The sequence below is a fragment of the Nostoc sp. genome (assembly GCF_036917095.1).
In the GTDB taxonomy this organism is placed as follows: domain Bacteria; phylum Cyanobacteriota; class Cyanobacteriia; order Cyanobacteriales; family Nostocaceae; genus Nostoc.
In genome coordinates this window covers 1-57,671 of the sequence record NZ_JBALFH010000017.1, presented here as the reverse complement: position 1 = coordinate 57,671, position 57,671 = coordinate 1, and the positions used below count along the sequence as shown (strand labels likewise).

The 57,671-nt window shown below is 42.6% G+C and carries 50 protein-coding genes and 1 pseudogene (1 of these 51 running past the window's edge); 26 read left to right on the top strand and 25 right to left on the bottom strand.

What is annotated here, in order from left to right:
- The 5 genes from V7L01_RS07680 to rpsT form a co-directional block, all read right to left on the bottom strand.
- Positions 1–106, bottom strand: partial view of a DNA-directed RNA polymerase subunit gamma gene (locus tag V7L01_RS07680; protein WP_335033423.1) — the beginning only. The gene continues 1,772 nt to the left of window position 1, outside the view; only the first 106 of its 1,878 coding nucleotides appear in the window; the start codon lies at positions 104–106; the stop codon falls past the left edge of the window.
- 137 nt (positions 107–243) lie between these two features.
- On the bottom strand, positions 244–3,543 hold the full coding sequence (rpoB, locus tag V7L01_RS07675) for a DNA-directed RNA polymerase subunit beta (protein WP_335033421.1): 3,300 nt from the start codon (positions 3,541–3,543) through the stop codon (positions 244–246).
- A 745-nt stretch (positions 3,544–4,288) separates the two neighbouring features.
- Positions 4,289–5,074, bottom strand: a complete 786-nt coding sequence (locus tag V7L01_RS07670; RefSeq protein ID WP_335033436.1) for a TatD family hydrolase — start codon at positions 5,072–5,074, stop codon at positions 4,289–4,291.
- Between the two features lie 92 nt (positions 5,075–5,166).
- Entirely contained in the window at positions 5,167–5,325 is a 159-nt protein-coding gene (locus V7L01_RS07665; RefSeq protein ID WP_335033419.1) for a hypothetical protein, read from the bottom strand.
- A gap of 223 nt (positions 5,326–5,548) precedes the next feature.
- A complete protein-coding gene (gene rpsT, locus V7L01_RS07660; protein ID WP_335033417.1) occupies positions 5,549–5,848 on the bottom strand; it encodes a 30S ribosomal protein S20 in 300 nt (99 codons plus the stop codon).
- A 736-nt stretch (positions 5,849–6,584) separates the two neighbouring features.
- On the opposite strand from rpsT, the gene hisD reads away from it, so the two are divergent.
- The 3 genes and pseudogenes from hisD to V7L01_RS07645 all read left to right on the top strand — a co-directional run bounded on the left by hisD (position 6,585) and on the right by V7L01_RS07645 (position 9,675).
- Positions 6,585–7,886, top strand: a complete 1,302-nt coding sequence (gene hisD, locus V7L01_RS07655) for a histidinol dehydrogenase (RefSeq protein WP_335033415.1) — start codon at positions 6,585–6,587, stop codon at positions 7,884–7,886.
- Between the two features lie 756 nt (positions 7,887–8,642).
- Entirely contained in the window at positions 8,643–9,068 is a 426-nt protein-coding gene (locus V7L01_RS07650) for a universal stress protein (RefSeq protein ID WP_335033414.1), read from the top strand.
- Positions 9,069–9,087: 19 nt separating this feature from the next.
- Positions 9,088–9,675: pseudogene (locus tag V7L01_RS07645) on the top strand (Uma2 family endonuclease).
- Between the two features lie 473 nt (positions 9,676–10,148).
- Here the strand turns inward: V7L01_RS07645 and V7L01_RS07640 are convergent.
- Positions 10,149–10,352: a hypothetical protein gene (locus tag V7L01_RS07640; RefSeq protein ID WP_335033412.1), complete on the bottom strand. Its 204-nt coding sequence runs from the start codon at positions 10,350–10,352 to the stop codon at positions 10,149–10,151.
- Between the two features lie 1,611 nt (positions 10,353–11,963).
- Positions 11,964–12,191 (bottom strand): hypothetical protein, encoded by a 228-nt coding sequence (locus tag V7L01_RS07635; RefSeq protein WP_335033410.1) that lies wholly within the window; start codon positions 12,189–12,191, stop codon positions 11,964–11,966.
- 927 nt (positions 12,192–13,118) lie between these two features.
- Between V7L01_RS07635 and V7L01_RS07630 the strand changes: the two genes are divergently transcribed.
- The gene (locus V7L01_RS07630; RefSeq protein WP_335033408.1) at positions 13,119–13,322 is read left to right on the top strand and encodes a hypothetical protein; all 204 of its coding nucleotides are present in this window, start codon (positions 13,119–13,121) and stop codon (positions 13,320–13,322) included.
- An 84-nt stretch (positions 13,323–13,406) separates the two neighbouring features.
- On the opposite strand, the gene V7L01_RS07625 is transcribed toward V7L01_RS07630, so the two are convergent.
- On the bottom strand, positions 13,407–13,793 hold the full coding sequence (locus V7L01_RS07625; RefSeq protein WP_335033406.1) for a hypothetical protein: 387 nt from the start codon (positions 13,791–13,793) through the stop codon (positions 13,407–13,409).
- Positions 13,794–13,933: 140 nt separating this feature from the next.
- On the opposite strand from V7L01_RS07625, the gene hslO reads away from it, so the two are divergent.
- A complete protein-coding gene (hslO, locus tag V7L01_RS07620) occupies positions 13,934–14,839 on the top strand; it encodes an Hsp33 family molecular chaperone HslO (RefSeq protein ID WP_335033404.1) in 906 nt (301 codons plus the stop codon).
- Positions 14,840–14,992: 153 nt separating this feature from the next.
- The gene (locus tag V7L01_RS07615; RefSeq protein WP_335033403.1) at positions 14,993–17,062 is read left to right on the top strand and encodes a chromosome segregation ATPase; all 2,070 of its coding nucleotides are present in this window, start codon (positions 14,993–14,995) and stop codon (positions 17,060–17,062) included.
- A gap of 600 nt (positions 17,063–17,662) precedes the next feature.
- Here the strand turns inward: V7L01_RS07615 and V7L01_RS07610 are convergent.
- The 6 genes from V7L01_RS07610 to V7L01_RS07585 form a co-directional block, all read right to left on the bottom strand.
- Entirely contained in the window at positions 17,663–19,189 is a 1,527-nt protein-coding gene (locus V7L01_RS07610; RefSeq protein WP_335033402.1) for a hypothetical protein, read from the bottom strand.
- A 459-nt stretch (positions 19,190–19,648) separates the two neighbouring features.
- On the bottom strand, positions 19,649–20,527 hold the full coding sequence (locus tag V7L01_RS07605; protein ID WP_335033400.1) for an NAD(P)-dependent oxidoreductase: 879 nt from the start codon (positions 20,525–20,527) through the stop codon (positions 19,649–19,651).
- A 504-nt stretch (positions 20,528–21,031) separates the two neighbouring features.
- Positions 21,032–22,270, bottom strand: coding sequence for a class I SAM-dependent methyltransferase (locus V7L01_RS07600; protein WP_335033399.1), 1,239 nt, complete (start codon positions 22,268–22,270; stop codon positions 21,032–21,034).
- Between the two features lie 537 nt (positions 22,271–22,807).
- Complete coding sequence (locus V7L01_RS07595) at positions 22,808–23,197, bottom strand: VOC family protein (protein WP_335033397.1); 390 nt, start codon at positions 23,195–23,197, stop codon at positions 22,808–22,810.
- A gap of 82 nt (positions 23,198–23,279) precedes the next feature.
- Complete coding sequence (locus V7L01_RS07590; RefSeq protein WP_335033395.1) at positions 23,280–23,807, bottom strand: GAF domain-containing protein; 528 nt, start codon at positions 23,805–23,807, stop codon at positions 23,280–23,282.
- A 968-nt stretch (positions 23,808–24,775) separates the two neighbouring features.
- The gene (locus tag V7L01_RS07585; RefSeq protein WP_335033393.1) at positions 24,776–25,960 is read right to left on the bottom strand and encodes an NAD(P)H-quinone oxidoreductase subunit H; all 1,185 of its coding nucleotides are present in this window, start codon (positions 25,958–25,960) and stop codon (positions 24,776–24,778) included.
- A 330-nt stretch (positions 25,961–26,290) separates the two neighbouring features.
- On the opposite strand from V7L01_RS07585, the gene V7L01_RS07580 reads away from it, so the two are divergent.
- The 5 genes from V7L01_RS07580 (at position 26,291) to V7L01_RS07560 (ending at position 31,376) form a co-directional block, all read left to right on the top strand.
- Complete coding sequence (locus V7L01_RS07580; RefSeq protein WP_335033391.1) at positions 26,291–28,201, top strand: M48 family metallopeptidase; 1,911 nt, start codon at positions 26,291–26,293, stop codon at positions 28,199–28,201.
- 173 nt (positions 28,202–28,374) lie between these two features.
- On the top strand, positions 28,375–29,259 hold the full coding sequence (gene rsmH / locus V7L01_RS07575) for a 16S rRNA (cytosine(1402)-N(4))-methyltransferase RsmH (protein WP_335033389.1): 885 nt from the start codon (positions 28,375–28,377) through the stop codon (positions 29,257–29,259).
- A 78-nt stretch (positions 29,260–29,337) separates the two neighbouring features.
- The gene (locus V7L01_RS07570; protein ID WP_335033387.1) at positions 29,338–29,991 is read left to right on the top strand and encodes a MotA/TolQ/ExbB proton channel family protein; all 654 of its coding nucleotides are present in this window, start codon (positions 29,338–29,340) and stop codon (positions 29,989–29,991) included.
- 144 nt (positions 29,992–30,135) lie between these two features.
- A complete protein-coding gene (locus V7L01_RS07565; protein WP_196523698.1) occupies positions 30,136–30,342 on the top strand; it encodes a glycogen debranching protein in 207 nt (68 codons plus the stop codon).
- 476 nt (positions 30,343–30,818) lie between these two features.
- Positions 30,819–31,376 (top strand): methylmalonic aciduria and homocystinuria type D protein, encoded by a 558-nt coding sequence (locus V7L01_RS07560; RefSeq protein WP_335033384.1) that lies wholly within the window; start codon positions 30,819–30,821, stop codon positions 31,374–31,376.
- A 226-nt stretch (positions 31,377–31,602) separates the two neighbouring features.
- Here V7L01_RS07560 and ssuD read toward each other — a convergent pair whose 3' ends face one another.
- From ssuD to V7L01_RS07545, 3 genes are all read right to left on the bottom strand, one after another.
- Positions 31,603–32,739: an FMNH2-dependent alkanesulfonate monooxygenase gene (gene ssuD, locus V7L01_RS07555; protein WP_335033382.1), complete on the bottom strand. Its 1,137-nt coding sequence runs from the start codon at positions 32,737–32,739 to the stop codon at positions 31,603–31,605.
- A gap of 17 nt (positions 32,740–32,756) precedes the next feature.
- Positions 32,757–33,803 carry a sulfonate ABC transporter substrate-binding protein gene (locus V7L01_RS07550; RefSeq protein WP_335033380.1) on the bottom strand — a complete coding sequence of 349 codons (1,047 nt, stop codon included), beginning with the start codon at positions 33,801–33,803 and terminating at the stop codon, positions 32,757–32,759.
- Between the two features lie 238 nt (positions 33,804–34,041).
- Positions 34,042–34,797 (bottom strand): dienelactone hydrolase family protein, encoded by a 756-nt coding sequence (locus tag V7L01_RS07545; protein WP_335033378.1) that lies wholly within the window; start codon positions 34,795–34,797, stop codon positions 34,042–34,044.
- Between the two features lie 151 nt (positions 34,798–34,948).
- Between V7L01_RS07545 and V7L01_RS07540 the strand changes: the two genes are divergently transcribed.
- Complete coding sequence (locus tag V7L01_RS07540) at positions 34,949–35,362, top strand: GNAT family acetyltransferase (protein ID WP_335033376.1); 414 nt, start codon at positions 34,949–34,951, stop codon at positions 35,360–35,362.
- A 107-nt stretch (positions 35,363–35,469) separates the two neighbouring features.
- Complete coding sequence (locus V7L01_RS07535) at positions 35,470–35,904, top strand: VOC family protein (RefSeq protein ID WP_335033374.1); 435 nt, start codon at positions 35,470–35,472, stop codon at positions 35,902–35,904.
- 283 nt (positions 35,905–36,187) lie between these two features.
- Here V7L01_RS07535 and V7L01_RS07530 read toward each other — a convergent pair whose 3' ends face one another.
- From V7L01_RS07530 to V7L01_RS07515, 4 genes are all read right to left on the bottom strand, one after another.
- On the bottom strand, positions 36,188–37,900 hold the full coding sequence (locus V7L01_RS07530) for a putative bifunctional diguanylate cyclase/phosphodiesterase (RefSeq protein WP_335033372.1): 1,713 nt from the start codon (positions 37,898–37,900) through the stop codon (positions 36,188–36,190).
- A gap of 474 nt (positions 37,901–38,374) precedes the next feature.
- Positions 38,375–39,076 carry a 5'-methylthioadenosine/S-adenosylhomocysteine nucleosidase family protein gene (locus V7L01_RS07525; protein ID WP_335033370.1) on the bottom strand — a complete coding sequence of 234 codons (702 nt, stop codon included), beginning with the start codon at positions 39,074–39,076 and terminating at the stop codon, positions 38,375–38,377.
- Positions 39,069–39,356, bottom strand: coding sequence for a hypothetical protein (locus V7L01_RS07520; protein ID WP_335033369.1), 288 nt, complete (start codon positions 39,354–39,356; stop codon positions 39,069–39,071). The genes V7L01_RS07525 and V7L01_RS07520 overlap by 8 nt, the downstream gene beginning before the upstream one ends.
- A 34-nt stretch (positions 39,357–39,390) precedes the next feature.
- Entirely contained in the window at positions 39,391–39,537 is a 147-nt protein-coding gene (locus V7L01_RS07515) for a hypothetical protein (RefSeq protein WP_335033440.1), read from the bottom strand.
- Between V7L01_RS07515 and V7L01_RS07510 the strand changes: the two genes are divergently transcribed.
- The 3 genes from V7L01_RS07510 to hpnH all read left to right on the top strand — a co-directional run bounded on the left by V7L01_RS07510 (position 39,507) and on the right by hpnH (position 44,386).
- A complete protein-coding gene (locus tag V7L01_RS07510) occupies positions 39,507–42,284 on the top strand; it encodes an efflux RND transporter permease subunit (protein WP_335033367.1) in 2,778 nt (925 codons plus the stop codon). The two genes, V7L01_RS07515 and V7L01_RS07510, sit on opposite strands and share 31 nt — an antisense overlap.
- A complete protein-coding gene (gene hpnA / locus V7L01_RS07505) occupies positions 42,284–43,267 on the top strand; it encodes a hopanoid-associated sugar epimerase (protein WP_335033365.1) in 984 nt (327 codons plus the stop codon). The genes V7L01_RS07510 and hpnA overlap by 1 nt, the downstream gene beginning before the upstream one ends.
- 99 nt (positions 43,268–43,366) lie before the next feature.
- Entirely contained in the window at positions 43,367–44,386 is a 1,020-nt protein-coding gene (hpnH, locus tag V7L01_RS07500) for an adenosyl-hopene transferase HpnH (protein ID WP_335033364.1), read from the top strand.
- Positions 44,387–44,464: 78 nt separating this feature from the next.
- On the opposite strand, the gene V7L01_RS07495 is transcribed toward hpnH, so the two are convergent.
- Both V7L01_RS07495 and V7L01_RS07490 read right to left on the bottom strand, forming a co-directional pair.
- The gene (locus tag V7L01_RS07495; RefSeq protein ID WP_335033434.1) at positions 44,465–45,079 is read right to left on the bottom strand and encodes an ABC transporter substrate-binding protein; all 615 of its coding nucleotides are present in this window, start codon (positions 45,077–45,079) and stop codon (positions 44,465–44,467) included.
- A gap of 42 nt (positions 45,080–45,121) precedes the next feature.
- Positions 45,122–45,778 carry a class I SAM-dependent methyltransferase family protein gene (locus V7L01_RS07490; protein WP_335033362.1) on the bottom strand — a complete coding sequence of 219 codons (657 nt, stop codon included), beginning with the start codon at positions 45,776–45,778 and terminating at the stop codon, positions 45,122–45,124.
- Between the two features lie 782 nt (positions 45,779–46,560).
- Here V7L01_RS07490 and V7L01_RS07485 point away from each other — a divergent pair.
- The 7 genes from V7L01_RS07485 (at position 46,561) to V7L01_RS07455 (ending at position 51,719) form a co-directional block, all read left to right on the top strand.
- On the top strand, positions 46,561–47,082 hold the full coding sequence (locus tag V7L01_RS07485; protein WP_099099077.1) for a phycocyanin subunit beta: 522 nt from the start codon (positions 46,561–46,563) through the stop codon (positions 47,080–47,082).
- Positions 47,083–47,172: 90 nt separating this feature from the next.
- Positions 47,173–47,664, top strand: a complete 492-nt coding sequence (cpcA, locus tag V7L01_RS07480) for a phycocyanin subunit alpha (protein ID WP_335033360.1) — start codon at positions 47,173–47,175, stop codon at positions 47,662–47,664.
- A gap of 163 nt (positions 47,665–47,827) precedes the next feature.
- Positions 47,828–48,640, top strand: coding sequence for a phycobilisome linker polypeptide (locus V7L01_RS07475; RefSeq protein WP_335033358.1), 813 nt, complete (start codon positions 47,828–47,830; stop codon positions 48,638–48,640).
- Between the two features lie 121 nt (positions 48,641–48,761).
- Complete coding sequence (locus V7L01_RS07470; protein ID WP_335033356.1) at positions 48,762–49,631, top strand: phycobilisome linker polypeptide; 870 nt, start codon at positions 48,762–48,764, stop codon at positions 49,629–49,631.
- Positions 49,632–49,705: 74 nt separating this feature from the next.
- Positions 49,706–49,963, top strand: coding sequence for a phycobilisome linker polypeptide (locus V7L01_RS07465; protein ID WP_442936951.1), 258 nt, complete (start codon positions 49,706–49,708; stop codon positions 49,961–49,963).
- On the top strand, positions 49,963–50,808 hold the full coding sequence (locus V7L01_RS07460; protein ID WP_335033354.1) for a HEAT repeat domain-containing protein: 846 nt from the start codon (positions 49,963–49,965) through the stop codon (positions 50,806–50,808). Before V7L01_RS07465 ends, V7L01_RS07460 begins: the two co-directional genes overlap by 1 nt.
- 170 nt (positions 50,809–50,978) lie before the next feature.
- Positions 50,979–51,719 carry a HEAT repeat domain-containing protein gene (locus V7L01_RS07455; protein WP_335033353.1) on the top strand — a complete coding sequence of 247 codons (741 nt, stop codon included), beginning with the start codon at positions 50,979–50,981 and terminating at the stop codon, positions 51,717–51,719.
- Between the two features lie 112 nt (positions 51,720–51,831).
- On the opposite strand, the gene V7L01_RS07450 is transcribed toward V7L01_RS07455, so the two are convergent.
- Entirely contained in the window at positions 51,832–52,482 is a 651-nt protein-coding gene (locus tag V7L01_RS07450; RefSeq protein ID WP_335033351.1) for an HD domain-containing protein, read from the bottom strand.
- 390 nt (positions 52,483–52,872) lie between these two features.
- Here V7L01_RS07450 and V7L01_RS07445 point away from each other — a divergent pair, with 390 nt between their 5' ends.
- The 3 genes from V7L01_RS07445 to V7L01_RS07435 are packed head-to-tail and all read left to right on the top strand — an operon-like array spanning position 52,873 to position 57,194.
- On the top strand, positions 52,873–53,835 hold the full coding sequence (locus V7L01_RS07445) for an AAA family ATPase (protein WP_335033349.1): 963 nt from the start codon (positions 52,873–52,875) through the stop codon (positions 53,833–53,835).
- Positions 53,836–53,856: 21 nt separating this feature from the next.
- A complete protein-coding gene (locus tag V7L01_RS07440; protein ID WP_335033347.1) occupies positions 53,857–55,206 on the top strand; it encodes a DUF58 domain-containing protein in 1,350 nt (449 codons plus the stop codon).
- Positions 55,203–57,194, top strand: coding sequence for a transglutaminase-like domain-containing protein (locus V7L01_RS07435; protein ID WP_335033345.1), 1,992 nt, complete (start codon positions 55,203–55,205; stop codon positions 57,192–57,194). The genes V7L01_RS07440 and V7L01_RS07435 overlap by 4 nt, the downstream gene beginning before the upstream one ends.
- A 68-nt stretch (positions 57,195–57,262) precedes the next feature.
- Here V7L01_RS07435 and V7L01_RS07430 read toward each other — a convergent pair whose 3' ends face one another.
- The gene (locus V7L01_RS07430) at positions 57,263–57,517 is read right to left on the bottom strand and encodes a hypothetical protein (protein ID WP_335033343.1); all 255 of its coding nucleotides are present in this window, start codon (positions 57,515–57,517) and stop codon (positions 57,263–57,265) included.
- Positions 57,518–57,671 lie beyond the last annotated feature (154 nt).

Here is a 57,671-nt window from a genome sequence, read left to right as displayed (position 1 = left end):
CTACTTGGCCATTGGGCAATGTTCTCTCGCCCCACTGCCGAATCCGTTCAGGGGAAGCCAAGCCGATTTTTACGTAGTCAAACTGATTAGTTTGGGCAGGTCTCATACTTAAGTGCTGAGTTTCGAGTTATGAGTTTTGAGTATATTTAGTTTTAAGGTTTGAATTAAGAGATATCCAAGTGCTAAATGCCAATTACTGAGTTTTTTAATACTCAGCACTCAGCACTCAGCACTCAGTACTCCTTATTCGTCATCTTCCAACGATTCGCGGGAAAGAGATTCGTATGTTGGTCGAGGAGGTGTGCGACGGGCTGATTGGTCTGCCATCAAATCGACTTCCACATCTAGGGAACTGCCGTCTGCTTGGGTTTCTACCTTGTGTACGGCAATGTCTAACCCCAATGATTGCAACTCGCGCATTAGCACCTTAAAGGATTCTGGGGTTCCAGGTCGAGGAATTGCCTTACCTTTAACGATCGCATTTAACGCTTCATTCCGTCCTTGCATATCGTCAGATTTAACTGTGAGCAATTCCTGTAAGGTGTAAGCTGCACCAAAGGCTTCCAATGCCCACACTTCCATTTCTCCAAACCGTTGACCACCTTGTTGTGCTTTACCACCCAAGGGTTGCTGAGTCACCAGTGAGTATGGGCCTGTAGAACGGGCGTGGATCTTATCATCCACCAAATGCACCAGTTTCAGCATATAAGCCACACCGATGGTAATTGCTCGGTCAAAGGGTTCGCCTGTACGACCGTCATACACCATGATTTTGCCTGGGTTATCTGGGTTATATACCCAGTCTTTCCCTGTTTCGTCTCGTGCTTCTTGCAATTTGCCATGCACGATTCGGCGGGATGTCTCTTCACCGTACATTTCATCAAAGGGAGTAATCTTAAATCGCACTCCCAAGGTTTGACCAGCCCAACCCAAGAGGCACTCAAATACTTGTCCGACGTTCATCCGGCTAGGTACACCCAAGGGGTTAAGTACAATGTCCACTGGTGAACCATCGGGCAAATAAGGCATATCTTCCGCCGGTAATATCCGAGAAATAATCCCTTTATTACCGTGGCGTCCTGCCATTTTGTCCCCAACTTGGATTTTGCGTTTTTGAGCGACATACACCCGGACTACCATATTGGCTCCTGGTGGCAGTTCATCGCCTTGTTCGCGAGTAAACAGGCGCACATCAACTACGCGACCTTTTTCACCGTTTGGTACTCGCAGAGAATTGTCTCGCACATCCCGTGCTTTCTCACCAAAGATGGCACGTAACAGTTTTTCTTCTGGCGGTTGGTCAGATTCACCCTTGGGTGTGACTTTTCCTACCAAGATATCACCAGCTTCTACCCATGCCCCAATGCGAATGATTCCCTGTTCATCCAACTGACGCAAGGCATCTTCCCCGACGTTGGGAATTTCTCTGGTGATTTCTTCTGGGCCCAGTTTGGTTTGTCTAGCTTCAATTTCATATTTTTCAATGTGAATTGAGGTGTAGACATCATCCTGCACCAGTCTTTCAGAGATTAAAATCGCGTCTTCGTAGTTGTAGCCTTCCCAAGGCATATAGGCAACGACGATATTTTGTCCTAGCGCCAATTCACCGCCTTCGGTGGAGGAACCATCAGCCAATACCTGACCAGCAACAACCCGTTCGCCAATGCGGACGAGAGGTTTCTGATTTAAACAGGTGTCTTGGTTGGAACGTTGGTACTTGGAAAGGGTGTACTTAATTTCTGGGGTATTAGCTTTAGGGCGGACGCGAATTTCTGTAGCATCCACATAAGTAACATCGCCATCGGTACGCGATACAACCACCATCCCGGAGTCTCTTGCTCCTTGGGCTTCCAAACCAGTACCCACCAAAGGACGTTCTGGCTTGAGCAGGGGTACTGCTTGCCGTTGCATGTTCGATCCCATCAGCGCTCGGTTAGCGTCATCATGCTCCAAGAAGGGAATCATGCTGGTTGCTACCGACACAATCTGTACGGGAGATACTGCTACGTAGTCCACCTGTTCTGGTGTTGTGGTGGAAAATTCTTGGCGATAACGGACTGGCACTAGTGGCCCAATAATGTGCCCGGTTTCATCTACAGGAATATCTCCCGGAGCAACCCGTAGATCGTCTTCTTCATCGGCTGTCATGTAGGCTGGAGGCAGATCAAATCTGACTCGCCCATTTTCTACAGGTCTAAATGGTGTTTCGAGGAAGCCGTACAGGTTAACCCGCGCATGGGTTGCTAAGGAGCCAATCAATCCGGCGTTGGGGCCTTCAGGTGTCTCAATGGGGCAAATGCGTCCATAGTGACTAGGGTGAATATCCCGCACGGCAAACCCAGCGCGTTCGCGGGTTAAACCACCTGGGCCAAGGGCACTTAGACGGCGTTTGTGGGTCAGTTCTGCTAGAGGATTGGTTTGATCCATGAACTGACTCAATTGGCTCGAACCAAAGAATTCTTTAATTGCTGCTACCAATGGTTTGGGGTTCACCAAAGAAGCAGGGGTTAGCACTTCCGCATCGGATACGGTCATCCGTTCTCGAATAATTCTCTCTAAGCGGTTTAAGCCTACCCGCACTTGGTTTTGCAGCAATTCACCGACGCTTCTCACCCGACGATTGCCTAAGTGGTCAATGTCATCGATATTACCAATGTCATATTCTAGGTTGATCAGGTAATCTACGGCTGCCAAGATATCGCCAGCAGTCAACACGCGCATTGTGTCTGGGACAGAAAGGCGCAATTTCTTGTTGAGTTTGTACCGTCCAACGCGACCAAGGTCATAACGTTTCGGGTCAAAGAAACGAGAATCTAGGAGTTGTTGTCCACCTAATACTGTGGGTGGTTCACCAGGACGCAGTTTCCGATATAACTCCATCAGGGCTTCTTCTTCAGAGAATTGCCCTTCTTTTTCGATGGTTTTTTGGAAATATTCAGGGTGGCGTAAGGCGTCAAATATTTCGTTGTCTGATAACCCTAAAGCTTTTAGAAGTACCTGCGCTGAGAGTTTGCGGGTTTTGTCGATACGTACCCACACCAAATCGTTACGGTCTGTTTCAAATTTCAGCCATGCTCCCCGGTTAGGAATTAAGCTAGCTGAATAAGTACGTCGCCCGTTTTTGTCGATTTCTGATTTGTAATAAACGCCTGGCGATCGCACGATTTGGTTGACAATTACCCGCTCGGCTCCGTTAATAATAAACGTGCCGCGATCGGTCATCAAAGGCAAATCGCCAATGAATACCTCTTGCTCTTTGATTTCCCCGGTTTCCTTATTAATCAACCGTGTGGGAACATACATTTGGACGGCATAAGTACTATCCCGCCGTTTGGCTTCTTCGACGCTGTACTTTGGCTCCTTGAGTTTGTAGTTATGACCCAAAAAGTGCAGTTCTAATTTGCCCGTATAATCTGTAATAGGACTAAAGGAGTTAAGTTCTTCTATCAGCCCTTCTTCCAAAAACCAGCGAAAGCTCGAACGCTGGATTTCAATCAAGTCGGGCAACAGAAAGGCGGGTTCCATGTATGTTTCTTTAGTCATGCCTCTTCCTTTGTCAACCTGGTAAAATTTTCCCTTGGACACTGCTGTTTGACGCTTCCCACTGCTAGCTAGTGTCCTTAGCTGTTTGGGAACTTCTTCTTACACACTTGCTATTTACAGGTGTGGGCAAACGCAGCCATTAAAGCTGGAATGAACAATATGGACAAGGGGGTAATCGCCCAAAATCGGGGACTCAGACGCCAAAAACCCACTATAGTCTCGATTTAAGAAGAATATACAGTTGAGATATTCCTGAGTTTTATCTACTTTCTTCATTTCCCCTCCAAAAAGCGCGTTAATTTGCTGACGCAGCTCTAGACGGTGTGTCTTAAATTCACCCGGCTATTTATACTCTCAGTGATATCCTAGATATCCTAAGACTGAGGGAACGATCCGCACCTTGTCGGCTTTGAATCAGAATCACTTCATTTTGCTGGATTGTACTCACAAGGCAATTTCGTTTAACGATTTTGAATAGGTTCGATACACACCAAGCCTATGTTGTGCAATCTGCTCAACTTGGATTGGCACAGTTAGTCATGTGTGGAGAGCATCCGCTTGTAGAGATTTGGAGGATGGCCAAGCCGATAACAGTACGGAAAATTAGGCTCAGAAATTTTAGGTTCCTTCCTTTATCATTATGGCGCAAGCAAAATGGTTTTGAGGGAATAATATTACCATATTTTCCCTCTCTAGAGTTTTATTTTTTTTAGCACAACGGAATAAAAGAGAATTATTGCACACTTTATATTGACAGGCCAAATAATTCACAGGCATTCTGGGTGGTTTGATGGGCGATCGCCTCTACCGTTTCCTGACGCAGTTTAGCTACTTGCTCGGCTACATAAAGTACGTAGGCAGGCTCGTTGCGTCTCTCGCCTCGTTTTGGAACTGGAGCGAGAAATGGGCAGTCTGTTTCAATCAGTAGGCGATCGCTATTTACCATCGCTGCCGAGGATTGGATCGCTTTGGCGTTTTTGAACGTTACCGTCCCGCTAAAGCTGATGTAGAAGCCTAAATCGAGAAACCATTGAGTTTCTTCTGGCGTTCCTCCCCAGCAATGCATGACGCCCCGCACTCTTTCTCCTTTGAGTTCCCGCCATTTTTGCAACACTTCTCTGGTTGCCACAGCAGCGTCGCGGCAATGGATAATTACTGGTAAGTTGAGTTCAGATGCGATCGCTAACTGCGACTCAAACACCATCAGCTGATGCTCATAGTTATCAGCTTTGTAAAAATCCAGCCCCATTTCCCCAATTGCTACCACATGAGAGTCAGAACTCGCTAAAGTTTTGATTTTCTCCGCTGTCTGGCGATCCCATTTATCAGCATCTAAAGGATGTAATCCTACGGCAAAGCTGATTTCGGGAAACTCGTGCGCTATGGATTGAATTCTGGAAAACTCCTCTGGGTGAACACAGGAATGTACTAAACGTACTACTCCTGCTTCTTGCCACCGCGATCGCACTGTTGCTAAATCCGGCTGGAAACTATCAAAGTTGAGATGAACGTGCGTGTCTATCAGTTGCATTCTTTGTCCTTTGTCATTAGTCATAAATTATTAGCCCCGATCGCGACTAAGGACAAATGACCCCTCCGTGAAACCTTCTCCAGTGGGAAAAGCTAGGCCAAGGTATAAGCTTGGCGATCGCCATCATAATCAAGAGTGAAACCATGCCCGCCACTTGTTCTAATTTGGCAAAGACTACATCCGTCGCTCATGGGGAGCGACTGCGGTGGACGGGTTAAGACACATAGAGCAAGTGGTGTGGAAACCTTCAAGACTGCTTTGGCTTCCCAAACATTGGCGGACTCGCTCTAAGCGTACCCCTGCTCTTAAGCAAGCTACGGGTAACATCTCTAAGAGTTGCTATGCCAAAGGCGTTGCCTCTCGTAGAGAAGGCTTTAGCGCAGCTTAAAGCCTTCAACACCAATTGCTACAACTTTGGGAAAGTTCGTAGCAAGTGGCTCAGGGAGCCAGAAGAGGGCACTGACTCACCAATGACTATTCAGCAACTGCTTGAGTTATGGGTTTTAGTTTATGAGCCAATCTCGACTTTTTCCTTGCCCCATTGTTGGGGTGAAGAACACCCCGTTTGATCGCTTTATCGATTTTGCCGTAAGCCTCGGATAAGCGAGACTGTGCTTCTTGTTTTAATTCTGGGGTAGGATTAGCTGCATAGACAGCTACAGCATTAAAGTATTTCTTCATCAGCGTCTTGACTGCTGATTTGTAAGCTTTATTACGCAGTCGGTTACGTTCTGCGATTTCGGCACGCTTGAGAGCAGACTTTGTATTCGCCACAGTCAATTCCAAAAATACTATTAATATGTACACACACTACTAGACTTACTAATATAGCATCCAAATTGCCAATGTTATAATTTCCTAAAAAATTTCTCTCATTGGCGATTGGGTACTGGAGATTGAGGAAGAATTTAGTCCCTAGTCATTGCTCCCTATGCCTAATGGTAGAATTTGGTATGTCATCAATTTAGGAAATGCGTTAAAATAAAGTACATCAAAATAAAATAGTAACCCTAACTCATCACTTGGTTAAGCAATGTGATTGCCAATATAATCTGTCCCTAAAACGGATATATTGTCAAAGGCAAGGAACTGTAAACAGTTAAATATCAGGGGTTTCAAAGTATAAAACCGATATGTTGTGTCTATACACATGTTAACTAGTAAAAGTTAGGAAAATAAGTAAAAATTATACTCAGACCCTACCCCCTGTAAATTCGGAGGACTGGATGTACAAAGACACTACCTGCACTAGAGCAAGGAGTGAGGGTCAGGGCATAAGGGTAGTGGTAAATAGCACGCCCACTTCCTGCGGCTAGCCTGTCGAGGCTTGTCGGACTGAGCAATTAAGTTGGCTTCTCAAGCAAACCATGTGGTAGCAGCCTTGAGAGTATCAAAAAAATCCAGGTTAAGCTAGAGAAGAGAATTAGAGTCAGCTTCTACACCCTAGTTGGTCAAGAGCAATACTAAATCTCAGGTGGGAATATTATAATTTTGGCATTGTCCTTACTCCATGCTGCGAATCATTACTCAGCAGGCAGACGTTAGAGCAGAACTACAACGGATCTGCGATCGCACCCATGACGAACAGGTGCTTCACAAAGAGGCAACGGTGCGGGAAGTTTTGCAAGCAGTGAAGCGCCAAGGCGACAAAGCTGTATTGCATTACACAGCCGAATTTGACAAACAAAGCCTGAAAGCAGAAGAACTCCGAGTTACAGGCTCTGAACTAGATGCAGCCTATCAGCAGGTGTCAAAAGAGTTGTTGGGCGCAGTTCGGCTAGCTTGCCGCCAAATTGAAGCGTTTCATCGTCAGCGAGTACCGAAAAGCTGGGTACACTTTGGTGACGATGAAGTAGTACTGGGCAAACGCTACACTCCCGTAGACCGAGCGGGGTTGTATGTTCCTGGTGGCCGTGCCGCCTATCCCAGCACTGTGCTGATGAATGCAATTCCCGCTCATGTTGCTGCTGTACCCCACGTGGTGATGGTGACACCACCAGGGCCAGGGGGTGTAATTAATCCAGCAGTCTTGGTAGCTGCCCAAGAAGCAGGAGTACAAGAAATTTATCGCATTGGGGGCGCACAAGCGATCGCCGCTTTAGCCTATGGCACAGAAACCATTCCGAAAGTGGATGTGATTACTGGGCCTGGTAACATTTATGTCACCCTAGCGAAAAAACTTGTCTATGGCACCGTTGGCATTGATTCTTTGGCAGGCCCTAGCGAAGTGCTGGTGATTGCCGATGAAACGGCAAATCCGGTGCATGTAGCTGCTGACTTGCTAGCCCAAGCCGAACACGATCCAATGGCGGCAGCAATTTTGCTGACGACAGATGCTGCTTTGGCAAAAAACGTGCAAGTAGCCTTGGAAAGACAGCTAGTCGATCACCCACGGCGAATAGATACAGAAAAAGCGATCGCTCACTACGGCTTGATTGTCCTTGTGGAATCGCTCCAAGCAGCAGCAGAACTCTCAAATGAATTTGCCCCCGAACATTTGGAATTAGAAATCAAAGACCCTTGGGCACTCTTACCACAGATTCGCCACGCTGGGGCAATCTTTTTGGGTTACTCAACACCAGAAGCTGTAGGAGACTATTTGGCAGGCCCTAACCATACCTTGCCAACTTCTGGTGCTGCCCGCTATGCTTCGGCATTAGGGGTTGAAACTTTCCTCAAACACTCCAGTATTATTCAATACTCTCAAACTGCACTGCAAAATGTGGCTGGTGCCATTGATGTGCTAGCGACAGCAGAGGGTTTACCTTCCCATGCTGATTCAGTCCGCCGCCGAATTCAGCAAGAAGAGTAATTTGGAATGGTTAATTTTTTCCTATGCTGCTGGCAAAAGTCACTCGATAAGTTCAGACTAAAAGTTTGGATGGTGATGTCTGAAGACAAGCCGCTCTAGGTCTGTGTCTAAGCACTCTAGTTGCTACCCTGCTTTAACGTGAATTCGACGGCTGATTATAGTGTCTGTCTAATTAGCTGAATTAAAAGACCTCTCCCTGGTTTTGAACTTTAGTTCAAGGTAGGGAGAGGTATCATTCGGTGAACTCACGTTGCTTTAAGCTTTTTTGGTTGGCATCTACTGGGCATTGCCCGCCTAATCCACTGGCTTATTAAGGAAGGAGTTACCTGTGTAGTCAGCCCGCGAGCAGTTTGGAGGAGGGTAACTCTCCCCAAAGAACTGGCAAAAATGTTCTCTACGCCAGTTGCTACAACTTACTAACGTCAAAGTGTGGTGAAACCGATCTATCGCACAATAAGATTCAGTTAAAAAAGATTGTAGGTTGGGTTAAGCAAAGGGCAACCCAACAAAGCCCCGAAAATGTTGGGTTACCCTGCGGGAAGCCCCAACTCTTGGAGACGCTCCGCGAACGGGTCTACGTTCCTCAACCCAACCTACGCAGTTTAAGGTTTTTGGCGCTAACCCAAGCGTAGCGATCTATGGCACAGTCTCGAATATATAAAGTAAGTAGGCAGATGGAAAAATAATTTAGTGTAGCTGCCAACAAGTTTTGCTACATACTTATGTAAGGGGTCTACTCTTTAGGAGACGAGAGCGGTGCTAAACAATATTTTGGTAGCTCTGGACGGTTCAGAAATTTCAGAACGAGTAATTCAGACTTTAGATAATTTGGCGTTGTCAAAAGATGCCAAGGTTATTCTTTGTCATGTGTTTCTTACGCCAGAGTCAGAAATGGAACTACCTGCCGATCGTCCTCAGCCAGAGTCGCCAACATTTTCTTATTTTCAGATTGAAAAACAGCTGCAATCTTATCAGGAAAACTTATCAATCACAAGTGAGTTAGAACTGGTAACTGGCGATCCTGCTGAAGAAATTATTCGCCTTGCCAATATTTACAAAACTGACTTGATTATAATTGGCAGCCGGGGGTTGATGGGGATGAAGCGAATTGTTCAGGGTTCTGTTAGCAGTCAAGTTGTGGAAGAGGCTAATTGTTCAGTGTTAGTCGTCAAACCAAGGTAAAAATTCGCATCAGTAACCAATGACTATAACCACCCCAAAGCTAACCTTTGAAGAATATCTGAAATATGAAGATGGCACTGATACCCGCTACGAATTAGTTAATGGAGAACTAATTCCCATAAGCCTAGGAAGTGGGCAACATGGTGCGGTAACAGAATTTATCAATGTTTCTTTCCGAGCAGAAATTCTCCGGGTAAAGTTGGATTGGACTTCTAAACAAATGGTTATCGGTGTTCGTTCCCCCCGTGCTGGCAGATGGGACACATCAAGGATTCCAGATGTAGTTGTGATTTCATTGCCTCAATAGCGAGAGTTGAGAAACCGAGAGGCAGTTATTGAACTCAACGAACCACCCCCGTTGTTAGTGGTGGAAGTCGTCAGTGAGTCAACAAAGATTGTAGATTATCGAGCCAAGCGAGTTGAGTATAACGTTTTAAATATTCCAGAGTATTGGATTGTCGATCTATTAACGAATAAAGTGACTGTTTTCACATTGATTGAAGAATTATACGAACCAGTAGAGTTTTTTGGTACTCAATGCATTCAATCTCAAACTTTTCCAGAGTTAGAATTAACAGTAGAGCAAGTGTTAACAGCCGAAAATTAAGACTAATTTGCTCCACAATCTTCTTCCCTACGTTGTGTAATAACTTAGTATTTAATTTTACCGTACAATTTTCAGTAACATTGTGAGAAAACTCAAAAAAATTGCAGGGATAAAACCCTGCATATACTAGCGCTTATTTCCTACTCGACTACTCAAAGATCGGCAGTATTTTCTGAAAAAAACGCTACAGAAACAGATTGACTGTGGCTATGAAACAACAGTCAATCTAATCTGTTAACTTTCTTGAAGAAAAGTAGATGGGTAGCAATAAACGTATGTTAGAATAAACGCGGTGAAGAAACAGCAAATCGCTCTTATTCTTGAGTCGATTAGCAATTAAGCCACATGATAAAACAATTTACCCTGTTGACGCAGGTTAAATGATTTGACCCGTGAACTTTTATCCCGGTAAAGACGCGGTACATCGTGTCTTTACGTTTATTATTTCCCTTCTACTGAACCTCACAGCGTTACTACTGTATAACGTTGGTTCCACCATCTGCGCTATTATTATTAGCATTGCCAAAACCAAAGTTACTTTGCTTGCCGGTAAACGCTTTGCCGCCATTGGCAGTTTGCTTATTAAAAGATTTATTGACCAAAACGTCGAAGAAACCACCACCAGATAGGTTGGCTTCTTCATTAGCGCTTAGTTCGGTAAAAAGTGTGCTTTGCATATTCTTAGTTCTCACTTGATTGTTGGGATTAAAGTTAAGTCAACTCCTGAGTAATAGATATACATATAAATAGTATATTTAGTTACTCTTTTGTTGGCTCTGAAAGTATTATACGGCTTTAGTTCAAAAGATCAATCAACTAATAGTTAAAGATATGTGTATTATACTTTTTTAGCACAGATATCATATAGCTCATAATTTATACAAATTTAATTAAAAATAAGTTCGTATAAATCAAAAAATTGCAGTCATCAATATAAGTACGGCGCTCTAAAAGCTTAATTTTGTCAAAAAATAGATAACTTAAGCTTATTCAGTATTAATACTGATATAATAATGAACTTGGGCAGAATTAAAGATATAATCAGGCAAAGCAAACAACGTTTTTATACAATTTATACTTAAATAAATTTATAAAACTCAAAACTGGATTCTGCATTTTTGAGTAAGTATTTTTATGTAAAAATATTTATTTATGATAAAATTTTATACACTTTAATTTAATAGGTATAATTTTTTTTAATATATAAACGTTTAACTTCGCTGAAATATTTATTAATTTGAAAAATTTTTGCCTTAAATACAACAAATATCTTGTAAATAAATAAAGAAAAAATAAAATTTTAGATAAAATTATAAAGATTTGGTGTTTGTACTAACATCTGTTAGTTGCTATTTATATCTAGCTGTATATAACCTTGATATAGGACTCATATTTGATTTTTGAAAAAAACTCAGTACACCTTTATTCTTTCTTAAGAGTCCCCAGTCCCCAGTCCCTAGTCCCCAGTCTCTACGAGTAATTCAAGAATCAAATCGGATTGCTATATTTACATACTTAATAGACCTCTTACAAAATTACGGCTGTGATGGATATAATAACTTTTTCGGATTTTGAGTCAGCGCTACCGCAATCGCCGCAAACGTTTTGGATTGCGCTGTCACGGTAAGTGCTGGGATTTACAACTACGAATTTCACAAAGCGTCAATTTCTCTTTGATTTAGTCAACCCCCTACCTTATCAGAAAACTTTTTTGCAAGAGACTCCATGAGTTGCACTCACAAGGAACAATGAAAATTTTTTGTCCCTACTCCCCACTCCCGTTCGACTACGCTCACGGCAAGCCTACTCCCTACTCCCTATTTTCAAGGCAGGTCTAATATATATGGCAATCCGATTTGATTTATGAAAGTCTTTGCGTAGAAAGGCAACAGTCAAGAAGCCTCTTTGAGTTATGGCGGTTCCTAAGCAACTGAGGTACACCTAAATCTTTTTTACCAAGGTTAATTTCCGAAAAAAGCCCTACAGAAACCGATTAACTGTGGCTATGAAACAACAGTCAATCGGAATTTGTTAAGTTTATTGAAGAAAAGTAGATGGTAGTAATAAACGTAATGTTAGGATAAATGCGATAAAAAAACAGCTAAATGGCTCTTAATATTAAGTCGATTAGCAATGAAGCCAGACGCAAAAACAACTTCACCTGTGTCAACAGGATAAATTACTTGAAGCGTGAACTTTTATCCGGGTAAAGACGCAGTGCATCGTGTCTTTACGTCTATTATTTCCCTACGTCTATTATTTCCCTTATACTAAACTTCAGAAGGTTACTAGCTTATATTGTTACTTCCACCATTTGCACTTGTATTAATAGTATTATTTGTGCCAATGATAATGTTAATGCCGGAAGTGGCTATGCCGCCATTGGCATTTTGATTATTAAAAGATTTATTGATATTAGAAGATTTCTTGTTATTAAAAAATTTCTTGACAGAGAAACCACCAGACAGATTAGCTTCTTCACTAGCGGTTAGTTCGGTAAATAGTGTGCTTTGCATGTTTTTAGTTCTCACTTGATTGGTGAAATTTAGATAACGTCAAACCAAACTCATAAATACAAAAAGCATATTTATGAGTTTTTCTCCGCCGTTAGGAACATTATATGGGTGAAACTAGCTAGATAAAATAATTATTTTTTGCAGAAAGAAATATTGAAAATGCTTGAAACGCATACTACTTAGTTAATTAATATACTTTGTTTTTGAGAAGATATTAATTTCATTTATCTAAAATATATAAGTTTAGAGGTCTAATTATATACAAAAATACACGTAAAAATATTAAATAATACTTCGTCTGTGCTAGCTTTTTATACCAAATTAACAAAATATCCTGCGTATTAATACTATAAATGATCTGCAAAGCACCTTAATAAAGAGTAGAGAATAAATTAATAGTATTTTCTTATACAAATTATTCAAAAGCAAATTTAGAGAATTTAAAAAGTTTTATTTAACTTTTTTATATTACGTACTATCGCGGAAGTAAAACTTATTTTTAATTCTGCTTATACAGATACTCTTGGAAAAGGTATAAAATATTATTATAAAAACGCTTTAAGACTTCCTTAAATACTTATTAATTAAAAGATAAAAGCATTTTTTCAATCATAGAAACTTTTTGCAATTAAATTAAATAAACGGTCAACTTTTAGAAAAAAGTATAAAGATTTGGTGTTTGTACTAAAATGCGCTAATTGCTATTTATACCTAGCTGTATATAACCTTGATATTTACATATTATATACATAAATGCAAAGCACTTATTAGTAATAAAAGCAAAAGCTATCCTTTTCGCGCTGGAGGGTAAAAACGCCAAATTCTGGGAGTTTTGCAAAAAAGCTCATTAAATGCAAAACGGCAATAGCTGGCAGAATCAGTTATGACAAGCAAATCGCTGCACGACTCAAAGCGCTAAAAATTCAAATGGCTACTGAGTCTAATGCAATGCGACAGGCGATCGCATCTATGAAGCAATATCAGCAGATGGGAAATACGGGGGCGATCGCTATTCTGCAAATTAAGGAAACAGAACAAGCTTTCAAAGCTGCTGTTGCGAGACTAAAATGGGCGAAAGCGGGACTGAATCCCCGCGAGTTTCTCCGGGGTTTTCACTCAGCCATCCTATAAACTGCTCTACAATTGCACTTTACAAAACTGGGGACTGGGTACGCAAAGAATAACCAATCCCCAATTCCTTCACATCCACTCAATTCAACGCCCTTGAGTTGCCAAAAACTGACGCAAGCTCAACAAACTTAAAGTTTGACCCAAATTCAAAGGCAAAAGTGAAACTCCTTCCAAGCGAGATTGTACCCAACCTTCTCCCCAGTACCATTCGTGGAACCCGTCAATGCCTCCGCTAAGTACCAATCGCAGACAGTTGGATTTGACAACATCTACTTGATGATGAATCGCAACTGGCCCAGTCCAAGTAGTAAACTGGAATCCTGGAAGCAGTTCTTCTGGCATTCCTGGCGCAAAGCGTTGCCCTAAGAGCCATTTTTCGAGTTGCACCGGATGCAGCAGACTGTCACGAATTGCATCTGTTGGTGCTTCGATTTCGATCCGCAGTTGGCTTTGTTGAAAATTACCCAGCATTTTTATAGGATTACCTAAAGGTGAGACATCGCTATTTCTAATATTGCAAATACAATCACTGATTATCGCAGCGTCACTTTTCTACCAGCAGAGAACTTAGAATAGAAAAAGTGAACTTGTTAAGAAATGTAAGGTTATTCATGGCGGATCAGTTAATTCGTGCAACAGCAGCCGGAGGTGGAATTCGTGCCGTAGGTGCGATCGCCACACGTTTAACAGAAGAAGCACGGCAGCGCCACAAGCTTTCCTATGTGGCAACGGCAGCACTAGGTCGGACTATGGTAGCGGGCTTGTTAATGGCTTCTAGTATGAAGCGACCTGGGTCGAGGGTCAATGTCCGGGTGAAGGGCGATGGGCCTTTGGGTGGCATATTGGTAGATGCAGGTTTAGATGGTACGGTACGTGGATATGTCGGGAATCCATCTGTGGAATTGCCTCCCAATGCCAAAGGTAAGCTAGATGTTGGTGGTGCAGTGGGTGACGGCTACCTCTACGTTGTCCGGGATATCGGTTATGGTTATCCCTACTCTAGTACTGTTGAACTAGTCTCTGGCGAAATTGGCGATGATGTGGCTCATTATCTGGTGAATTCCGAACAAACACCTTCAGCTTTAGTTTTAGGTGTCTTTGTGGGAGCAGGTGGAGTAACTGCTGCTGGAGGATTACTGATACAAATATTACCCAAAGCTGCCAGAGACGAAGCCCTAGTAGAAACGTTGGAATCACGGGTAGCTGGTCTAGCAGGATTTACGCCATTGTTGCAAGCTGGGAAGACTTTGACGGAAATCTTTAGCGACCTGTTGGGAGACATGGGGCTGGAAATCTTTCCCGAACGGCAAATGCTGCGCTTCCACTGTGGTTGTTCTTTCGATCGCGTTTTGCGGGCACTGAAGATTTTGGGAGAAGCTGAACTGCAAGATATGATTATTAAAGATGATGGTGCTGAAGCAATTTGCGAGTTTTGCGGCAACGTCTACCAGGCAAGTAGCGATCAGCTAGCTGAACTAATTGCCGATTTGCAAGCTGAATCTACCGTTTCAGGATAAAGTATAAAATAGCACTGTTTTTTAGATTGTTAATGGTACTCTGTGGAGAGAGATACTCAAAAAAGTAGCTTTTTAATCATGAGAAAGTTACTATGTCAACAATGGAATTATCAACCTAAAACAGAGCGCTATTCAATTATTTTGGTGTGAGAGATGACAGAGCGGGATATTCCAGACAGTTGGTCTTCAGCCAGTGGAAGAGAGCCAGATCAAAACAAAAGATTATCCCGAACAGAACAATTCGGTGAAACTCAGTCATTTGATGTCCCAACTACTGGTTCTACCTCCAAGTCAGTGAAGCGGCGAAAAAAAAAACATACGGAAGGATTACCTATAAATAGTCATTCAGAAGAAACTGCCCAACTCAGTAGAAGTCCTGGGAAATGGCCGCGCTGGATGAAAAGTTGGGTATTGTGGTCAGTACTGCTAATGCTAATTCCCGGCAGTATAGGATTTTTGGCAATGGCAATGCTGTTTAAGTTGCCAACTGCTCCCAATTGCCCCTCGATTTTCTGGCCGCTAGCTAGTGCTTCTGTACGGCTACACTGCGCTCAGTTGGCGGCTTCTAAGCAGACAGTCAACGACCTATTGCAAGCGATCGCTCTGGTGAAGCAACTACCACAAAATCACCCGTTGCATGGAGAAATCGATCGCTTCATCGAAGAATGGTCGCGGGATATTTTGAAGCTAGCTGATGAAAGTTTCCAAACTGGGAATTTAGAAGAAGCGATCGCTACTGCTCGGAAAATACCTGAAGACGTGGCTGCTTATAAATTAGTCGATGAGCAAATTGACAAATGGCAGTCAATTTGGACAAAGGCAGAAACTACATACAACGGTGCGATCGCTGAAGTAAAGGAACGGCGCTGGCAATCAGCGTTCATGTTATCCGCCAAAATGCTGCGCGTAGACAATCAATACTGGGCGGGTACTAAATACGACCAATTGAATCGTCTAATTGCCACAGCGCGGGAAGATGGCGATAAGTTAGGAAAAGCCGAAAGTTTAGCAAGCAGCAAAGTAGTCGATAATTTATTAGAAGCTATTAAGTTAGCCGAGTCGATTGGACAGGAAAGTTACCTTTACCAAAAAGCTCAGGAAGCGATTCCCACATTTGGACGCAAAATGCTGGAATTGGCAAAGGCAAAACTAGACAAGCAAGATGCGGATGAAGCACTGAATATTGCCAGACAAATACCGGAAAGTACGAAACTACAGGGCGAAACCGATGACTTTATTGCCATAGCTGACGCCAAAAGGAGTGCTTGGATAGGTAATGTTTCTGGTTTAGAGGCAGCGATCGCCCAAGCGCAACAAATCGATCCTTCCAGACCAGTGTATAACGAAGCACAGCAACTGATTGCTCGTTGGCAATTGGAAATTGAAGATGTTGCCAATCTAGAAAAAGCGAGAATATTAGCTAGCCAGGGAACAGTCCCTAATTTAACAGCAGCGATCGCCCAAGTGCAGTTGATTCCTGCTAGTAACCCCAGGGCCACAGAAGCTAGGCAAGAGATGGGTCGCTGGCGTTCCCAAGTCGAGACAATTGAAGACCAACCTTACTTAGAACGCGCCGAACAGATAGCAATATTCGACGATATTAACTCTTTGCAAGCTGCGATCGCCCAGGCTAGCGAAATTCGTAGAGGTCGTGCTTTATATCCAGAAGCACGCAAAAAAATACGTACTTGGGTAGGAAAGATTCAGCGAATTCAAGACCAGCCCTACTTGGATCAGGCACAAGAACTGGCTCAGAGTGGAAATCTCACAGCCGCCATTAACGTAGCTCAACAAATTGCCTCGTCGGGAAGGGCGCTTTCACAAGAAGCACAAACTGCGATAAATGAGTGGGAAGGGCAAATCCGCACCGCAGAAAACTGGAAAAAAGCGCAGGAAGTGGGGGCAGCTGGCACGCCAGAAGCCTTGGTTGAGGCAATACGGCTGGCAGATCGGGTTTCAAACAGTAGCATCTTACGTATGGATGCGAATCAGGCTATTGACCAATGGAGTCAGCAATTGTTAGAAATAGCACGCTCTCAAGGTCAGTCTGATATTGCCAGAGGAATTGACATTGCCAAATCGGTTCCACGCGGTAGTGCTGCTTACAGTGCCGCGCAAGACCAAATTAAGGCTTGGCAGGAATTTCTTAATCCTCAACCGCAACCTCAGCCCCCGCTTGAGTCTCCACAATTGCCACCAGCAACGACTACTAATGGTCAGTGATTGTCTATTAAAGCAATTTATCAAGTCAATCAATTTTGGATTGTCGATTTTGGATTGAAAAAGACCACAAGAGTCCGGCGCTTGATAGCGCAGAGGCACATGGTCTTAAAGCTCAGTTAATGCTTTCATAGATAGAGTTGCACACAAGCCCACACTCACCCGAAGGGGAGTGTGTGGAGTATGTTACTAGCTCTGGCAATGATGTCAGTCATTGTACCTAATAGACCAGTCCAAGCCATAAAAACAAACTTGCTGAGTCTAGAGTAAGTAACGGTATAACTATTGACCGAAAGCAAGTAAGCCCTAATATCATGTCCATTTGATTACTTATTAAACCCGAAGAACCCCACCCCGCCAAAGCTATGCTTTGTCTCCCTGCCCCTAATCCCCAGAGGGGCCCCGAGTTCCCTGCAAGCGGGGAGGGGCTGGGGGTGGGGTGCAATGACTGTGGGAATCATAACTATTTCTATTTATCCGGACATGATATAAGATACCGGGTCATCTAGTTGGTAACGGCGTCTTAAAGCGTTAAATTTACTTACTTCAATGAAAAAAGTCCGAAGCTATGACCAGAGGCAATCTATGATTAAGCTCAGAAGCTCAACCAAATTTTCTAGTCATAGCTGGATTTCTGGCTAGCGGATTTCTGCCAAACAGCTTGATGATGGTTTCAGCAAATTCTCTATTATCATAAAACTCATGCATCAAGGTAATAGGTTGGGAATAAAGTTGATCGCTGGAAAAGATCGACTTCCAATCTAGTTTGGTGCTATCACCAACGCCAACTTTTTTCATCTCTTTGAGAAATTCATAAGCAATCAGCCCTTGACCAATGGCAGACGGATGAATACCATCCAAACTAAATAGTCCACCTTGTCGTAGCCGTCCAGTAGTGTCTGCGTGGTAGTATTTGGTGTTGACTTGGGGATAGACAAACTTAAAGTATTCTGGGAATTCATACTGCACCTGTCCAGCATTTCGCTTGAATGCAATTTCTTGTAAGGCACTGGCAAGATCGACAATGTGATAGCGTGGTTGTGGATACTGACTGTTTTTACTATCGACCAGTTTTCTGATTATTTTATTGTATGAGCGAATACAGTCATCAATGTAGAGGGCATCTTGTAGTGTCAGGTGTAAGGTTCCGGTTTCTCTAACCGTATCCTCTTCAAAGGGGAAATAAGTGTAGTATTTATAGTAAGTTGAAGGTTTCTCCTCTCCGTCCACATGAATTTCAGTGGTTGGGCCTACGCCTTTTGCCAATGGCGCAATAGTTATAAGCGGTACTGTCCCAATGAAGACATTCCAAGGAGAGTTGTTGTTGCCTTGCATGATTTTATCAACACGATCGAGCAATTGTTGATATTCAGCCTCGAAATCGTTGGGATGCCACAGGTTCCATTTTTCTCTTACCTCACGGAATGATTCGGGCTTTTGACTTGGGATTTTGAGAACCCGATCTGGATCGTTGGGAGTTTGATTAATTTCTAAACCGATCACAGTACCAAGTGCATTGTTTGCTCCTAACCAAAGAATTAAATTTTCAACTCCCTCTGGAGCGGTTGTATGATGGTGCTTCAACCAATCAAGTTGGCTATAGTTGTCATAAATAGGATTTAAGGACGGGTTGAGAACTTTAAGTGCAGTTCGATAGAAGGCAGCATTGGGAAAAGCCAAAAAACCATCCTTGCTATCTCCTTTTTCATTACTAAGTTCAATTTGATACTTACAAACCTTAGATGTAATCATCCAAGAATCAGCAATATCAAAGCCCTGAATTGCGACATTGTGGAAAAATTCAATTCCTCCTGGATAACGCTGTTGAGCACTACCTTCTTGCCGTTCATAGTAATCTTCAGCTTCATCAAGTACCCCCTCAAGAGTTGGCAATATGGTCAGCCAATCTAGGACGTTGATATCTGAACCATATTTTTTCTCCAAACGCCGTAGAATCTTTTCAATATTGGCTGGTAGCCCGCCCATTAACCATTCAGGATACAGATATTCAGTACCAACTGTTAGGCCCATTGACTTAGCAATCAAAGTTGAAAAACAAAGGTCTGTCCGGGCTGCTGCCAAAGACATAAAGCCTTGAGAAACACTGTCACCAATTGTAAAGAGTTTCATTTACTGCCTTTAGAGTTATAGTTTTTTCCGCGCAAGTACCAAGGCGAAAATCCTGATTCCCAAAGTATATTCGGAACTTCGCGATCGTAAGTTCACACTTGGTGAAACCTTCCCTGGCATTAGACCAATTTGGAACCAGAAACACTCATAGTATTGAGTATATTTTAAATAAAAAGTTTTAATTCCTCATTTTTGAGGAGCGTATAAGGCAATACACTTGGTTTCTGAAAATTATAGCAACTGTCTTGAATGTCAGCGAAGCCCAACAAATACTTTGGTATTTGTTGGGCTTCGTTTTTCAAACGCTACTTGACAACAGTTGAGGGCAGTTTATTCTCCTGTCGAAAGTTGCTACGCCTAGCTTGCTTAAGAGCAGGAGTACAAATCGGGCGTTGCCTGCCCAACGCCCTATGCCCGCGAAATCTCACTGCCTTCAGGCGTAGGATGAGCTTAAACTCTTTATTCGCCGATCGCTTCTCCCCATTCCTTAATTACAGAAAATAGTGATGAGTAATCATCATCAGCAAATGACATTTTTACGGCTGTTTGCAAGATTTGCCGAACACCTTTTATACTGCTGAGATCCAAACTCCGAGATTTCGCTTCAGAGATAAACAATTCTGTATCTTTAAGCAAGTGTTTTGTGGGGAAATTGGGATTAGCATAATCGCTATCCAACATCCGTTGTAGCTTTTTGTCAAAGGTAGGTGCGTAGAGTGAACTCTCGCGCAATATTTGCATAAACACATCTACATCGACACCCTGACGCTGGATAAAAGCTAGACTCAAAGCAAAGCTAGTTGTTAGAGAAGCTATTAGTTGATTTAGTGCCAATTTGAGCGCCGCCGCAGTTCCCACTGGCCCTATAAGTAAAGGTTCTGTCCCAAAATGTTGGAGTAACTTTAAGTGGCGTTCATATTGTTCTGCCTCTGCTCCTACCATAACCATCAACTTGCCAGCTTTCGCTTCCGGGATACTCCCTAATACGGGTGCTTCTAAATACTGACCACCACCAGCAACAACTGCATCTCTAATTTCCTGGCTTTCTGTGGGAGTAATTGTTCCCATTTGGACGATTGTGCGTCCTTGCAGAGTTTGCCAAGCAGTATCTGAAAGCAACACATTATAAATAGCCGGAGCATTAGTCAGCATCAGGATTACGCACTCAGCAGCACGAATGGCGTGGCGAGGATGTGTAACAATTTCAGCCCCAGCTGCTTGTAGTGGTGCTAATTTTTCTGGGGTACGATTGTAGGCAACTAGCTGTATATCTGCGGCTAATAACCTTTGAGCCATTGGTAGTCCCATCAGTCCAGTTCCCAGAAATGCCACCTTCATTTTTCACGTTCCTTTGGTATAGCGTTCGCCTAGCGTCTCCAAGAGTTGCATTAGCGAGTCTTCTTCCTACAGCCCTTGGGGCATCCTACGGCAGGCGCTAGCCTTTCCCTTTGGGAGAAGGGGAGCCACTGCGTTGCGGGGGATCATCCCGTTGTAGCAAATGGTGTGAGACGCCAAGGACAAACGAGCGTCACAGCCCTCACGTTTCCATTGTTGGATTTTAATATTCAGTTCTCAGCGAACAGCGATCTCTGAATACTGATAACTGTTCGCTGACTATTAACTCCTGAATTGGACGATCAACCACCAGCAGCAAAAGTCATCATAATTATCACTGAAAGTAAAATTCCAGGGGTAAGTAATGTTACTAACATTAGCAGGTCATGAGTGGACATAATTATTACTTTGGTAGTGTGTTTAACTTTACAGTAATCACTGTTATGCTAGTCTAAATAAGGCTGATACTGCATTCTTAAATAGAGTTTTAACTTTTCAAATTTACGTTTACTCTGGCAGGGTCAATCCTTTTAGTGGTTGAGAAATTTCTGTCTTGTCTAGACCTTTGCTCTGAACTAGGACTCCAAAGCCGCCCAGTCCTGTGGGATCTAGAAGTTGGTGTAGTGCGTCTCGCCGCTGTAGTAACTGTAAGAGGGGTTGCTGTTGATAAGAAAGGGCAGCAATCCGATCGCCTAACCCCAACGCCATCAAAAATAATCCCTGCTGGATAAAACCAACATTCTTTAAATTGCACTTCTCACCCCAGCGTTCCAAAGCCGTAAAGTCAACATGGGCAGTAATGTCTTGTCGCCCAATATTAATATAGGGGTTGTCATGGAAACGGTGATGGTAATAACACTGTAGCGTTCCTTGCGATCGCCTGGGATTATAGTAACGACTGGCGGGGTAGCCATAATCAATTGTTAACACATAGCCGCGCTGCAAGCGGTCTGCTACTATACTCAACCAGTCTAGAGCAGCTAAATTAATTTCACTACGGTAGCCATCTGGATATACATTTTGGGTTAAGTCGATTCCGAGTAAATCCAAATGTTCAACCAGTTGGGGCGTTGAAGGTTCCCCTGTAACTTCTACAAATGCAAAATTTGACCTCTCCCCCAACTCCTGCTCTATAAGGGGAGGGGAGAAGGACTCACCCGAAGGGGGTTGGAGGGTTAGGTTTTGTGGCGTTGTGACATAAATTTCTCGTAGTTCCCGCGTTTCTAGGATGAATTGATGCACGGGGAAAGCATCTACTAACTCGTTGGAAAAAAAGCAGCCTGCGATCGCATTGGGTGGTATTTCTTCTAGATTGCACCAACGCACGGGTAAATCTTGCAAGCGTTGCTGCTGTTCTTGTCTTAAAGTTGGGGACTTTTCAACAATGATATACTCTAGGGCAGTAAAAAAATCTGGGTAGCGTAGCTGATGATATTTGAGGATATGCAATGCTAGCAGTCCTTGACCTGCTCCCATTTCTACCAGAGAAAACGGTACAGGTTTTCCTAAAATCTCCCACATCTGAAAAAATTGTTCTGCGAGTAACTCGCCAAAGTCAGCACAGAGGTTAGGAGAGGTAAAAAAATCACTATCTTTAAAACCTATTTTGACTGCATCGCTAGAATAGTAGCCGTATTCAGGGTGGTATAATGCCATTTCCATGAATTGGGCGAAAGTAATTCGTTGTTGAGGATTGGTGGTAATGTGATTTGCGATCGCTGCACACAATGCTGGATTTGAATCCATAAAATTTGATGTTGGGGAGTACAGAAAATAAATGAATTATGAATGATGCAAAACAAAATTCATAATTGATAATTTCCCTAACGGTCTACAAACCCCATAATATCGAGAGCTGTGGCATAAGCGCTGGCATTTATTGACAGACAAAACTTGGGAAGTTTGCAGTTCTATGCGATCGCTATATTTCATGGTTAGGAATATCGCGTTATGTAAATAAATGTGCTCTAGTCAGCAATCAGAGCTTTTTGCTGTCCTGTTAACTCAAAAATCTTTGACATCGCCTAGTGTATTTACAAAATTCCCCGTTTAACTATCCAACTAGCCAAAGTAAGAAAATTAGGCGTTGATTTTTTATTGTCGTGTTAGCCTGCTGCTCGTAGTAAGCGGATAAACCTTTCTTGCTCAAAGTGCCGATCCAGTAGACAATGCCTCTGTAATCTGGCGCTGGCACATTAGCACAAAGCTGAGTGCATCACATAGAGAGTAAGTTTTATCCTTTCGCTCCATTGCAAATTACCATTTTAAAGGTAGCGATCGCTATTAAGCACTTACCAACGACACCAGCACGCCATTGGGATCGCGGACACGAGCAATTGTTTGTCCCCCAGGCTGGCTTTTAGGGGCATCTAGTGTTTTTGCGCCTGCCCCGATTGCTCTCATATAAGCGCTGCCAACATCAGGAGTAATAAATGATATTTGGATTAATGCCGGTGGTTGTGTAGCATCGTTGGGATGGCAGCCACCAGGAAATAACTTCTGTGCTTCGCTACTGGAGGAGAAAGCTAGTGTGGTGTTTCCAGTTTCGATTTCCGCCCAGATAGATTGTCCCCTATCCACGAGAGTGCGACGAACTAGACCAAAGGCTTTTTCGTAAAACTCAACGGTCTTAACTACATCGTCTACCCAAATGACCGTGTAACCAAATTTCACAGTTTTTTCTCCTTATCTAGAAAAATCAGTGCTGGCGAGGATCTTTGCTATTTAACTGTATGCCATTTGAATACACAGTGACTTAACTCTCCAGAATATTACGATCTGTTGCTAGAGTTTGTGCCCCTGTTTGCATCATTTCTATATCTGATGGCAACCAATAATGAGGCCCATGACAGTGATGTGCTACTAGCAATCCCCATAATCCTCTAGGGATGACAATTGGTACAACCAAGTTGGCGCGAACCTGCAAATTGCGGAGGAAATCTCGGTGACAAGGCTGGATTGGCTCTAATTCAATATCAGCGATCGCTCTTACCCGTCCTGCTAAGTATAAAGCAGCATACTCGTTGTTAAAACAATCATCTGGCCCAGTGGAACCAAGTATTGAGAATTCTTGAGAACTCAAAGATTCAAAAGTCACCTGTCCTTGCCACTGACTGTAAAAATAATACAACACCACCCGATCGACCTGAAGCGATTCTCTGAGTTGATTGGTTGTTTGCCGAACTAACTCATCGCGCTGCATTGTTTTAACAAGGCGATCGAGCAAATTTTGCAAACCCTGTTCGCGGCTATGGTTAAATTCGGAGTGAGGATGAATTTTCACGGTTTTAAAATTACGATTAAGTAAATGCTGCCGGATTTATATAGTAATTTATTAGACCTTATTTAAATTCATTCTTGTATTTATAGCAGCAATTCAATTTTAACGGAATATAATACTAGTCAATCTCTTCGGTAAATTGGAAAAAATTATTAAGAAATTCAATTTGCTAATTTGCACCAGAGAAAATTTAAGATTATAAATTCAAAGTTAAAAATTTTGGACATTTACAAATAATATGTTCAGCTTTTCTATAACTTGAGGCAATAAATAGACTTCAAACTGAAATGTAACAAATCAGTTTGTATTCCTCGTAACAGATATTAGTCATGTACGGAAAAATTATCAATTTATTTGAACGGCGGCTTTATTTGTGCAGCCGTGATTTGTAATTGTCAAGTATATTTGCTGATTACTTTATCAAAAAGGCTAATTGCTTTATCAGAATGCCTATTTACTTTCTCAAAATACTTAAATGCTTTCTCAAAATGAGCTTTTACTGATTCAAACTCCAGTTAGCTTTCTCATTTTGGTGTTTTCCGCAAGCAAAATGAGCTTTTACTTATTCAAACCCCAGTTAGCTTTCTCATTTTGGTGTTTTCCGCAAGCAAAATGAGCTTTTACTTTCTCAAATCCCAGTTAGCTTTCTCATTTTGGTATTTTATGTAAGGCGTAGGTTGGCTTGAGGAACGAAACCCAACATTATCAAAGCTTAATTCGGTTTTGTTGTCGCTCAACCCAACCTACTACGCCTCGTTCCCAGTCTCTGATTGAGAACGAGGTAAAATTTTTCCAGCTAGAGAAGGGGTGGCTCTGCGAAGGACTGATTATTGTAGAGACGGCGATTTATCGCGTCTCCTGCTTTAACCAAGCGTATTGTGATATAGTCAGGGGTTTTACCCAACACTCAAAAAAATAGAGCAGTTGCACTGTAATACAACTGCTCTAAAAAGAACTTAGATAGATATTTTCTACCTATCCACAGACCCCATGATTACGTCAACACTGCCTAGAATAACCACAATATCTGCAACCTTCATGCCGCGCAGTAAATGTGGAACAATCTGGAGGTTGTTGAAATCTGCGGCGCGAATCTTCCAACGCGCAGGGAAAACGTTATCATCGCCAACCAAATAAATTCCCAATTCACCTTTGCCACTTTCTACACGAGAGTAGATTTCACCCTTGGGAATCTTGAAAGTGGGAGAAACTTTTTTGCCGATGAATTGGTAATCAAATGCGTCCCACTCGGATTTTTTACCTGCGGCTAAACGCTTCGCTTCCAGATTTTCGTAAGGGCCGCCGGGAAGTCCTTTAATTGCTTGGCGAATAATCTTTACAGATTCGCGCATTTCCCGCATCCGCACCACGTAACGGGCAAAGCAATCACCGGCGGTTTCCCACTGTACATCCCAGTCAAAATCGTCGTAGCATTCGTAATGGTCAACTTTCCGCAAATCCCATTTCACGCCAGATGCGCGTAACATTGGGCCAGAAAGTCCCCAGTTAATTGCTTCTTCACGAGTGACAGTACCAATACCCTCAACACGTCGCCGGAAGATAGGGTTATCGGTTACTAAGCGTTCGTACTCATCAATTTTGGGCAATAGGTAGTCGCAGAATTCCAGACACTTATCTACCCAACCGTAAGGTAAATCGGCTGCTACTCCACCAACGCGGAAGTAGTTATTATTCACCATCCGATAACCTGTGGCAGCTTCCCACAAATCATAAATCATCTCCCGTTCGCGGAACTGGTAGAAGAAGGGAGTTTGTGCGCCTACGTCAGCTAGGAAGGGGCCAAACCACAGCAAGTGGTTAGCGATGCGGTTCAACTCCAGCATGATGACGCGGATGTAGCTAGCACGTTTGGGGACAGCGACACCTGCAAGCTTTTCTGGGGCGTTAACAGTGACGGCTTCGTTGAACATTCCCGCAGCGTAGTCCCACCGACTAACGTAAGGAACGTACATTACATTAGTGCGGTTCTCAGCAATTTTTTCCATTCCCCGGTGCAAATAGCCGATGACTGGTTCACAGTCAACAACATCCTCGCCATCCAGAGTCATGATTAGCCGCAGAACCCCGTGCATTGAGGGGTGGTGTGGCCCCATGTTTAGCACCATTGGTTCAGTGCGGGTTTCTAGTCTGGTCATAGATTTCGTGTTCTCCGTTCGTGAAAATATTGAATTCAACCGCGCAGATGCCAACTAGACCCAATTTATCTTGTTTGTCAAGCCAAAATAAGGGTTGTGGGAAGAGGAATTTGATTTGATGTTTAATTTTGTTGCACTTCTTCAACTATTATATGGAAGCTCGATATGCACTTAATTAAGGCATCGAATTTTTTTATCTCATGGTGCTGGGAGGACGGGGTGAAAGAAGATGCGTTTTCTCAATGATAACTATTGACTTCTGAGTTTATACGTAAGCTATAGAGATATTGTGTCAGCTATATTACAGTTTTATGAGGCTGATACATATTTATGGCTTTCAATCAAGAGCGTTTTGATAGGCTAATTCAGAAGTTAGAAGCTTTTGCTAAGAAACAACCGCATCTTTATAAATTGCAGGTTGCTTTTTTGGCTACTTTAGGCTATGCATATATATTTTTGGTTCTAGCTATAACGTTGACTCTGCTGGTAGGTATTGTCTTTTTGATGCTTAACGCTAAGTCAATTCATGCCTCATCTGTGAAAGGTGTTCTGTTTTTGCTGGCGTTCGCATTGGTGTTAGTGCGATCGCTTTGGGTTTCTTTTCCCCCACCTACAGGTTTACCACTGCAACCCAAAGATGTACCCAATCTCTATTCTTTAACTAACGAAATCTCATCGAAGCTACAAGCTCCACGGTTTCACCACATCTTGCTGACCAACGATTTTAATGCAGCAGTTGTCCAAAGACCACGCTTAGGTTTGCTCGGAGGGCAGCAAAATTACTTAATTGTGGGTCTACCGCTAATGCTAGCACTGCCACCCGAACAATTTCGTGCCGTCTTAGCCCATGAACTAGGACATTTATCAGGAAATCACAGCCGTTTTAATGCTTGGATTTATCGCCAACGTCAAACTTGGTATCGCATCCTTGAAGGGTTAGGACAAGGTGGAAATGAAGTATCATGGTTAATCTTTGAGCGTTTTTTGACATGGTACAGCCCGTTTTTTAATGCCTATTCTTTTGTGTTGGCACGGATGGATGAATATGAAGCAGATAGATGTTCTGTTGAACTAACCGGAGAACAAAATACTGCTGAAGCTCTGATAAATTCACAGGTCAAAGCTAGATTTATACAAAGAGATTTTTGGTCTACCATCTATAAACAAGTTGAGACACAAATCGAACCACCAAAAATGACTTATATGGCTATGCAGCAGGCTTTAAGTCAGAGACTTAATCAGGAAATAACAAGTAGTTATTTAATGGAAGCCTTAACAAAAAAAACTAACAATGCTGATACTCATCCTTGCCTGACAGATAGACTTAAAGCCTTGGGATACATCCTCAGCAATCAGCAAGAAGTAGCTATACTTGCGCCAGTTAAAATCAATGCTGCCCAAGAATTATTGGGAGATAGTTTAGAGAATTTTATCGAACATTTTAGCCAAATTTGGCGGGAAGAAATAGCAACACCTTGGCGGCAAAAATATGTTGAGTTTCAAGAATCAATAGCTGCGTTAAAAGATTTAAATCGCAAATCGCAAAAACAACAGCTAACCTTAGAAGAAGCTAGCCAGCGAGCATTTTTGACATTTGACTTGGAGGGTGAAGAAGCAGTTATACCACTGTTAAAAGAAATTATTCATCGTGATGCTCACCATGCCTCAGCTAATTATTTACTAGGGCAAATATTATTAAACAAACAGGATGCAACCGGAATAAAATACATTGAGAGGGCGATAGATAAAGACTCTAGTATAGTCATAGAAGGTTGTCAGACAATTTGCTATTTTCTTAAAAAGCAAGGAAAAGCTAATGAGGCAAAATCTTATCAAGAACGTGCCGAAAATTATGGTGAGTTAATTTTTAAAGCGCAGCAAGAACGTTCTAACTTGAAAGAAAATGATAATTTTGAATCTCATAATATTTCAGACGTAGAGGCAAACAAGCTTCGTCAGCAGCTATCTCATTACCCGCATATAATAACTGCTTACTTAGTTAAAAAAGAATTGCAATATTTTCCTGAGAAGCCACTTTATGTTCTCAGTGTTAAGCGGAAAATTAGTTTATTTGAAGATAGCTATGAAGCTGAGAACTCTAGACTTGCAAAGAGCTTGTTACAAGGAAATGAATTTCTTGAAAATGTATTCATTTTTATTTTAAATAGCCATTTAAAGATGGAGAAAAAATTCAAACGGATACCAAATTCGATGATTTACGACAAGAAAGGTAAAAAATAGCACTATAGATGCTTAAAACTCAAGATCCAAAGCTGACGCTGGGTGTCGAGTTTATGATATTTTCCTTTTGTGTCTTAGTGGTTCAAACACTATTTTTTAGCTAGGAACACACAAAGACACAAAGAAAAGAATACATAATTAAAGTTTATCTGTGGTTTTTTGCCCTAAGTCTCATGAATCGTCAGCTAGCTATCGAAGAACCGATATTTTCCCATCTACCAGTGTTACCGCAGGAAGTGATTGCAGGTTTAGCAGTATCTCCAGGAGGTCATTATCTTGATACAACGGTAGGCGGTGGTGGTCACAGTCGTTTGATTTTAGAAGCTGCGCCAGATGTACAAGTAACGGCGATTGACCAAGATGAGGATGCTTTAGCAGCAGCGAGAAAAGAATTAGCAGAGTTTGGCGATCGCGTACAATTTATTCATAGTAATTTTGCTGACTACGAATTTCCCCCCAACACTTTCGATGGTATTTTAGCCGATTTGGGGGTGAGTTCTTACCATTTAGATAAGGCAGAAAGGGGTTTCAGCTTCCGCCAAGCTGCAAATTTGGATATGAGAATGGATCGGGGGCGATCGCTAACTGCTGCTGATGTAATTAATAATTGGGATGAAGCGGAATTAGCAGATATTTTCTTTAAGTACGGTGAGGAAAGATTATCGCGGCGCATTGCTCGTCGCATTGTCGAACGCCGTCCGTTACACACGACTACAGAATTAGCTGATGCGATCGCTTCTTCAGTTCCCCCTAAATACCGTTATGGGAGAATTCACCCCGCTACCCGTGTATTTCAAGCTCTGCGAATTGTGGTCAACGATGAGTTAAAATCCCTAGAAACCTTTTTGGATAAAGCACCAAATGCCCTTGTCCCTGGCGGCAGAATTGCAATTATCAGTTTTCACAGTTTGGAAGACCGCCCGGTAAAGCATAGTTTAAGAAATTCACCTTTGTTAAAGGTCTTGACAAAAAAACCGATTATTGCTCAAGAAGAGGAAATTGGGAAAAATCCGCGATCGCGATCGGCTAAGTTGAGGATAGCTGAAAAGTTGCTGTAACTACAACAATGCAGCGTTAAACTGCTTCATCTCAACGATCTGTTAACCTAGCGTTGTTGAAGAGTTAAAAAATAATAAATGGAAATTAGTAATCTGTTTACAGCAGGTGGCGTAGTCATGTGGCCTCTGCTGGGGTTCTCTTTGTTAGGGGTAGCGCTGATTATCGAACGGATCATCTTTTGGGTAAAGATAAGTAATCGGCAAAACAAGGTAGTACGAGAGGTGCTACAGCTTTATCGCCTTGATAATGTAGTTAGTGCTTTAGATAAATTGCAAAAAAATACTGATTTACCCATTGCTCGAATTTTTTTAGCAGCTTTAGAATTGGAAGAGCCGACACCAGAGGAATTTCGTTTGGCATTAGAAAGTGAAGCACAAGGCGAAATTCCCTTGCTCAAGCGCTTCCAAAATATTTTTGAGACAATTATTGGTCTAGCACCCCTGTTAGGACTTCTCGGCACTGTTTTAGGATTAATTAACTCCTTTGCCTCTCTGAATATCGGAGATGTGGGAGGTAGTCAAACAACAGGTGTGACATCTGGAATTAGTGAAGCTTTAGTATCCACAGCATCAGGGTTGGTAGTGGCAATCTTTACACTTTTATTTGCCAATACCTTCCGGGGACTCTACCAGCGCCAGATTGCCTGGATTCAAGAATATGGTGGACAGTTAGAATTACTCTACCGCCGTCGCTACGAAAGAGGAAATAAATCTTATGTGCCTACCAGATGAAGCAGAACTGGGTAATGTAAATTAGTAATCGGTAATTGGATTAGTTCACTATTTGTTACCGATGTTGCTCTACAATTTTCGACTCTAATAGTATTCTAAAATGACGAATAGCTTTTTTCGCTACAGTTTTTGAGGGAATATTCCATGACTATTTGGGTAAATGAGCAAATCGATCCTTCTGGGATGATTCATGCGTGTATTGCTACTTGTAATGAATCTCAAGCCAAAGATTGCCATGATTCATTTCAGAATAATTTGACCGAGACGCAAAAGGCAGCAGGTTGGGTAGCGCAATTGCGGACAGTCGATTCTTGGGATGAAGTGCCAGTAAATTCTTTAAAACTCAATTAATTGAGTGCTATGGAAAGTAAGCTAAGAGCTTACCTTTTTCTCAGCAGTCAAGATTACCTTTGTGTTTTCTGCTCACCTTTGGGCGAAATTTCGACGCTCTTTGCTTCACCAGACGGCTGTTTAACCGAGCTTTGCTGACAGTTAGACCATTTTGGTTTTGACTGCAAATCGTCTGAGATGGAGTTCATTTTTTGGGATTTCGATCGAACATATTTCAGGTGCGTAGGCGTAGCCCGCCATAGGCATTGCTTGTCTACCAGATGCTACACCTATGCCAATGCCGACAGCGATCGCAGCAAATCCGATGAGAACAGGTTAATAAAGGATAAAATTAGGATTAAAATTATCAAATTATTAGCAACTGTTGCCAAAAAAAGTAACATATTATAGAAAAGTGATGATTTTTCTGAAGTTTTAAGAGCTATCATCTATACCGGAGATTAAATTAAAAATCTTGCATAAATCGAATCAATTTAGTGAACTATCCCAAGGTTTACACTTCGGAGCAAGCCTGTCCCATTAATTTAGTTGGTGAAACGGGACAAGCAGTTCAAATTTCAATTCATCCTCCCAGTCAATATATCTGTGCCAACTGCGAACGGATATTGCCAGATTGGAAACGGCAGCCATTTTTACGAGTAGTGATTGTCTTACAGCAATCGCGTTATCAATTAATTGAAAAGACAGCAGAAGTAGAGTCAGAGAAAGAACGCTTGCGAGAAAAGTTCATGAGATTTGGCTGCGATTTGGCATTTAATCTGCGCGATCGCGGTTATTTAACAGACTTAATCGACCCTCGTACAGGCTATCCTTTACTGTCTCATCCCGGAGCAATTCCCCACGATGACACAGCAGTTGTCAAAGCTTTACTCAACTATCCAGTGATTAAAAATCAATGCCGTATACTACTGCATCCCGATTGGGGTGCAGCAGTTTATCCTAGCATTTTGATATCAGAAGCTCCCCCAATTGCGATCGAATGGGTTACAAAAGGCATAGCATCCATGCATGGGTGGAGAGAAATTGATTATTAATTGGGCATTGGCTCGCTCTCTTTTATATTTATTTGGGTTATTCATTCAGAGTAATCTGATGGCTATCAATTCTGAAGCTAATCAAATTTACAAATAGATTCTGGTTTTATAGGACATATTTTGCATGCGATCGGGATACATTAATTAATGTGTGAAAAAGGCATTAATTTGTGAACGGCGACATCTAATTTGTGAATGTACAAGAAGTTTGGTGATTTTGAATTGCTTACACTGGTTGTGGTTTGAGTAAATCTGTTTTGGTAACAAATTCACTAAATGTACTTGCAACCTGCTGCGGTAATGCAATCGCTGGCATTTGCACTGGTAATAGAGGAAACAGTGATTCTGCGACTCGATAGGCTTCTTCGAGATGGGGATAACCTGAAAAAACAAAGGTATCAATTCCTAAATCGGCATATTCCAGCATTCGCGCAGCAACTGTTTCTGGATCTCCGACTAAGGCAGTACCAGCACCTCCACGTACTAAGCCAACACCTGCCCATAAGTTGGGGCTAATTTCTAAGTTTTTGCGATCGCCCTTATGCAGTTGCGCCATGCGGCGTTGTCCTTCTGATTCAGATTGAGCAAAGCGCTGATATGCAGCAGCGATTGTCTCATCATCCACATACTGAATCAGTTCGTTAGCTGCATCCCAAGCTTTTTGAGTAGTTTCGCGCACTATCACGTGCATCCTAATCCCAAAGCGGACTGTTCTACCTTGTTCTGCTGCTAATCGGCGTACCTTTGCAATCTTTTGGGCAACTTCATCTGGTGGTTCGCCCCAAGTTAAATACACATCAATGTGTTTGGCAGCAACTTGGAGAGCAGCATCCGAAGAACCACCAAAATATAAAGTCGGATAAGGCTTTTGTACGGGAGGAAATTGCAGTTTAGCGCCTTCAACTTTCAAATGGCGACCACTATAGGTTACTTCTTCACCTTGCATGAGCGATCGCCAAATTGTCAAAAACTCATCTGTGAGTTCATAACGCTGATCGTGAGCTAAGAAAATCCCATCTTTAGCAAGTTCTTTTGTGTCGCCACCAGTGACAACATTCAGAATAATTCGACCGTTAGAAATCTGGTCAAAAGTCGCAGCCATTCTGACTGCTAAAGAAGGCGACATAATTGCCGGACGAAAGGCTACAAGAAACCGCAAGCGTTCCGTAACTGAAATTAACGAAGTAGCTACAATCCAAGTATCCTGTTTTTGTCCAGTACCAATCAACATCCCGCCATAGCCCAATTTATCAACAGCTTGAGCGATTTGCTGCATATAGGGATAAGTCGCTGGTCGCCTGCCAATTGTAGAACCTAAATAACGCTCGTCTCCCTGTGTAGGCAAATACCAAAAAACTTCCATGTTCCTATCTCCTGGCACTATTTCTGACTAATGGTTTCCGGTGTAATGGCTGCATATTGTTCGCTAGTCAGCATCGCTTCCTTAATATTAATCTGCTTAGGAATCACTTTTTCTTTGGCAAATAAATCTGCTATTTTCTGTTGATTTTCCATGATTTCTGGCGTAATTGGTCTTAAGCCGTAAGTTCGCCTTTCAACCATTGTTTTTAAGATATCCTCATCGATTTTGAGGTGAGGAATAGTAAGTTTTACAACTTCTGCTCGGTTTTTATCACCCCAGTCGCCTGTGTTACCTATCTCCTCAAGAACTAATCGGACTAAGTTGGGATTTTCTGTGGCAAACTTTCGTGCAGCCATGTAATATCCACCCTGAGTAGCAATGCCGCTAGCATCTCTCAAAACACGGGCATTTGCCTTTTTTTGTGCCACGGCTAAATAAGGGTCCCAAGTTACCCAGGCATCAATTTTTCCTTGAATAAAAGCATCGCGGGCTTCTGAAGGAGGGAGGCTAATGGCTTGAATATCACTATATTTCAAATTAGCTTCTTCCAAAGCTTTTATTAATAAGTAATGGGAAGCAGAACCCTTTTGAAAAACTACTTTTTTACCTTTGAGGTCGGCTAAAGTCCGAATCGGTGAATTATTTTGGACGATAATTCCGCTTCCTTTGCCAGTACTGGGTTTATTACTAGCGATATAGACTAAAGATGTGCCAGCCGCTTGAGCAAATATCGGGGGAGTTTCGCCTACTGAACCAATATCAACCCTACCGACATTCATCGCTTCCATCAGTTGTGGCCCTGCGGCAAATTGTGCCCATTCAACGGAAACACCTAAAGGCTGTAGACGTTTTTCTATCAATCCTTTAAGCCGGAAAATATCCCCAGAGCTTTGATATCCCATCCGGACAACTTTGGTTTTTAAAGCAGTGGTTTTATTTTCTGAATTTGGGGTTTCGACTGAGCAACTGATTAAGGTTGTTGAGATTGTTAATAATCCAGGTAATAGGAATAGTGAAAAATGCTGGAAAACGTTAACTCGTAGCTGTTTGAAGGCGGTAATCATCGCTCTGATACTTTATTTTTATTTGCTTTTGACTATTTGGCTATGCCGATGTTCAGCCGTGTGGACGCACATCTGTGCGCCCCTAGCGGTGTATTGCTTTTAGGGACTTCCAAATAAAAAAATATTCAATTATTGATTGTGGGGTGGGCAACATGAGCGCCCAGTTTATATGGCGGGCAAGATGCCCACCCCACAAGATTGGATAATTTATTTCTTGGAGTTCCCTTAACCCAAAGATTTAGACCTTTTGAAGCTGAAGGTTCTTTTGAAAAAGTTCTTGAACGTTTTTCCAAGCATCGGCAGCAGCTTCGGCATTGTAGCTAGCGCGATGGTTGCAGAAAAAGCCGTGTTCTGCACCAGGATAGCGGAAGATAGCATGGGGAATCTGATTTTTCTTCAATTCAGCCTCAATCTGCTCTGTTTGCTCCAAGGGGATTCCTTTATCTTCAAGACCAAAGAATGCGTAAATCGGGCCTTTAATATCAGGAGTGCGAGTGATGGTTGGTTCTCCACCACCGGGAGTTGAGTTAGGAATACCGCCACCATAGAAGGAAGCTGTAACTTTAATATCTGGTAAAGTGGCAGCTAGATAAACGACATGGCCGCCAAAGCAGAAACCAATGGAGCCGATCGCATCTCCTTGCACATTTGGTAGAGTTCTTAAATAGGCGATCGCAGCTTTAATATCGCTCAATATTTCCTCTGCTGTTGTCTGCTCCTTATACCCTCTTCCTTGCTGGACATCTTCAGGGGTGTATCCACCCTCAAAACCGGGGGCGGTGCGTTGAAATAAACTCGGAGCGATCGCAACATATCCCTCTTTGGCAAATTTCTCCGCAACTTCCCGAATGTGAATATTAACCCCAAAAATTTCCTGAATCACAATCACGGCTGGGAATCTTCCCACTTTTGCTGGTTCTGCTAAGTAAGCATCAATTTGCAAATCTCCGTTAGGGACTTTAACTTGAGCGGTGCGAATTTCTGTGTTTGTCATCTTAGGGATTAGCCTGCAATTGCTTTGAGGACGCGATGTTTTATGGTAAATTTTGTAAAATACTACCTAAAATCTACCAATTTACCGTAGTTTCAAGAGTAGTATTTCACAAACAATCAGCAAAGGCAAGTCCTTTGATTTAGAGATGTAGATGAATATAAGACCATACCAAGTATCTGATGCTGAATCAGTAAGTGCCCTGTGGGATGAGGTGTTTCCTAATAACCCATCGCACAGCAGCTCAAAATTGGTAATCAGTCAGAAGCTTGCTGTACAGCCTGAGTTATTTTTGGTCGCGGAAATTAACTCTGTAATTGTAGGCACTATTATGGCAGGATATGACGGGCATCGCGGTTGGCTATATACAGTTGCCGTCAATCCTCACTATCAACGGCAGGGTATTGGTAGCAAGCTAGTGCGGCACGCAGAGAGGCTATTGATAGCGATGGGATGCCTCAAAATCAATCTCCAGGTTCGTGTCTCCAACGCTGAAGTAGTTGAGTTTTATAGAAAACTTGGCTATCTCGTCGAAGAACGCATCAGTATGGGAAAGCTTGTCGCATAGATTTTTGGTAAGTCGGAACAGAAAAACTTTAGAAATACGCCACTATTAATTACTGAAAAAGGCGATTGTAGCGTTGCCAAATTTAACCCAAACTAGGAGAAAAATTTATGAAGCTTGATGCAGTTCATCATATTCAAGTAACCTATCCTCTTGAGGTGGAGGATGCAATGCTATCTTTCTATAGCAAGGTTTTGGGACTGACTGAAATTCCCAGACCTGAAGCGATCGAGAATGATTCAGGAGCGTGGTACTCGCTAGGAAACATTGAATTGCACGTCAGTAGAGAGAACAACGCTAATAACCAAGCATCTAGACGACATTTTTGTTTCCAAGTCGCTAACTTGAACGCCTTTGAGGAACACCTAAAAGGGCATGGAGTAGAAATTATTCCCGATCGCCGACCACTTCCAGGATGCGTGCGGTTTTTCCTCCGCGATCCCGGTGGGAATCGGATAGAGATTGCAGAGTTCGTAAAGAGTACTTTTGCACAGCTACAAGCAGAGGAGTTGCTATTAGAAAGACATTCAGCAACGGTGTCTTAAGCAACAATATTAATGGAAATCGCCCGCCAGTTTCTACTTAATTATCTAGATTTAATTTCCAGCTACGCATTCGCGGATATTGAAAGCGGTATCGCCCTGTAAAAACCGTTGAATGTCGTATGTGTAAAAGAGAAGCCGTTTGAACTTGTGGTCAATTTGAGGGAAGTTGAAGATTTTATTCGCCTCATTGACTCATCTTTCCCTACCCCCCTGCTAACCATTTCTATCAAGAATTACAGTGAAACGCTATCAGGGGGGGCAACTTTCTGACTGAGGCATTTATCTATGCTGCAATTATCTCCATCTGCTGAGAGCTTTTCTGCAACATCGGGACAATTATATCAGCGGGTACAGGACGACTAAAGTAGTAACCCTGACCTTCGTGACATCCCCGCATTTTCAGGTATTCAAGCTGTTCTTGCGTTTCCACGCCCTCTGCCGTGATACTCAACCGGAGGCTCTTGGCAAGAGCAATAATGGCATCGGTAACAGCGGCGCTATCAGGATTGGACATGACATCCAGCACAAATGACTGATCGATCTTCAGTATATTCACAGGAAAGCGCTTCAAGTAATTCAAGGAGGAATAACCTGTGCCAAAGTCGTCTAGCGCCAACCATATACCCAGTTCTCGTAATTTTTTTAAGGTTTTAACCGATCGCTCAACATCACCCATCAAGAAGCTTTCCGTTACTTCCAGTTCCAGATCGGATGCTTTGAGTCCAGTCTCCTCAATAATTTGGTTGATGACCTCAACCAGATAGGGTTGTTCAAACTGTCGAGCTGACAGATTCACAGATATCCGGATTGGGGTAAATCCAGCAAGCTGCCAAGCACGGTTTTGGGCGCAAGCAGTTCGCAACACCCATTCGCCAATTGGTACGATCGCACCATTGGCTTCTGCAATGGGAATAAACTTTGCTGGAGAAATCATACCTAAAGTAGGATGCTGCCAGCGAATCAACGCTTCCACAGCTGTAATTTCTCCACTGTCTAAATCAATCAGAGGTTGATAATAAACCAGCATTTCGTTACGCTCAAGCGCCCCATGTAATTCATTTTCTAGCGTCAGTCGCTCCTGCAACTGAGCATTAATTTCCGGGGAATAGAATTGGTATTGGCTACGCCCTTGCTGCTTCGCCTGGTACAGTGCCATGTGAGCCTGTTGCAAGAGTTGATCTACACTATTGCGATCGTTCAGGTCATTAATTGTGATGCCGATGCTGGCGGTGATATGAATCAAATTACCCTCTACAGAAAAGGGTTTGCTCAGGGTACTTAACACTACCTGAGATAACTTAATCATGCTTTCAAAAGAAACAATGTCCGTGCGGGCAATGGCAAATTCATCTCCATTCAAATGGGCAAGAATATCTGTTTGCGCTATGCAGAGTGATAACCTCTGAGCAACTGCTCTTAACAACAAATTTGTTGTCTGAGGCTCCAACCCATGACTCATACCAGTGAAATCATCAATACCCAGCAAAAAAACGGCAACAAGGCGCTGGTTGTTTTCTGGTTGGGATAAAGTCTGATGGAGGCGATCGCGGAATAAATCACGATTAGGTAATCCAGTCAGGTCGTCATAATTACTGATGTAGTGAATTAACTCATCTAATTTATGAAGAGTTTGTGAGGTATCCGCCATCAATGTGCCCGCTTCATCAGAATATTCTGTGGGCAATTCAGGTAGGGTTTTGGTGGTCAGATAATTTTGCAATGTCGCAGATGTCAAAATAACCGGTTTGAGGAGGTGGTGTAGCGCGTAAAGAGTAGCGGCCGTACCCGCTAAGGTAGCCAATAGAGCAACGCTCATAACTCGCACCGCCATTTCCAAGGAATAGGAGTTTGAGATGACGAAACTCAAAAGTAAGGTCAGAAGTGGTACGTGAGTGCCCAAAAATGCCACCAACATGATTTTAGCGGTATAACTTTTCTTGAGCCATCCAAAATTAGCTAGGAACGTGTACAGGTAGAGCTGGTGATTGAGCTTCATAAATTCTGTTCGATAGTTGGCAAATTAGTTCCGAGCTATCCAGACAAAAAAGTATTTTTGATTCACAATCCAGTGGAATTAGCTCTAGTGGAACTCAACCATAAAAAGGTTATATATTATTCTTCCCTATCTCGTTTACTACTTAATGTATATATCCTTAAAGTTTCTGTAAAGCTTATAGAATAAGCAATTACGTAACAATTAGGTAGTTGTATAAAATATTTATATTAGCTAATTATAGGTTTGCATTAACGTAATATAAAAGCAAAAGGAACTAGAGATAAACACTGATATTTATCGGTATTTATTTCTAGTTCAATTTCACAAATCTCGACTATGCAAGAGGTCTAATGATTTTTGACTTCCTAATGATTAAGTGTGCAATTACAGCAGTTTTCATGTAATTGAATCACATCTGCTGTGCCCCTACGGCGTGGTCTATTTACCTGAAAATTGCTGTAAAGACGCAACAGATTATTTCAGACTAGAGCCAGAAAAGAGCAGATTTGTAACTTGCTCTAACACCTTTAATGCTGTTAATGAACCTCGAATCAGCCGAGTAGCAGCAAGGGGTTGTCGAAGCATTCCTATCGCTAAAGGAAAAGGGTTTAGGGAGCCATCAGAGTTAATTGCTGGTGTGAGATCGGGGATATTATGCTGACAATCGTCGCTGACTACTCGCAGTATTGCTACGGCCACCCCAGCCGCATTGAAAAACTCTAGGGCGGTAAATCCTTCCATATCAACAACATCAGCCGCCAAACTCTCACCTAAACGACGTTTTTCGGCAGCAGACCAAATCACGCGATCGCTTGTCAATGCGTTGACTAATGAGACTTTATCTGATAAAGAAGAGTGCAATTGTGCTGTGAAAGTGCGATCGCATTCTTGCTGCTTTCCCTGATAAACGCAATCTTGATACAGCACAATATCACCAACTGTGTGGCGATCGCTTAAGCTGCCACATATACCCATAATCAGCACTCTGGATTTTGGAGTCAGAAATTGTCCGTTTTCTGGGTATTTTTGCAGATATTTGAGTAAAGGCTTCATCCCAACAGGTATGGCTACTATCGTTGGCTTGGAGCCAGTAACGCCGCTTAATCCGCGACAGACAGCTTTATATTCTGCTCCCTGAGGCACCAGAATTGTGTTGATGGGCAGAAAATTAGGCACTAGCCCTCTCAACAGTTTCAAGTTTGGGTAATAACTCAAAGGTGGGGAGGGCGATCGCAGTTTGTAAAAGAGGAGTGCTTACCGTAGCTGCGTAACGACTAACTATTACTCCGGCTTGTCGCTCTGTATCCACTTTCTTACGCAAGGGAATACTGCGTAGGGAAGTCAAGGCTGTATCATCCAAATCTGGACATGGCAAATACTCAGGCTCATATTCCCTGTAGCTTTCTGTAAAGCTCCGGCAGAATAATTCCTTATGCTCAACAGAACCAAGTTTCATGTGTCAAGTTCCATTCTGGATTAAAAATTTTGCTTTATCTGAGTAACAATAAGTAATATTGCCGTTTGGTGGTGACCAAAACTCGCAAACCGAAGGTGATTGCTGTAGCATGACTAAATAATTGTGTCACCCACACGATAATTTTCCAAGATGGTAAAGCTTGATAACTCAAAATCCGCACGAGAACTCTTCAATATTTCCAAATTGGCGATTCAATTTTCGTGGCTGACGGTGAGTTTTTGGATTGCCGTAACGGTAGCTGGTATTCTGGCTTTCAGCTCTCTTAAGTATGCCTTGTTTCCAGATATTACTTTTCCAGTTGTGGTTGTAAATGCTACAGCCCCCCTGACAACTGCCCTGGATACAGAGGCGAAGCTCACCCAACCCCTGGAAGAACGCCTCCGTTCCCTAGAAGGACTGGAGAATATCCGCTCATCCACCTATCCTAGTCAAACAGCCGTTGCCCTTTCTTTTGCGGTTGGGACGAATTTAGAAACATCCACCAAAAAGGTTGAAACTGCCCTCAAGCAGTTGACTTTGCCTCAAGGAGCAACTTCCAAAATTATTCCCCTGAATCTAAACGAGTCAGCCGCCATTAGCTATGCCATTCAGAGTCCATCGCGGAATCTCACAGATTTGACGAAGTTGGCGCAAGATGAGATTGTGAGTGCGATCGCTAAACTTCCAGGAGTCTTGAAAGTCTCACTACTCGGTGCTGCTAATGCAACTCCTCCTTTAAATGCAGCGAGTGCGAGTGCCGCTGTTCCCCAAGTAGGAGCGACATTAGTGCGGTTTAATGGCCAAGACGCACTCGCATTTCAGGTAATCAAACGCGGTAACGCTAACACTTTGGAAGTAGTGAGTCAGGTTGAGAAAGAAGTTCAAAGGCTACGCTCTACTCTCAAGGATGTCAACCTTACCTTAGCTGCTACCCAAGCAGAATATATTCGCCAAGCCACCCAGTCAACAATCGATGCTTTGCTGGAAGCAGTCTTGTTATCAATAGTAGTAATTTTTCCTTTTTTGTGGAATTGGCGGGCAACTCTGATCTCTGCCTTGGCGATTCCTACGTCTTTGTTGGCGACGTTTATCGTCATGGCGATTTTCGGCTTTAACCTGGAGACAATCACCTTGCTGGCTTTAGCTTTGGTGATTGGTAGTATTGTTGATGATGCGATCGTGGATGTAGAAAACATCATGCGACACGTCGAAGATGGGGAAACTCCCCGCCAAGCAGCGCTTTTAGCGACAAATGAGATTGGGTTGACAGTCACCGCCGCCACTTTGACAGCAGTAGCAGTTTTTCTACCGATAGGTTTAATGGGTGGTGTCATCGGTCAATTCTTCAAACCTTTTGGTATCACTGTTTCAGCGGCGATGCTTGCTTCTATGCTAGTTGCTCGCACTTTATCTCCAGTTCTCGCTATCTACTGGCTGAAACCTAAATCCTCGCTCTCCCCGCGTCGGGAAGGCAAAATCTGGGTGGCGTTTACCCAATCTTACAGAAACTTACTGAGTTGGTCTTTAAATCACCGGAAGATAGTTATCGGGTTAGCTGTACTCAGCTTCATTGCAGGTATAGCAATGATTCCACTAATTCCTAAAGGGTTTATTCCCAAACTAGATCGCGGCGAATTTAATATTGCTTACACGGCTCCTTTGCCGAGTATCCCTGATGGAGCAGGGGGGCAGGGGGGCAGAGGGGCAGGGGGAGCAGAGGGAGCAGGGGGAGCAGAGGGGCAGGGGGGCAGAGGGGCAGGGGAAGCAGGGGGAGCAGGGGGAGAAAAATTAACTACCTCATCCCAATTTTTAGTGCCCAATGCTCAATTCTCTATTCCCAATCCTTTGAACGATTCTCTTGAGGTTGCGAAGAAACTAGAAGAGGTTGTGAGAAAATCACCGGCAGTTGAAACGGTATTTACCACTATTGGTTCTCGCGAGGGTGAGCCAAATAAAGGGACACTATATATAAAGTTAAAGGAAGACCGTACAATCACAACTTCGGAACTACAAGACCAATTGCGCTCCTCATTACCTGCTCTTTCTGGGGTAACTACTAGTGTTGAAGATATTCAATTTGTCGATTCCGGCGGTCAAAAACCCCTGCAAATAGCATTACAAGGTGATAATCTCCAAGCTCTAAGCAAAGCAGTCAAAGCGATTAAAGAGAGAATTCAGAGGCTACCGGGATTCGCTGATGTCACAGTTACAGGTGAAACCAATTCACAAGGCACGGTTTTTCAGATCGAACGTCTGAATAATCAACGGGTAGCCTACATTAGTGCTAATCTTGGCAAGGATCTTTCCTTGGGTGATGCCACTGACAAAGTGGTAGCTGAAGCAAACGCGGTGTTACCGTCTAATGTTTCCTTAAATTTAGGGGGAGACTCTGCCCGTCAAGGTGAAGTGTTTAGCAGTTTCGGCACTACTTTAGCTTTATCTGCCCTGTGCATTATTGTGGTACTAATTTTGTTGTTCAAAAGCTGGGTAGACCCTCTAGTTATTGGTGTCTCTTTACCTTTGGCACTGGTGGGGGCAATGTTGGCGCTACTAATCACCAAGAGCGACTTTGGCATGATCTCACTGATCGGCTTCGTCTTTTTGCTGGGGCTGGCAAATAAAAATGCCATTTTGCTTGTGGATTACATCAACCAGTTACGCAACGCTGGCTTAGAGCGCACCGAGGCGATCCTCAACACCGGAATAGTGCGCCTCAGACCAATTATGATGACCACCGCCTCCACTATTTTAGGGATGCTACCGATCGCTTTAGGTTTGGGTGCTGGTTCCGAATTGCGATCGCCTATGGCTGTAGCGATCGCAGGTGGACTGGTAACTTCAACTATCCTCAGCTTGATTGTCGTGCCAGTAATTTACACTATTTTGGATGATTGGTTTCCCCGATTTAAGAACAGGGGGACAGCTTGATGCAGGTTTTTGTCACGGGGGGTACGGGTTTTATTGGTGCCCATTTGGTACGGTTATTGCTGCAACAGGGTTACACAGTCAAAGCGCTGGTACGCCATAGCAGCAATTTGGAGAATCTACGCGGTTTGGATGTGGAAATTGTCAAAGGCGATTTGAATTCACCAAATCTTTGGCAACAGATGATTGGTTGTCAATACCTATTTCATGTGGCAGCCCATTATTCCCTCTGGCAAACAGATCGGGAGTTACTCCAGCTTCACAATGTCCTGGGTACACGCAATGTGTTGGCAGCCGCTCGCAAAGCTGGCATTGAGCGCACCGTCTACACCAGTTCGGTTGCGGCAATTGGGGTAGGATCGTCAGGGGAAGTTGTGGATGAAACACATCAGAGTCCCTTAGAAAAGTTGGTGGGTAACTACAAAAAGTCTAAGTTTCTGGCTGAACAAGAAGCCATGCAAGCCGTTGCAACAGGTCAGGAGGTAGTTATAGTCAATCCCAGCAGCCCGATTGGATCGTTGGATATCAAACCTACCCCTACGGGTGACATAATTTTGCGGTTTTTACGACGGCAAATGCCCTTTTACTTAGATACTGGTTTGAATTTTATCGATGTGCGCGATGTGGCATGGGGGCATTTACTGGCCTTGCAGCGGGGTAACTCAGGCGATCGCTATATCTTAGGTCACCAAAACCTAAGTCTAAAGCAACTACTCGAACAACTCGCTGAGATCGCAGGTTTAAGCGCACCTCAACGAACTGTACCCGCTTGGTTACCCCTTAGTGTTGCCTGGGTTGATGAAAAGGTTCTCGCACCTTTGGGGAAATCGCCCTCAGTGCCATTGGATGGCGTTCGGATGGCGAAACAACCTATGTATTACGATGCCGCTAAGGCTGTACGAGAGTTGGGTCTACCTCAATCTCCGCTGAAGGCGGCACTCAAAGATGCTGTGGATTGGTTTGTGGCTCAGGGGTATGTCAAATGATAAATCTAGCGATTTACGTGTGGATGCAATATGTAGGGGTACACAGATGTGCGCCCCTATTGTGGTGTTTTTATATTTAAAAGAGGAGCGATCGCAACAATGGCAGTTAATCTACAACAAGCTATGGATATTGGGAAGTATCTTGTTACTCAGCGTTTGAAAGGACGTAAACGCTTCCCCTTAGTATTGATGTTGGAACCTCTGTTTCGGTGTAATCTAGCTTGTACTGGTTGTGGTAAAATCCAACATCCCAAGGAAATTTTAAAGCAAAATCTCACCCCAGAACAGTGCTTTGCCGCAGTAGAAGAGTGCGGCGCGCCGGTTGTCTCCATTCCTGGCGGAGAACCTCTGCTACACCCCCAAATTGATGAGATTGTTCAGGGATTAATTGAGCGCAAGAAATATATTTACTTGTGTACCAATGGTTTGTTGTTAGAAAAGAGTCTGGATAAGTTTCAACCTTCTCCTTACCTGACTTTTAGCGTGCATTTAGATGGGATGCGGGAGTTACACGATCGCTGCGTCGATCGCAAAGGTGTTTTTGATATTGCTGTCAAAGCCATTCGTGCCGCTAAAGCTAAAGGCTTTCGTGTCACCACTAACACCACTGTCTTTGAGGGTACCCAAGCCAAAGATATGCAAGAGTTCTTCGACTTTCTGGAAACACTAAATACTGACGGGATGATGATTTCTCCCGGCTACAGTTACGAGTGGGCACCAGATCGAGATCATTTTCTCCACCGCGAACAAACACGCGTCCTCTTCCGGGAAATTCTGGCTCCATACAAAGGTGGTGCAAAAAACTGGAACTTCAATCACAATCCGTTGTTCCTAGATTTTCTTACTGGTGAGAAAGATTACGAATGCACGCCTTGGGGCAGCCCTAGTTATAGCGTTCTCGGTTGGCAAAAACCTTGCTATCTGCTGAACGAAGGTTATTACTCTACCTTCAAGGAATTACTGGCACAAACTGACTGGAGTCAATACGGCCAGAAGAGTGGTAATCCCAAGTGTGCCGATTGTATGGTTCATTGTGGCTATGAACCCACCGCCGCAATGGATGCAATGCAACCGCAAAATATGGCGCGTGCCCTTGGCAGTGTGTTTGGGAGGAACTAGTAAGTAGTAAATACTACATAATTAGAGCGTGCGTAGGCGTAGCCCGCCGCAGGCATCGCACGCTTTAATCCTTGAAAGCTACTTTTGACTAATTGATTCTGGAGTAATTGCGGCATACTGTTCAGGTGTCAGAACAGCTTCCTGAATATTGATTTTTTTAGGAAGTACACCATACTTATAGAAATAATCTGCAACTCGTTGTTGGTCTTTAATTAACTCTGGGGAAATCGCTCTCAATCCATAGGTGCGACGGCTAACTACCCTTTGCATAATGTCAGGAGGTAGTTTTTGGTATGGTGCGATTAGCTTTGCTGTTTCTTGGGGATGCGCCTCAGCCCAGCGTTGGATTTTATCGATCTCCTCAATTACTATCCGTAGTACTCCAGGATTGTCAATTGCAAACTGCCTGGTACCAATATAGTATCCACCAGGTGTATCAAGCCCTTGGGCAGTTTTGATCGCTCGAATCTTGCCTGCTTTTTCAGCTAGAGCCAAATAAGGATCGCCAGCCACCCAAACGGGAATTCTTCCTTCTAAAAAAGCACTACTAGCTTCCACGGTGGGTATACTCAAAATTTTAATATCGCTAGGTTTTAAACCTGCATCTTCCAAAGTTCTGAAGACGAAATAATGAGACGCAGAAGCTTTTTGAAAGACTATTTTTTGTCCTTTTAAATCGTTGACAGTCTTAATAGGAGAATAAGGTTTTTGTCACAAAAATTTTAGAGGCATTATTTACTTGGCTTTATTTGGAACACCGGTAAACGCGAACAACTGTTGCTCTTTAGGTGCAGCCAAACTTTCACCAAGATAACGATGAATACCTACTCCCATATCTCCTGTTGCAGTGAGTTTGAAGTTCACTTCTTCAAATCCATATTCACGGAAAAATTTACGAACAGTCTCAGAGTGGGAAATACCGTTAGAGTGTCCGCGAGTCCAAATCACAAAAGCACCTTGTTTGCTCAGAAAACTCAGGTTTGCCAACAAGCGATTGAGTTCAGGTTCGTCTGCGAGATTGCCAAATACACCGCATACAATCACAATGTCTGCTGGTACTGCTCCTACATAGTTAGAAGAAATAGTTGCATCATCATTGATAAACTCAATTTGTTTTGTCAAACCCAACGATTCTATTGTTTCTTGTCCGCGTTCAACTAGTTGGGGATTTAGCTCTACAAGTCGGGCATAAACATCTTTTGCCCGTGGGTGATTTGATAGCGTTCCTAGCAAATCTCGTCCATCGCCCGCGCAAACGCTAACTACACGGATTAATCCTGGTTGGGACAAATTTAGACTATAGGAAATATATTCCTGCACAATTTGCAGGCGTTGTTGTAATTTCGGTTCGTTTTTGTAGAGGTCGTGCCATTCAAACCAGTCTTTTACCATAAGAGGTGATTTCCGTTTCCATTAACTATGGGTTTGCAAACTGACAAACATACTGTGCAATTTTAAACTACGGTAATTTTATCGAATAACCGTATTTAATGATTGAACGCAGACTATCATGGAAATTCATCCAAAATCAAGTCGCAGTTACAAAATATGGCACCGTGCCCTTAGCAGAAGCTAGAGAGTAGCCATTGCTACACGAATTAAGGGTGCGATGCCTGCGGCGGGTTATGCCTACGCATTCTTGAAAAGATTTCCCAGAAAAAATCATCCCAATCTTTATGCAATGTAAAAATTCAGTATGTGTCGATTAGCTTTTGCTCGCTCGTATACTCCCGTACTAGCGGAGATACTTAGTGTTAGAAAGCAGAAGCAATACTTTTTTATTTCATCGGCTTGTTAGCCTTTTTCGCCTGGATAGTTATTTCCACGGTTTTGTACTAACCTCTCATAAACTCAAGGCGTAAGTGTAAAGTTATGTAAATGAAATTAACAAACATAACAATAATTTGTAATAAATAATGATGCGGCAGCATTGTATAAAGAGAACTTGAGAGTAAAAAACAACATCTTAATCAGGTTTTCCAGTCATTCACAGAAGTTTGAAGTTTTTTAACAAAAGTTTTAATCTGAAAGCCTGGAGATCGTAAACTTATTTCTTGGATGTCTGTTTTAAACCTTTCGTAACTCGTCAGGCAGTGCTGACATCAAAAATCAACTGAACCATTCAGTTTTGAGTCCAATTATTCTTAACCAAGCAAATTAGGAGATTTAACGCAATGGTTTTAGATGCATTTGCAAAAGTGGTTTCCCAAGCTGATACCCGTGGAGAATATCTCTCTGATGCACAATTGGATGCATTGAGCGAACTGGTCAAAGATGGTAACAAGCGTGCAGATGCTGTTAACCGTATTACCAGCAATGCGTCAGCTCTTGTTGCTGCTGCGGCTCGCGATCTGTGGGCAGAACAACCCCAATTGATCACTCCCGGTGGTAATGCTTACACCAGCCGTCGTGCAGCTGCTTGTATCAGAGACTTGGACATCATTCTTCGCTATATCACATACGCTATCTTTGCTGGTGATTCCAGCGTGCTAGATGACCGCGCCCTCAATGGATTGCGCGAAACCTACTTGGCATTGGGAACCCCAGGAGCTTCAGTTGCTGTTGGTATTCAAAAGCTGAAACAAGCTTCCCTGGCTATTGTCAACGATACAAACAACATCACCAGAGGCGATTGCAGTGCTCTGTCATCTGAAATAGCTAGCTATTTCGATCGTGCAGCTGCTGCAGTAGCTTAAGGCAGATATTGCTTGCTATTGACTGAGATAATTGTCCATTAGGACAAAACAAAATTTCAACCAAAAGTTTGTAAAAGGGAAATACCAAAAATGACAAAAACACCTCTCACTGAAGCAATTGCATCGGCTGATTCTCAAGGACGCTACCTCAGCAGCACCGAAATTCAAGTTGCTTTTGGTCGCTTCCGTCAAGCACCAGCTAGCTTACAAGCAGCAAAAGCATTGAGCGCTAATGCTCAACGCTTGACCGAAGGTGCTGCTCAAGCAGTGTATAACAAGTACCCTTACACCACTCAACAACAAGGCCCTAACTTCGCGGCTGATGCACGCGGCAAAGGCAAGTGTGTACGTGATGTCGGCTACTACTTGCGGATTATCACATACGCTTTAGTTGTTGGTGGCACAGGCCCCTTGGATGACTTCTTGATTTCTGGATTGGCTGAAATCAACCGGACATTCGATCTGTCTCCTAGCTGGTACATTGAAGCTCTCAAGTACATCAAAGCTAACCACGGTCTCAGCGGCGATCCAGGTGTTGAAGCCAATTCTTACATCGACTACGTAATCAATACTCTAAGCTAGAGTGTTTCTTTAGCCCGGAGAGGAAATCAGCTCTTATGACAAGTGAGTTCTATGAGTTGTTTACCTCTCCGGGCAGTTTTATTTTCAAAAGACTGTTAAAAAACTAGAAAAAAATTTTTCTAAAAAATTTTCAGTTTTGCAGTTAAAACTGAGGAGGTTAAAGATGGCGGCTTTGGGACAAGCAGCAAGATTGGGAATTGGAGCATTTGAAAACTCAGCACTGGTAGAACTACGTCCCGATAGAACAGAAGCGGATGTGGCAGTGGTTATCCGGGCGGCTTACCGTCAGGTTTTGGGTAATGCATATCTACTAGAAGGAGAACGTCTAGAGAGTGCAGAATCACAGTTGCAACAAGGTGCCATCTCCGTGCGGGGATTTGTACTAGCCATTGCTCAATCGGAACTCTATCGAGATAAGTTTTTCCACTCTAACTCACAAACTCGGTTTATCGAGTTGAATTATAAGCATTTATTGGGGCGTGCCCCAGAAGATGAGTCAGAGATTTCTTACCATGTTGAGCTTTACAACTCACAAGGTTATGAAGCTGAGATTAATTCTTACATTGACTCATTAGAATATCAAGAGAGTTTTGGCGAAAATATTGTCCCCTACTATCGAGGCTTTCAAAGTCAAGTAGGACAAAAAAATGTTGGATTTAGCCGACTGTTCCAACTGTATCGGGGTTATGCCAATAGCGATCGCGCTCAAGGACAAAAACAAGGACGGCTAACCTGGGAAGTAGCTAAGAATCTAGCTTCACCCATTTACCCAGTCTCCGCCGGAGCCTTAACAGGCCTCTCTACAGGTGGTCGCGGGGATACATACCGCATCAGAGTGTTACAAGCAGCTTCCCCCAACTCAACTGTAGTGCGGCGGGGTACTGCGGAATTGATCGTACCCTACGAGCAACTTTCTAGTAAATTGCAGCAGTTGAATCGCAAGGGCAGTAAGGTTATTAGCATTACAGCCGTATAAATAGGGACTGGGGGCTAGGGATTGGGGGCTGGGGGCTGGGGATTGGGGAATTTTCCCAAGACCTAATCCCCAATCCCTAATTCTTAGTCCCCAATTACCAATTACAAAAGGAAAATTACCAATGGCTATTACAACAGCAGCTTCCCGTCTGGGAACGGAACCTTTTAGCGATCAGTCTCCTGTGGAATTGCGTCCTAATGCAACCAAAGAAGACATAGAAAGAGTAATTGCTGCCGTCTATCGTCAGGTATTGGGCAACAACTACATATTGGCATCTGACCGCCTTACAAGTGCTGAATCTATCCTGCGCGATGGAAAAAATACAGTGCAAGAGTTTGTGCGTCAAGTAGCTAAATCAGAACTGTACAAATCCAAGTTCTTCTACGACAATTTCCAAACTCGCGTCATCGAACTGAACTATAAACATTTGTTGGGTCGTGCCCCCTATGATGAGTCTGATGTCGTCTATCACTTAGACTTGTATCAAACCAAGGGATACGAGGCCGACATTGATTCTTATATTGATTCGCCAGAGTATCAATCTAACTTTGGTGAAAATATTGTGCCTTACTATCGCGGCTTTCAAACCCAAACAGGACAGAAAACTGTGGGATTCAGCCGGATATTCCAACTTTATCGCGGCTATGCCAGTAGCGATACCTCCCAACTCAAAGGCAAGTCCTCGCGCCTTGCTAGCGAACTAGGTCGTAATAGTGCATCCGTCGTTGTTCCTCCCTCTGGTAGCGGTTCAGGCTTTTCATACGTTGCTTCTGAAAAAGGCGTTACCCCCAATAGTACTTTTGGTGGTGCGGGAACTTTTGGTAAAGAAGGCAGACTTTACCGGATTGAAGTGGCAGGCGTTTTTGGAGCTGGGTATCCTAGCACACGCCGTGTCAATCAAGCGGTGATCGTACCCTATGAAGAACTATCCAGTTACTTCCAGAGAGTGGTAAAACAAGGTGGTAAAATAGCTAGTGTGAAACCACTTTAGGATCATTTGTCAATAGTCAATAGTCATTAATAATGACTATTGAAAACTTGAAATTTAAAATTTGGAAGTGATTTATGGTTGGACAAATTGGTAGTAGAAGTAGTAGTCGTTACTTCCGGTATGAAGTAGTGGGTCTGCGCCAAAGCGAAGAAACCGAAAAAACTAATTATCCCATTCGTTCTAGTGCCACTGTGTTTTTCACAGTACCTGAGAACCGGATGAATCAAGAAATGCAGCGGATTACTCGCTTGGGTGGCAAAATAGTCAGCATTCAACCATTGAACGCTGAAACTCAAACAAATAGCGAACAAAGCGATCCTCCTTCTTCATAATGAATTCCAGTCCGCAGAAAATTGAAGATTTATCACCGACAGGTGACAATGCCGACGGTGAATCTTTAACAGTAGAGCAAGCGATCGCTAATCTTGAAAGTACAGATTTAGGTCTGCGGTTTTATGCTGCCTGGTGGTTAGGCAGGTTTCGCATAGGTGAAGCAGCTGCGGTTACAGGATTGATCGAAGCGTTAGAGGATGAAGCCGATAGGACACCAGAAGGCGGATATCCTCTGCGACGGAACGCAGCTAGAGCCTTAGGGAAACTTGGCGATCGCCAGGCAGTATCACCTTTAATTGGGTGTTTAGACTGCTCAGATTTTTATGTACGGGAAGCAGCGGCGCAATCTTTAGAAATGTTGGGCGATCCGGTTTGTATTCCTGCCCTGATTAAGCTATTAAAAGTAGGCTTGCAGGGAGAGCAGCTCGTATCAAAGCAGCCTGATTTATCTCAACCCTACGAGGCCATATTAGAAGCCTTGGGAGCCTTGAGGGCGACTGAGTTTACCCCTTTGGTAAAACCATTCTTAGAGCATCCAATCGAATTGGTGCAATATGCTGCCGCACGAGCCATGTATCAATTAACCCAAGAACCAGTTTATGGAGAACGGTTAGTAAAAGCTTTGGCGGGAGATAAATTGCAATTGCGTCGAGCAGTTTTAGCAGATTTGGGAGCGATTGGATATCTACCCGCAGCAGATGCGATCGCCGAGACTCTTGCCGAAAATAGCCTGAAGCTAATTTCTCTTAAAGGATTACTAGAATATCAAGTTAACCACACAGCAACGAACACTTTATCAGCAGGTGCAATTAAAGTGATGAATTTGATGGACTCGCTATTATAGTTCTAAGTTCTAAGTAATGAGTTCTTATTAATACGTTGAAATAAAATGTTTCCTACAGGCAAACCCCCAACCCAACCGAAAAATTAGGGCTAGGGGGTTTATGTATGATGTCAAATACGGATAACTTAAGCTACAATTAGCTGACCGCGAATGACTCATGAAAAATTATTATGAATAACAGTGACCTTGCCCAAATATTGATCCGTGCTGTGGAAGAAGCAGATTCCTCGGATCGCTTATTAGACGCAGTTCAAGAGTTAGCAGCAGCTGGTATAGAGGAATCCGTTCCTACTCTGATTGCTGCTTTGGGCTACAACAATCCAGGGGCGGCAGTGGCGGCAGTAGATGGGCTGATTGCGATCGGAGAAGCCGCAGTACCGTCACTATTGGAACTAATTGATGACTACAACTACAGTGCTAGAGCTTGGGCTATTCGTGCCTTAGCGGGAATTGGCGATGTCCGGGCGCTGGATACCTTGTTAGAGGCAGCAAAAACTGATTTTTCCTTAAGTGTGCGACGAGCTGCTGCTAGGGGATTAGGCACTTTGCGCTGGCATCAAGTACCGCCTGAGAAACTAGAATCTATTCAGACTCAGGTATTAGAGACACTATTAGTAATTTCTCAAGATCCAGAGTGGATAGTACGCTATGCAGTAGTGACGAGTTTAGAAACACTAGCCATTGCAATGCCTGCGGCGGTAAACAACGCAGTTACTTTACCCGATCGAGCGTCGCGGATTACAAATCAACTTCAGCAAATGCTCGATACAGATGTCGATCTGGGAGTTCGCACCCGTGTCAAGTTTGCCCAAGAAAAAATTCAGCAGCAACAGCATCAAGAAGTGTTTGCACCTAAAAGAAAGCTACAAGACACTGAAGAAGTGCCTCACCGTGGTGGTGGCAGACGGTAAGCAATTCCAAATTTCTAGCCGATTCCAATTGCATAGAATACAAGTTTGTCGTAGGGGTGCATAGTTGTGCGCCCCTAGTGCGTGTTGCATCAAAATAAGAATCGCTGTAAAACTAACCAGACAATAAAAACTGAATTTCTCCCTGGATATTGCCACGGGCAGATGGTTCGGCAAATTCTGACATTAAAGGCGTAAAGTAGATATGCGATCGCTGTAAAAATCGTTCTAAAACCTGCTGACGGCCTGTGATATACTCTGCTTCTGCCACCCAGCCGTATTCCTGGCGAATGGCATAGGCGTATTCTCCATATTGCACTTGGTTAGTAGCCAAAATCGCTAAATCTGCATCAAGAAATACTTGGCTATCATAGTCATCCACCGCAGCTTGGTGGTCTTTAGTGTTCAGAATCAGGCGGGTGACAGTAATTATGATAGTTTCTGGAATACCCAAATTACTCAGCAACTCAAAAGCATAGTCTGCGCTTTTTTCCTCGTTATCTTGAGCTTTAGTGTCATAGACTACATCGTGAAACCAAGCAGCAAGTTTAACAGCAGCTAGGTTCTTGGTGTAGCCTTGCAAAACCTCAATAGTGCTGAGGACGCGATCGATGTGTTTCAGTGTATGGTAGTAGCGACTAGGGGTAGAGTAAGCTGCAACCAAGTCATTAAAGGCTTTCTCAGCCGCTATCTGGTCAACGCCAAAGGGTTGGAGTGTATGTTGCCAGTTAGAAAATAAAATATCCATAAAGTTTTCTGTAGGCATAGAGGCAGTATACCCATTCTTAGTATTGGAAAAAACAAGTACATCCTGTTAAAACAGCAGTATAAGACTTCATATATAACCTCATCTTCTTACTTTGCCAGGAGAAAGAGGGGAAAGATTTTCCTCCCCTTCGATAACTTTCTTGTCGATTCCCCCAACTAAAAATTGTCCTGAGTATTGATATATGGCTGCTTTGCGGGTGTCGGAGTTGGTAGGACTGAGGTGGACAAATTACTGCTATGGGTAAAGACAACGAGTCTCGTCATCTTCTCCTGCCAAAATATCTGTGGCAGGCTCTCTTGAAATTTGACGACAGGGCTAGTTTCCTTTGTAGATGTGACAGTAGCAAATGGGTACATTATGTTCAGAACATTCTGATAATGAACAAAAATGGAGAATTCCTACTCAAAAATTCATCACTTTCACAGCAAAGAAATTTATCAAAAAGTTTTTAACAATATTCAAAAGGTAATCAAAGGGCAATCAGCAGCAATCAGGAAATTGCTATCAGCCTTTGCTAGTGGCGGACATGTGTTGCTAGAAGATTATCCCGGAACTGGTAAAACCACCTTAGCAAAAGCCCTAGCATACTCTGTAGATGTAACCTTCAAGCGCATTCAATTTACACCAGATCTTCTGCCTTCAGATATTTTAGGCATTTCCATGCTTGACCCAAAAGAAGGTACCTTTCATTTCCACGAGGGCCCTATTTTCGCTCATATTGTTTTAGCCGACGAGATCAACCGAGCTTCACCACGTACTCAATCGGCACTATTAGAAGCTATGGCAGAGTTTCAAGTCACCATTGATGGGAACCTGCGAAAACTACAAGATCCCTTTTTTGTCATCGCTACTCAGAATCCGGTGGAATCACGTGGTACTTACCCCCTTCCAGAAGCCCAAATGGATCGCTTTGCACTCCAGTTTAGTCTGGGATATATCTCTCCGGAAGACGAAGTTGACTTGCTCTCTAACCAAATTCAACAACACCCTATTGATACAATTCAACCTTGCATTGATTTACAGGACATAATTACTTTAAAACAGCAGGTCAAGGAAATCCGCATCTCTGAGAAATTGAAAAACTACCTTGTAAATATTGTAAATGCTACTCGTTTTGCACAAGGCGTGCAACTAGGAGCTAGCCCAAGAGCTTCGATTGCCTTAATGAAAATTGCTCAAGCATTAGCCTTATTTGATGGCTATGAATTTGTCACACCAGAACATATCCAAGAACTTGCAGTATCTGTAATTGCTCATCGCTTAATAATGGAACCTCAAGCACGTTTCGCTGGTAGAACCGCCACAGGAGTTGTTGAGGATATTCTTAAATCTGTTCCTGTTCCAGTTTGATTTTAAAATCAAACTTAAAATATGAAACTTTTTGTCTATCGTCTTTTCTATGTCAGTTATGGTATTCAACGAAAGCTCACAAGACGAGTTACTATTAGTGGCATAGTTGTTTTATTGCTAGGATTCGCTGCGGCTTTGACTGGAGATAGCGACCAAAGCATGAATTATCAAATATTTAGTTTTCTGTTATCTCTTTTGAGCATATCTATAGTTTTTAGTCTGTTTTTTCGCTACCAGTTTAGCGCTATCCGAGGTCTTCCAAGACTTGCAACTGTGGATGTGAAACTTAAATACCGGATTTTAATTAACAACAAAACCAACAAGCTTCAAAAGGGACTAAAACTATTTGAAAATTTTGCCGATCCTCGCCCAACTTTTCAAGAGTTTATAGGAGCATTTGAAACCGAAAAATCTCAAGGTAATTATTTTAATCAAGCTCTAGGATATTATCGTTGGCTTTGGTTGATTTCTCGCAAACAGTGTGGAAAAGCTCAACCCATAAATTTGCCCCCTCTTGCAGCTAATAGCAAAACAGAAGTTACTTGTGAATTTATACCTACTCATAGAGGTGTTATCCAACTTACGGGTATGACAGTAGCTAGACCCGATCCTTTTGGGTTTTTTAATGCTTGTAAAACTATTTATTTACCGCAATCTCTATTGATTTTACCTAAGCTATATAAGCTGCCACTAATTCAACTTCCTGGTTCAAAGAGATATCAATCTGGTGGTGTAGCCTTAGCCTCTTCTGTGGGGGATTCAGAAGAATTTAGGTCTTTGCGTGATTATCGTTCGGGAGATTCGCTACGAAAAATTCACTGGAAAAGCTGGGCAAAAATCGGTAAACCAATTGTCAAAGAAGAACAGGATGAGTTTTTTGTCCGACACGCATTAATTTTAGATACATTTCAAAAGGTGAATTATAGTGAAATTTTAGAAGAAGCAGTATCAATTGCAGCTTCATTAGCTTGTGAAGTTCAAACTCAAGACTCATTATTAGATTTGATGTTTGTAGGTAATGAAGCTTATTGTTTTACCTTTGGTAGAGGACTGAGCCATACTGACAGAATGCTGGAAATTCTAGCATCTGTTGTTGCCTGTCGGGACAAAGCTTTTGATTCTATTATTCCAACAGTGATTGAAAAACTCTCTCTGTTGAGTGGCTGTATATGTATATTTCTGTGTTGGGATGAAGATAGAAAAAGATTAGTGAATTATCTCACCAGCATGGGTATCCATACTTTAGTATTAATCATTACAGATCGAGAAGATAAATTAGAGAACTTCGATCCCAACTGTATAAACGATCGACAAACAACTTTTCATATTTTAAAATTGGGCAAAATACAAGAGGAACTTATGCATATATGAAAGCACCAGTACTTCTTCTTAGTGCTGCTTTAATCTTTTGGGGTTGGCAGGCACAAATGTGGATTTTTGCTATACCAATGGCTGTGATTTTAGCCGGATATTATTTGATTAACTGGCGATGGGATTTTTCTCATGATGATTTCCGACGTATTGCTAATCTGTGTTTAATAATTCTGATTATTGTACTTGTTTATCTTCTAACTACTAATCGCTCAATTTACTTAGTCTATAATCTGTTGCAATTGTTCCCATTGGTATTTTTTCCACTGGTGGCTGCTCAAACTTACTCTATAAATGAAAGTATTGATATTCGCACACTTCTGATCGTCAAAAAACAATCAAACAGCTTTAGTATTAATTTAAATTATTTCTATTTTGCTCTCTGTATTTTTTGTGCGGGAACCGCTAATACTAATAATATTTATTTTTATATTGGAATGCTTGTACTTACAAACATTGCCCTTTGGTTTGTACGATCGCAACGTTTTTCACCTATTCTATGGGTAGGTCTAATTCTGCTTGCTGGAAATATTGGGTTTATAGGACAAATGGGAGTGTATCAACTTCAACAGCACTTAGAAAATACTGTTGTTGGATGGTTAAGCAATGCTAATAATATTGGGCAAGTAATAGACTCAGCAACAAAACGAACAAGTATTGGTGAGATTGAAGTTTTGAAGCAGTCAAATGAAATTATTTTTCGAGTAGCATCTGATACTCCACAAGTTTCTCCTGGATTGCTTAAGGAAGCAGCTTATGATAAATATAAATCTTCTGTTTGGATAGCATCAAATCCTACTTCAATTCCTGTAAAGCCTGACATTAATGGTAAAACTTGGCGTTTAGGAAATAAACCAACTAATAGCTCAAAACTCACCATTTCTGCAACCCTTAATAAAGGTAATGGACTACTAAGGCTAGCTGACGGAACATTTGAAATTGATGAATTACCAGTCAGCCAAATGGAAATAAACAAATATGGCACGGTAAAAGTAGATGGAAAAGTTGATGTAATCGCTTATCAAGTCCTGTTTAATAATAACCTTTCTTTGGATAGTCCTCCGACAGAAGACGACTTGCAAATAGCCAAACCTGAAAGACAAGCAATCAATGAAATTATTAGCAAATTGGATATTAAAGGCAAATCACCTCAAGCAATATTACAGCGCGTGGATAGCTTTTTTCAACGGAATTTCCGTTATTCTTTAAAACTTACAGCTAAAAACAATCAGTCAACGGCTTTATCAACATTTCTATTGCAAACTCGCTCTGGACACTGTGAATATTTTGCCACTGCAACCACACTGCTTTTACGTGCGGCGGGTATACCATCTCGTTATGCTGTAGGGTATTCAGTTCAGGAATTTAGCCCATTAGAGAACCAATATATAGTTCGTAGTCGCCATGCTCATGCTTGGACATTGGCATATATAGATAGTAGATGGCAAGCCTTTGACACAACACCTGCTGATTGGACAAATATTGAGAATGCAAACGTTTCCAAATTGGCATTTATCTCTGATTTATGGTCATTTTTTAGTTTCAAACTCTCAGGATGGTTACGTTCTGGCTTAGTTACTAATTTATCTCAATATGGCTGGTGGCTAATTTCCTCATTTATATTTATTTGGTTATGGAAGTTGAATTCTCATCACAGGGTACGTCGTTTATCTAGAAAACAGAGATTGACTAAACAAGTAAATAAAACCGATCTAATTAAAAAGGATTACGAATTTTATTTAATTGAAAATAAATTACACGAGTTAGGATTGAGCCGTCACCCTTCAGAGTCTTTAAAAAAGTGGATTGACAGACTTAAAGAAGAATTACCTGTTTTAGATTTAATTGAAGACTTGGCATCGATCGTTGAACTACATTACCGCGATCGCTACGATCCCCAAGGTATTGAAGATAGCGAAAAAGCTATATTGAAATCTGCGATTCAAGCATGGCTGATTGTCTGGCAAAAAGATTTTCATAAAAGCTAATCAAGCGAGGGTATATTACAAATACCGATCGAGGGGTAAAACCGAAGTGGAAAGAACAGGACATGAACCTATCCCGCTATCAATACCGTACTTCGTCTCGCTGCCAATGTCGGGGCATTTTTGTATTCTTGCAAACAAAAGCCATCCGGTGTTCCAAACGCGCCCAAATATTTAGGAATACCAGGGTGATTGAATCCCTGTAGCACTTGAATCTCTCGCTCATGTGCTGTAAAAGCTGACCAATTAGAACCAACTTGAGCAAAACAGAACTGCTTCACTACCACCATGTGACCCGTATTGAGGTTTGATAAGCTGTTCCACATTTAAATTGCATAATTACGGCGGGCAAGATGCCCACCCCACATGAGTTATATAAATTTTAGATATAGGACTAGTATTTGATTTCTGAAAAAGATCCGTACATTTGAAGAGTGTCAAAATCAAAGGTAGTGTGTCGGAGAAACCATTCAAACATCC

What these genes read in the sequence shown, in the direction of transcription:
- V7L01_RS07440 (WP_335033347.1), top strand. Translation starts at nt 53,857, where the DNA reads ATGAAACTTTTTGTCTATCGTCTTTTCTATGTCAGTTATGGTATTCAA.
- V7L01_RS07470 (WP_335033356.1), top strand. Translation starts at nt 48,762, where the DNA reads ATGGCTATTACAACAGCAGCTTCCCGTCTGGGAACGGAACCTTTTAGC.
- V7L01_RS07550 (WP_335033380.1), bottom strand. Translation starts at nt 33,803, where the DNA reads ATGATTACCGCCTTCAAACAGCTACGAGTTAACGTTTTCCAGCATTTT.
- V7L01_RS07545 (WP_335033378.1), bottom strand. Translation starts at nt 34,797, where the DNA reads ATGACAAACACAGAAATTCGCACCGCTCAAGTTAAAGTCCCTAACGGA.
- V7L01_RS07585 (WP_335033393.1), bottom strand. Translation starts at nt 25,960, where the DNA reads ATGACCAGACTAGAAACCCGCACTGAACCAATGGTGCTAAACATGGGG.
- hpnH (WP_335033364.1), top strand. Translation starts at nt 43,367, where the DNA reads ATGGCAGTTAATCTACAACAAGCTATGGATATTGGGAAGTATCTTGTT.
- V7L01_RS07430 (WP_335033343.1), bottom strand. Translation starts at nt 57,517, where the DNA reads ATGTGGAACAGCTTATCAAACCTCAATACGGGTCACATGGTGGTAGTG.
- V7L01_RS07635 (WP_335033410.1), bottom strand. Translation starts at nt 12,191, where the DNA reads ATGCAAAGCACACTATTTACCGAACTAACCGCTAGTGAAGAAGCTAAT.
- hpnA (WP_335033365.1), top strand. Translation starts at nt 42,284, where the DNA reads ATGCAGGTTTTTGTCACGGGGGGTACGGGTTTTATTGGTGCCCATTTG.
- V7L01_RS07640 (WP_335033412.1), bottom strand. Translation starts at nt 10,352, where the DNA reads ATGCAAAGCACACTTTTTACCGAACTAAGCGCTAATGAAGAAGCCAAC.
- V7L01_RS07435 (WP_335033345.1), top strand. Translation starts at nt 55,203, where the DNA reads ATGAAAGCACCAGTACTTCTTCTTAGTGCTGCTTTAATCTTTTGGGGT.
- V7L01_RS07490 (WP_335033362.1), bottom strand. Translation starts at nt 45,778, where the DNA reads ATGGTAAAAGACTGGTTTGAATGGCACGACCTCTACAAAAACGAACCG.
- rsmH (WP_335033389.1), top strand. Translation starts at nt 28,375, where the DNA reads ATGAATCGTCAGCTAGCTATCGAAGAACCGATATTTTCCCATCTACCA.
- V7L01_RS07455 (WP_335033353.1), top strand. Translation starts at nt 50,979, where the DNA reads ATGAATAACAGTGACCTTGCCCAAATATTGATCCGTGCTGTGGAAGAA.
- V7L01_RS07670 (WP_335033436.1), bottom strand. Translation starts at nt 5,074, where the DNA reads ATGCAACTGATAGACACGCACGTTCATCTCAACTTTGATAGTTTCCAG.
- V7L01_RS07510 (WP_335033367.1), top strand. Translation starts at nt 39,507, where the DNA reads ATGGTAAAGCTTGATAACTCAAAATCCGCACGAGAACTCTTCAATATT.
- V7L01_RS07565 (WP_196523698.1), top strand. Translation starts at nt 30,136, where the DNA reads ATGACTATTTGGGTAAATGAGCAAATCGATCCTTCTGGGATGATTCAT.
- V7L01_RS07465 (WP_442936951.1), top strand. Translation starts at nt 49,706, where the DNA reads ATGGTTGGACAAATTGGTAGTAGAAGTAGTAGTCGTTACTTCCGGTAT.
- V7L01_RS07535 (WP_335033374.1), top strand. Translation starts at nt 35,470, where the DNA reads ATGAAGCTTGATGCAGTTCATCATATTCAAGTAACCTATCCTCTTGAG.
- ssuD (WP_335033382.1), bottom strand. Translation starts at nt 32,739, where the DNA reads ATGGAAGTTTTTTGGTATTTGCCTACACAGGGAGACGAGCGTTATTTA.
- V7L01_RS07450 (WP_335033351.1), bottom strand. Translation starts at nt 52,482, where the DNA reads ATGCCTACAGAAAACTTTATGGATATTTTATTTTCTAACTGGCAACAT.
- V7L01_RS07580 (WP_335033391.1), top strand. Translation starts at nt 26,291, where the DNA reads ATGGCTTTCAATCAAGAGCGTTTTGATAGGCTAATTCAGAAGTTAGAA.
- V7L01_RS07610 (WP_335033402.1), bottom strand. Translation starts at nt 19,189, where the DNA reads ATGAAACTCTTTACAATTGGTGACAGTGTTTCTCAAGGCTTTATGTCT.
- V7L01_RS07520 (WP_335033369.1), bottom strand. Translation starts at nt 39,356, where the DNA reads ATGAAACTTGGTTCTGTTGAGCATAAGGAATTATTCTGCCGGAGCTTT.
- hisD (WP_335033415.1), top strand. Translation starts at nt 6,585, where the DNA reads ATGCTGCGAATCATTACTCAGCAGGCAGACGTTAGAGCAGAACTACAA.
- V7L01_RS07475 (WP_335033358.1), top strand. Translation starts at nt 47,828, where the DNA reads ATGGCGGCTTTGGGACAAGCAGCAAGATTGGGAATTGGAGCATTTGAA.
- V7L01_RS07540 (WP_335033376.1), top strand. Translation starts at nt 34,949, where the DNA reads ATGAATATAAGACCATACCAAGTATCTGATGCTGAATCAGTAAGTGCC.
- V7L01_RS07445 (WP_335033349.1), top strand. Translation starts at nt 52,873, where the DNA reads ATGGAGAATTCCTACTCAAAAATTCATCACTTTCACAGCAAAGAAATT.
- hslO (WP_335033404.1), top strand. Translation starts at nt 13,934, where the DNA reads ATGGCGGATCAGTTAATTCGTGCAACAGCAGCCGGAGGTGGAATTCGT.
- rpoB (WP_335033421.1), bottom strand. Translation starts at nt 3,543, where the DNA reads ATGACTAAAGAAACATACATGGAACCCGCCTTTCTGTTGCCCGACTTG.
- V7L01_RS07570 (WP_335033387.1), top strand. Translation starts at nt 29,338, where the DNA reads ATGGAAATTAGTAATCTGTTTACAGCAGGTGGCGTAGTCATGTGGCCT.
- V7L01_RS07615 (WP_335033403.1), top strand. Translation starts at nt 14,993, where the DNA reads ATGACAGAGCGGGATATTCCAGACAGTTGGTCTTCAGCCAGTGGAAGA.
- V7L01_RS07460 (WP_335033354.1), top strand. Translation starts at nt 49,963, where the DNA reads ATGAATTCCAGTCCGCAGAAAATTGAAGATTTATCACCGACAGGTGAC.
- V7L01_RS07600 (WP_335033399.1), bottom strand. Translation starts at nt 22,270, where the DNA reads ATGGATTCAAATCCAGCATTGTGTGCAGCGATCGCAAATCACATTACC.
- cpcA (WP_335033360.1), top strand. Translation starts at nt 47,173, where the DNA reads ATGACAAAAACACCTCTCACTGAAGCAATTGCATCGGCTGATTCTCAA.
- V7L01_RS07530 (WP_335033372.1), bottom strand. Translation starts at nt 37,900, where the DNA reads ATGAAGCTCAATCACCAGCTCTACCTGTACACGTTCCTAGCTAATTTT.
- V7L01_RS07630 (WP_335033408.1), top strand. Translation starts at nt 13,119, where the DNA reads ATGGCTACTGAGTCTAATGCAATGCGACAGGCGATCGCATCTATGAAG.
- V7L01_RS07605 (WP_335033400.1), bottom strand. Translation starts at nt 20,527, where the DNA reads ATGAAGGTGGCATTTCTGGGAACTGGACTGATGGGACTACCAATGGCT.
- V7L01_RS07485 (WP_099099077.1), top strand. Translation starts at nt 46,561, where the DNA reads ATGGTTTTAGATGCATTTGCAAAAGTGGTTTCCCAAGCTGATACCCGT.
- V7L01_RS07625 (WP_335033406.1), bottom strand. Translation starts at nt 13,793, where the DNA reads ATGCTGGGTAATTTTCAACAAAGCCAACTGCGGATCGAAATCGAAGCA.